The sequence below is a fragment of the Halomonas sp. CSM-2 genome, assembly GCF_002119345.1.
GTDB classification, from domain to species: Bacteria; Pseudomonadota; Gammaproteobacteria; order Pseudomonadales; family Halomonadaceae; genus Vreelandella; species Vreelandella janggokensis.
The window spans coordinates 1-56069 of the sequence record NZ_NBYR01000007.1; the positions used below are offsets into that span (position 1 = coordinate 1).

Below are 56069 nucleotides of genomic sequence, written 5' to 3' on the forward strand. Positions count from 1 at the left end.
CGCGCGCATGAGTCCGAGCAACCTGAGGCTCAAGCTCATCAAAGTAGGCGCGGTCATCATCCGCAATACGCGTCGAATCCGAGTACTCATGAGTGACAGCTACCCCTATAAAACGGCGCTATCCGATCTCGTCAGGCGGTTGGTTCCTAACTGACTGCTCGGGCGCCCCCGGCCCGAAGCAATGGGGGAAAGGGGGAAGTGTGTCTGAACGCCGGAAAGTGGTTAAAAAGTAGCCGATGTAAGTCGAGCCAGTAGGTGTTTAGCGGTGTTACAGCCTGAGTGCGGTACTGGCTGAGGTACTATGAGAAATCCAGGCTAGTAGCCTGAAGGTCATTAATGAATTTGGCGCTAAGCGCGACCTAAAAATTTTGGGCACAGTGTGGGCACAATTTGGGCACAGAGGGATTTGGAGCGGCAGGCAACAAAAAAGGCAGACCAGTAAGTGACTGATCTGCCTCTAGAAATATTGGTAGCGGGGACCGGATTTGAACCGATGACCTTCGGGTTATGAGCCCGACGAGCTACCAGACTGCTCCACCCCGCATCAACGTGTGGCGTATTCTACGCTTTTTTTACGTTTCGTCAATAGGCGTTTTAAAACGTTTGCCCTATAGCCGTTGGTGGGCTTCGTGCTGCAACATGAGCCGAGTAGCGCTATGCTGAGGTTAGTGCAACAAGAACAATGCTGACTCTCGGTAAGTCGCGCATCCGTATTGCGATTTGCCGTTGGTACTTAAGCGCCAAGGCGCTTTTCACAATGGCTTGTGGTGTCAATTCTGCAACGCCCAAGCCATTCGTCATATCAGGGAGGTAGTCAATGGCCAATCAAGCCCCCGTCGCCTGGGTAACTGGTGGAACTGGTGGTATCGGCACGGCGATTTGTCGTTCGCTGGCGGATGCGGGTTATCTGGTCGTAGCGGGTTATCACAACCCCGAAAAGGCCAAAACCTGGCTGGCATCGCAGCAAGCCGATGGCTATAACAACATTGCGCTGTCCGGTGTCGACCTTGCCGACCATCAGGCCTGCCTACAAGGTGCCCAGCAAATTCAGGAGCAGCATGGTCCCATCAGTGTGTTGGTGAATTGTGCAGGGATCACCCGTGACGGCACCATGAAGAAAATGTCATACGAGCAATGGTATGAGGTGATCGATACCAACCTGAACAGTGTCTTCAATACCTGCCGCAGTGTGATTGAAATGATGCTTGAACACGGTTATGGGCGGATTATCAATATTTCATCCATCAACGGTCGCAAAGGGCAGTTCGGCCAAGCGAACTACGCGGCGGCAAAAGCGGGGATGCACGGGTTGACCATGTCGCTTGCCCAGGAGACCGCCACGAAGGGCATTACCGTGAACACTGTGTCGCCCGGCTACATTGCCACCGACATGATCATGAACATTCCAGAAAAGGTGCGCGAGGCGATCCGTGAGACGATCCCCGTCAAGCGCTATGGTACGCCAGAGGAAATTGGCCGGCTTGTGACCTTCATCGCCGATGAGGAGTCCGGGTTCATTACTGGGGCGAACTTCGACATCAATGGTGGTCAGTTCATGGGCTGATCTCGTCGTTCATTTTGCTCAATGATCAAAAAGCCAGCGAGTATCCCTCGCTGGCTTTTGTGATGGCTCAAGGCGTAGGTGTTTGAGCGAGCCGGGTAAGCAGTTCATCCAGCTCGTCGACTTCTTGATCCCACAGCGATCTGGGCATGGGCCCAAGGGCAATGAGGTCTGCAAGCACCTCGCTAACCTCCTGCGCGCGGCTACGCTCTTTTTGAAGCCCCTCGTTGAGGCGTTCCACCTGGATGGCCAGCCGCAGGGGTTCATCTTGCTGATGTACACGCCCCATGGCCAGCAGTGATAAGTGAACGCGAAGCCGGGCAAGCTGATCTTTCAGGTTGGCTTCGTGGGCGTTGGGGAGCCCCTCCATGCGTCGTTGATTGCGCTGATGGTGGGCCTGCTCAAAAGGCGCTTTCAAGCTCGTTTCGCCCAGCACCGCTTGTGCGTCCACCGTGTCTGCCTGTTCGTCGACAAGCCTGCGTTGGTCTGCGCGCAAGTGAGCTTCGATAAGCGGCGTCAGCTGCTGCCAGGCGGTGACTGTGCCCGCGACTTCAAGGCGGTTAAGACGCTCACGCCGGGCACGAATAATGCCGCTTAGACGCCGCTGCATGCCTTCGCTTCGGCGGCTACGTGGCAGGGGTTCCAAACGCGTTGCCTGTTCAATGAAGGCGTCCAGCTTGGCGTGGTCGCTGGCATCTTGAGGTTGCCAGCTGTCCATTTCGTCGACCAGTGCTTGCAGGCTGTCGAGCTGGCGTTGCTGCTGGGCAAGCTGCTCTTGTTTATGCGCGTCGCGTCTGGCGAACAACTGGTCGCATTCGTGGCGGAAGGCCTTCCAGAGCGTTTGTTCTTCCCCTTTAGGCGCCCGCCCCAATTGACGCCACTGCTGCTGTAGCTGCTTGGCGTCTTCAATGCGCTCGGCGAGCGGACGTTCGTCCTGGTGAAGCGCCTGAACACTGCTGATCAGGGCTTTCTTCTGGTCGGCAATATGCTCGGCACGGGTATCGATCAAGCTTTGTAGCTGATGGCGAGCGCGGCCAAACCGGCGACCAATAGCTTCTGCCTGTTCGCGCGGTACGGGAGAGTGGTGGCGCCACTGTTGGCGCGCTTTATCGCGAATTTCGCGCAGTACATCCGGGTCGGCGTCCTGTGCTGGCTGGGCCAGCAGGGTCTCGAGCTGCTCACAGAGTGCTTCGCGGGCACGCAAGTTAGCCTCCCGCTGTTGGGTTAGCCGCTCTCGCCAGGGGGCGAGGCGCTCGTGGATACGGTCCGAAGCAGCACGAAAGCGTGCGGACAACTCTCGATCAGCCGCTGCATCCCCAAGGGATTTCCATTCTTTGACGAGCTGGCGGTGGTGCCGGTCGAGTGCCGGTTCTGCCATGTGCTGATCGTCGGCAAGCACCTCAATGGAAGCGCACAGTTGTTCACGTTTGGGGCCTGCGACAAACCCTCGCCAGTCGCGTAGTTCGGCGAGTTGCGCGCCAAGCTGTTTCAGCCTCGCTTTGAGCGGTCGGGCATCGTCATCCTTGAGCGCCTCAATGCGCGGCTTCAGCCGTTGGTGAAGGCGGCTGGCGCTTTTGAAAGCACCACGTTCAAGCAACTGTTCGAAGGTGTCCAGGTCGTTGCTGTAAGCGCTGAGGGATTGGGCATCGGTCTGCGTATCGGCGGTTTCATGGGTGGTATCAAGCGCCTCCTGTGCTTGTCGAGCAAGCGTGGGCATGGTCAGAGTATCAGGCCAGCGGCATTGGTCGAGCAGTGATGAAATGGCGGAGTGGTCGGCGTCGGCCAGTGCTTGCTCAAGCTCAGCGCTAACGCGTTGCCAGCGCTGCCAGGCTTCGATACAGGCCTCGTACTCTTTCAGGGCCTGGGTGTAGCGTTGGCGTATCGAGTCGCTGGGCGGGTGCACATCGGACAGTTGCTGCCAGCGCTGGCCAAGCAACTGACGCTGGGCGCGAAGGCTGTCGATATCCTGAGACGTCAATCCACTGCCAAGCCGCAGGCCTTCCAGAGTTTCTTCCAGGCCTTCCAGTAACTGTTCTCGGGTCTGGTCGGTGGCTTCGCGTTGCTGGTTGTTCTGCTGACGCGCCTGTTCGTGAGTTTCATGATCGTGCAGCGTTTTGCGGCAAGCGAGAACGGCTTGATGGTAACGTGCCTCCTGGTCGGGGTCAGGCGATTGGCTGAGTTGATCCCATTCACGCTGCAGATGACGCAGCCGGCCGCCGTAGAGGGGTTCCCAGGTGGATTGGGCGTGACGTTCCAATTGCTGCAGAAGCGTCTCGCGCTTTTGCTGTTGGGCTTCTTTCCACTCGGCGTCGGCACGCCGTTCTTGTAGCCGATCTTTGGCCATGCGTACGACCTGGCGGTCCCGGCGAGCTTGCTTCAACAGCTGCTTCAGGCCCTCTTGACTGACGATGCGATCCGCTGCCTGGTGACGAACGGCGGCGACGCCGTTATGGCAGGCGTGTTCGATCAAGTCGCGTTCATCGGTCAAACGGGCGAGCGCAGTAAGCCGTAAATTGAGGTTGTCACCCTTATGCACAAGAGCGTTGAGTATCTTGGTATCGTCGATACGCTCGGCAAGTGCCTCACGCTGGCCAAGCCCCGTTTGCCCTTGCTGGCCGCTGAGCCGCTGGCATAGCGCCTCTTGCCAAGCCATGTCGTTCTGGTGGGCCGGGTAAGCCGCCATGAGCCCTTCAAGGTCATCAAGAGCAAGTAATGCGGCAAGCTGTATGTCGCTATCCGGATCCTGCGCAAGCGAAGCGAGCGCCTGGCGCTGTTCGCGATGGTCAGGATCAAGGCGGTGGAGAGCCTGGCGGCGTACCTCGGCATTGGGGTGTTGCCAGCGAGGTGCGAACAGGCGTCTTAACAGTCCGTGCATGGATCATCCTGCTGTGAGGCGCTTTGCGTGAAAAAAATCAGACGTCGACCCTAAGAAGGTTGCAGTTGTCGGCGCTGTCGCTTAGCGTTGACTTATAATGTGGGTTCGATGAGGGTTAATTCTCACCGCCCAAAAGCGCTCAAATGCGCTACCTTAATATCTTACCTGAACATGACATGGAGTTCGGCCATGAGCCTCAATGTGGATAGTGCCGACGTGGCCTTTACCTTTAAAGGCGGCATGCTGCCGATGACCGTCATGGAGCTAAGCAGCGCTGACCCAGAGCATATCCGACGTCAACTGGCAGGCAAACTGTCTCAATCACCTGCGTTCTTTCAGCATACACCGGTTGTGCTTAGCGTGGAAAAGCTTGATGAGCCCCATCTTTCGCTGGAGCGCATTTGCGCTGTCTGCAGGGACCACAAGCTGCTCCCGGTAGCAGTGAGGGGGGGCACTGAGCCGGTGCGTCAATCGGCGTGGGCGCTCGGCCTTGGCTGGTTCGCGCCGGTCGACGAAAGCCGTGCGCAAATGCTCAAGAGTGTCGGCAGTGATAGCGAAAGTGCAGCCCCCGTTGCCGTGGCGGATGCAAACACCGAAAAAGAGGCAGCCGATGCGCAAGAAAGCAACGGTACGGAAACCACTCGTCTCTACCGCGGTACAGTGCGTTCCGGGCAGCAGGTGAGCGCTTCGGGAGGTGATCTGGTCGTCATCGGTGCGGTCAATGCGGGAGCGGAAGTTCTGGCCGCCGGCAGTATTCATGTTTATGGCGCATTGCGCGGACGGGCATTAGCAGGTATTCATGGCAATACCCAGGCGGGTATCTATTGTCGCGAGCTGGCCGCTGAATTACTGTCAGTGGCGGGTAATTACAAGCGTCTGGAAGATATCGATTCTCAACTATTGGGTGCCCCTGCTGAGGTGCACTTTACGCAACAACAATTGGAAATTAAGCCGCTTAATTAGCGCCCAGCGCGTAAATCGTTGAGAATGCCAGCCACGCGGAGTCACCGCGTGGTTTAGATGACATAGACGTTCCCGTTGTACGTAGTGCGCTAACGGCGCACTTGCGATGAACGACTTCAAGAAGGAAGTAACTCTTGGCCAAAATTATTGTAGTGACCTCGGGTAAAGGGGGGGTCGGTAAAACCACCAGTGCCGCCGCTATTTCGACAGGCTTAGCGCTACGCGGAAAGAAAACGGTGGTGATCGATTTCGATGTGGGCTTGCGCAACCTTGACCTGATCATGGGCTGCGAGCGCCGCGTGGTGTACGACCTGGTAAACGTGATTCAAGGTGAGGCGGGGCTCAATCAAGCACTGATCCGCGACAAGCGGGTTGAGAACCTGTTTATTCTGCCGGCCTCACAAACCCGCGACAAGGACGCCTTGACACAGGAAGGCGTTGCCGAAGTGCTCGACAAGTTGAAAGAGGACTTCGACTTCATCATGTGTGATTCGCCTGCCGGTATCGAACGTGGCGCTCAGTTGGCCATGTACTTTGCCGATGAGGCGATCGTGGTGACGAACCCGGAAGTATCCTCTGTGCGCGATTCCGATCGGATTCTTGGCCTGCTGGCATCCAAGACACGTCGTGCCGAGGAGAGTAGCGACCCGATTAAAGAGCACCTGCTGGTCACGCGCTACAACCCTGAGCGCGTCACGTCGGGCGACATGCTGACGCTGGACGATATCCGTGAAATTTTGGCGATTAATCTGCTTGGCCTGATTCCCGAGTCCGAAGCAGTGCTGCGGGCCTCTAACCAGGGCGTGCCGGTTACCCACGATATTTCAAGCGACGCGGGCCAAGCTTATAGCGATACCGTCTCGCGTCTGCTCGGTGAAGACATGCCTCTGCGCTTTCACGAAATGCAGCGCAAAGGCTTGCTCAGCCGCATGTTTGGTGGAGGTCGGCGATGAAACTGCTGGAGTTCTTGAAGCGTGAGCGCAAGAAGTCTGCCTCGGTGGCCAAAGAACGCCTGCAAATTATCGTGGCGCATCAACGAAGCCAACGGGGGCAACCCGATTACATGCCGATGCTGGAACGCGAGTTGCTGGAGGTCATTCGCCGCTACGTTCACGTGGACGACGATGCGATCCAGATCTCACTGGATAGCGAGGATAACTGCTCGGTATTGGAGTTGAACGTGACGCTCCCTAAAAGTTGACCCGCGCTTTTTTGAAACCAGGGTTGCTGAGGTTTTCTGAATACGCGGCGAAACCTGATGTGGATATGCTAGGCTTGGGCTTTTCATTGCCCAGCGGAGTGCTTGTCCATGGCGTCACCCAATGCTGCCCCCGCCAGCTTTTTATGGCATGACTATGAAACCTTTGGGGCTGATCCGCGTCGTGATCGGCCCGCTCAGTTCGCCGCTCTGCGCACCGATGCGGAGTTAAACGAAATCGGCGAACCGATCGAGCTGTTCTGTCGCCCCGCTGACGATTATCTGCCCCATCCCGCTGCCTGCTTGATTACCGGTATTACCCCCCAAAAGGCACAACGCCACGGTCTCCCCGAAGCCGAATTCGCCGCTGAAGTGCAGCGCCATATGAGTGAGCCGGGCACCTGCGTGGTCGGGTATAACAGCCTGCGCTTCGATGACGAAGTGTCGCGCCACCTGTTCTACCGTAATCTTCTCGATCCTTACGCCCGTGAGTGGCAAAACGGCAATTCGCGCTGGGATCTTATCGATGTGGTCAGAGCCTTTTACGCCTTGAGGCCCGAGGGCATCGAATGGCCACTGCGCGACGATGGTGCGCCGAGCTTCAAGCTGGAAGACCTGACGGCGGCCAATGGTATCGCCCATGAAGGGGCCCACGATGCGGTGGCCGACGTGCGTGCGACGATTGCGCTGGCGCGCTTGCTGAAGTCGCGCAATGCCAAGCTGTTTGACTATTTGCTCGGCCTGCGCGGCAAGCGGCAGGTGGCCAACCAGATCGACCTGCCCAGCGCCAAACCGATTTTGCATATTTCGCGTCGCTACCCGGCAAGTCGGGCGTGTAGTGCGCTTGTGATGCCGCTGGCCGAGCATCCGAGCAACCCCAACGGGGTCATCGTCTATGACCTGAGCGTTGACCCCAGCGAGTTCCTGACCATGTCGGCATCGCAAATTCGTGAGCGGGTCTTTGTCAGTCAGCAGGATCTGGCGGAGGGCGAAACCCGCATTCCGCTCAAGGTCATTCACATCAATCGCTGCCCTGTGGTCTTTCCCACCACTGTGTTGAAAGACGTGGAGGGCCCGCAGAAAGGCGAGTATGGCGATATCGTGGCCCGGTTGGGGCTGGATATGAACGCCTGTCGCCGTCATTGGAAAATGCTCCGCGAGGCGTCTGGGGTGTCCCAGAAAGTTGCTGAGGTCTTCAGCGCAGGCTACGACGATGCGCCGCAGGATCCCGACCTGATGCTCTACGCCGGTGCCTTTTTCTCGGCCGCCGACCGCAAGCAGATGGAGCGAGTCAGGGCCATGGACCCTTGGGATCTGGTGGGCGAGCGGTTTGCCTTTCAGGACCCGCGACTCGAAGAAATGCTGTTCCGCTTTCGTGCGCGAAGCTACCCGGAAACACTCGAGGGAGACGAACTTGAGCAGTGGGAGGCGTTTCGCTGGACACGTCTGAACGATGCCACGCTGTCAGGTTTCACCTTGAAAGCTTTCGCCCGGGAGATCGAAAACTACAACCAGCAGACGCTGACTGACCACCAGCGCCAGATTCTTGAGGAGCTCGTGCTCTATGTTGAAGCCATGTTACCGGCGCAGGCGTTTGACGCCTGAGCCGGTATGGCTAAGACCACTGGTCTGTCAGTTACTTGCTCGCCTGTTCTGGTAGCGGCGTGAGCTGCTGGCGGATCTCCGCTACATTGCTGGGTTCGTCGCCTGGGTTGAAGCGCACGTCCAGTTGGCGTTCACGCAGCGCTGGCCACAGAGCTTGCAGGTCGTCTAGCGTCACTTCCATGGCCAGCTCGGCGAGCTGCTCACGACGGTCGAAACGCACCTCCTCCCGCGCGGTTGCCTGCCAGTAGCGGTTGGTCATCTGCGCCAGACGCGTGTCGCGTTGGCTCAAGCGGCTGTTCACTGCTTGGCGGTAAGCATCCAGTTCATCGTCGTCCAGCTGCTCAAGTCGCTCGCCGGCCTCCTCCAGAAACGCATCCATGCGCCTGGCGATTGTGTCGCTATCGGCGTCGGGTGACTGCACAACCATGGCAATACCGGGGGCGTCCAGCAGCGGTGAGTAACCCGCATTGACGATGTAACCAAGCTGCTCCTCAGTGCGTAGTTGCTGGTAGAAAGGCGTTTCCAGCCACTGAGCGAGAACCTGGGTCGCGGCTTGCTCGCGCAGTGTTTGGTCACGCCCTTGCAGATAGCGCAGTACGATGGATTCTTCACGCTGGCTATTGGGGTGCAGGACCTTATCGTCGCCGTTGACGGCGAGCGGCGTGAGATTGCGTATATCGTCGCGCGTCAGCCGGGGAGTGAGCTTGCCGCGCATCAGGTTTGCCTGTTCTCTGGCACGTTCAGGTCCCAGGTTGCCGACCGCCATGGCATCCACGTAGAGGTCGTCAAGGAAACGTTGGCGGAAGTCGATCAGGTGTCCATGCGCCAGACGCTGGCTGGCCTCAAGCAGCGCTTGGGTCGACCATTGGGGGGTTAGCAGGGCTTCGCCCAGGGTGCCGCTGGCTTGGGCGTACAGGGAGGCTTGGGGGGCGTTGCGCCATTCACGCTGTAAACGGTTGAGCACCCGCTCGAAGTCACGCTGACGGATGTCGGCGTTGCTGAGTTGGTCGAGTGCTTGCTCGATCAGTGGGGTCTGACCGTCCCGCCAGCCGGAAAACGACAGCGTCATACCCCGTGAATGGGCATAGGCGCTGAACGACCGGCCTGCCAACCAGGCAGGATAAAGCGCTTCGTTGAGGCTGTCGTTCAGCCAGTTGGCCAGCAGCCGGGTGAGCACTGCTTCCTCGGCGGAATAGCTGGTACTGGGGTGTTGCAAGCTTAGCCGCCACTCCACCTTGGGGGTGTTGAACTGGGCGTCCTGCATATGCCAGGCAGTAAACGAGGGCGTGTCGATCAGCGTGGTGGGGCGTTCGTCCTGGCCTTCCAGTAGGCTAAGGTCGCTGGCGATAAAAGGGTTGGGTGCCGGTAATGTCAGCCCGCTCAAGGCTTGGCCACTTTCACTGGGCGTCTGTTCCCGCCAGGCGGTATCGAACCAGGGCGTCACCTTGTCGCTCTCGATGTCGGGAGCTGAGTATATACGCAGCATGTTGTCCTGGGTCAGCGCATCCAGGTAGCGCCGATGTTGCTCGGCATCGAACTCATCCATCCGGTACGCGGCATACTGGACGTCCTCCACCGGGTAGCGAGACAGATTCATCGAGAGCCGTATCGCTTCCTGCTGGGGTTCGCCCTGCTGTTGAAAGCGGAAGGCCTGTTCGTTGAGGTCGGCTTGCTCGGTGTAGCGCCACTCTTCAAGACCGCCCTGGCGAATACGCTCGATAGCGGCAAACAATGTGGCTTCAATATCGTCCAGGCGCTGCGCGCCGTCCTCGGTAAGGCTGATGGAGACAGTGAAAAGCGCATGCTGACCATCGGCGCGACTGGTCCCTGCCGACAACGCGTCGGCAAGTCCGCTGTCCTTGAGGACAGCGAACAGGCTTCCATCGCTTTCATCGCCCAACAGGTGGGAAATCAGTTGAGTGGGTTTCTGGCGATAAGCATCGGTGGGGTCGGCAATGGGAAAGTAAAAACGTAGTTGATGGCGATCTTCAATTGAATGACGTGCTACATAACGGGGTAACGTGTCGCGATCCACGAGGGGGGTGTCGATGCTGGGGGCTTCCCGATCGTTGTCGGGAATCTCGGCAAAGCGCTCGACCACCCAGTCTTCCAGGGTATCCAGCGACTGAGGTGCCACGACGGCCAGGTTCATCACATTGGCGTCGTAGTGGCGCTGATAAAACGCCATCACCCGTTCGCGAAGGGTGGCTTCACCTTCCGGGGGATTGGCCAGCGTCTCGCGGTTACCCACGGCAAACTGGGTGGTTGGGTTCTCCGGGTTCAGCAACTGGTTGAGTACCGCGTTTTCGCGCCTTCCTTCATCCCGACGGCGTGAAACGTACTCTGAATGCACCACATTACGTTCACTTTCAAGCTTGTCGGCATTAAACAGCGGTGAAACAAAAAAAGCGCTGAATCTGTCCAGTGCGCCCTCGAAGGCTGAAGGCTCAATGCTGAAAAAGTAATTGGTATCCTGAGAGGCGGTAAAGGCGTTGTGCGAGCCTGCGTTGCGCGATAGGTAGCGCTGATAGGCGTCAGCCTCTGGGTAAGCTTCGGTGCCCAAAAACAGCATGTGCTCGAGGAAGTGGGCGAGTCCCTGTAAGTCATCAGGGTCCTGGGCGCTGCCGACCCGTACGTTCATCGACGCCGCCGCTTTATCTGCCTCGTCATCGCTGACGAGTAGCACATTCAATCCGTTTTCCAGTTCGAGCACGCGGTAGTCGCGCTCGTCATACGGGCTGACGTGAGGTGTGATGACGTCCTTGATGTCCTCGTCGTCGGCAGCCAGTGCCGTGGGCGCAAACCAAAGGCTGCCCATGGCCATGCCCAGCAGAACGCCTCCAGGCAACGCCATATTCCAACGTGCAAAGCGTTTTAAACCAATCAGTTGACGCATGTAAGCTCCTATGACGTGGTCCAGCGTATCATCGGCCCGATGGGGTGAGCGCAGGCCGGCGACTGGTAGGTAGGAAAGTTAATCTGTTTTGATACCGGAAAAGCGCCCAACAGTTCCAGTGGTGCGGGCGTCAATAAACGGTCAAGGCGAGTGTGGGCCGTGTCGGGGTTTAACCATTCGTCCGCGTCCCGCGGGTCGATCACCGCAGGCAGCCGGTCCGTCAGGTGCGACAAACAAGCGTTTGCGGGGACGGTTACCAGAGCGGTGGAGTCGTTGTAGGTAGTGAGTGTGGTGTGGTAACGACACCACAGTCCAGCTAATAATAGCGGTCCACGATTGACCTGCGTGACCAGGTAGGGTTGCTTGGCACGGGGTAGTCGTTTCCAGATGTAAAAGCCGCTAACCGGTACCAGGCAGCGGCGCGAGCGATAGGCCTCCTGAAACATTCCCCGTTGGTTCAGGGTTTCCGCTCGAGCGCAGTGGGGCGCATTATCCAGGACTTTTAACCACGGCGGTGTCAGCCCCCAGAATAACGACTGTAAACAGAGTTGGCCCTCAACCTTGCGGATAGCCGATACCGGCTGTCGCGGTGCCACATTGGGTGATTCAATCAAGGGTTCAGCCATCTTCAGGCTTGGGAGTAGGCGGGCAAGAGGCAGTTGCTGCACGTGTAAGCGCCCGGCCATGCAGGTCTCCTTTTACGCTAACGCGTTGTCAGTACCCGTTTAGAGGGTATTAAGCATGAAATGTCGAGGTTTGGAGTCGAAAACAGTGTTCGATGTGGGGTATCCTATAGCATCCCTTGTTCACGCTAAAGCGCGATAAGGCATTCTTCCTGTTTGCCGTTCACCTTAAGAGATCGCCATGGCTCGCCCCAGACAGCACGCGCCCGATGCACTACACGCGCAGGTTATGCACGCTTGCGATGAATGGTTGGCTCAACAGTCCATTCATGGTTTATCGCTGCGTGCCCTGGCCAGAGAGGTCGGCTGCGCCCCCAGTACATTGCTCAAGCTGTATGGCAGCTTTAATGTTCTGTTGCAGTACGTCAACGTCGAAACCCTGGCGCGTTTGCAGTCCACTATTACCAGCCTTTCGTCGGATGAGCCCGAACCCTGGCTGCGTGCGCTGGCCAATGCCTATTGGCGATTTGCCGAAAAGGATTGTTACCGATGGCAACTGTTGTTTGACCATCCGTTGGCGCAGGAAGGGGAGTTGGACCAGCGTCAGAGCCAGTTGATCGAGGCGTTGTTTACCCAGGTTGAAACATCGCTCAAACAGTATCAGCCCCTGCTGGATGATGCCGAGGCGCGACGCCTGGGACGCACCTTATGGGGCAGTGTGCACGGGCTGGTTCAACTGGGGTTGAATGAACGCCTCGGTTATTGGCAGGGGCATCAGCTCAAGGTGGATGAACTGCTTGATCAGCTGTTGAGTACCGTTCTTGCCGGGCTGCGCAACCGAGAGCAATCCGAGTAATGGGATTGGTTAAGCCAGTGCGCCACTTGCTGCGCGGCGGTATCTTTCTGGCCATGCGGCTTTGCTATCGCCTGCGTGTTCGGGGGCGTTGTCATATTCCCAAACAAGGGCCAGCGCTGGTGGTGTGTAACCACGTCAGCTTTATGGATGCATTGGTGCTGGGCGGCGGGAGTCCCCGTCCGTTGCGTTTTGTCATGGATCAGCCGATCTTTGACTCTCCCTGGCTCAGATGGTGGTTTCAACTGGTCGGTGCCATTCCCATCGAGTCTGAGCGTCGCAGTCCAGGCGCGTTGCGTCGTGCCCTGGAGGAAGTCAGTCAGGCATTGCGCCAGGGCGAAGTGGTGATGGTGTTTCCCGAAGGGCGACTAACGCCCGACGGCGACATTCATCCCTTCCGCCGCGGGCTCGAGGCGATTGTAATGCGAGATTGCGTACCGGTGGTGCCCGCAGCGCTGGCAGGGCTCTGGGGGTCGTGGACATCTCACTACGACGGTAAGGCGTTAAAGAAATGGCCCAGGCGTTTCCGGGCGCCGGTAAGTCTTCACTTTGGAGACCCTGTTGACCCGAGCAATACAGGGGAGTTGGCGCTACGCCGCTACCTTGAGCAGCAGGTGAGGCAGCTTAAAGTCGAGGCGGACCAGGATATCGTGCCACGCCAGTGACATGGTGCCAGTCAGTTCTATTGACCGAGCCCGCTTCGCGTCGCCTTCCAGCAGCGAGCTGAGGTGATCAGGTTGTCTCGAATCGCCAGAATTTCCATCCGTGTTGCCCCGACCTGCAGGCAGGCAGGTCCTTCAGGAAATCCTTCCAAGTGCTCGAGAATTAACCCGTTGAGGGTTTTGGGCCCGTCGGTGGGTAACTGCCAGCCAAGCATCTTGTTGATGTCTCGTATGGTCGCGGTGCCTTCAATGACATGGCTGCCGTCATCCTGTTGATGTATCTCATCGTCTTCCGAGACGTCGGTGGTGAATTCACCGACAATCTCTTCAAGGATGTCCTCAAGGGTGACAAGTCCTTCAACATCGCCGTACTCATCGACCACGATGCCGATACGGCGCTTCTGTTTCTGGAAGTTGAGCAACTGGGTGTGGAGCGGCGTGGATTCCGGAATGAAGTAGGGCTCGCGGGCTTCCTGCACAATCGCTGCCTTGGTGACTTCGCTGCGCGATAAAAAGCGTGCCGCATTGCGTAAGTGCAGCATGCCGATAATGTTATTGATATCGCCTTTGTAAACCGGCAGCCGCGTGTGCTGGCTGGTGCGGATCTGCGCCAGGATGTCGTCGAGCGAGTCGTCCAGATCAATGCCCAGCACTTCATGACGGGGCACCATGATGTCATTGACGGTGACGTTTTCCAGATCGAGAATCGATAGCAGCATGGCGCGGTGTCGATAGGGAATCAGCGTGCCGGCTTCGTGAACCACGGTGCGCAATTCATCCCGCGTGAGGTTGTCGCCACCGTTTTCGACGCTCTTGACGCCGATCAGGCGCAGCAGTCCGTTGGAAACGGCGTTAACCAGCCATACCAGTGGGTAGAGAAGTTTGAGTAGCGGTTCAAGCGCGTACGAGCTTGGATAGGCAATGCGCTCGGGCTTGATGGCCGCATAGGTCTTGGGCGTCACCTCGGAAAAAATCAGAATGGTGATGGTCAGCAGGGCAGTAGAAATGGCGGGGCCTGACACATCGCCGAAAAAGTGGATGGCAATAATCGTGGCAATGGAGGCGGCAAGGTTATTGACGAAGTTATTGCCGATCAGGATAACGCCAATCAGCCGGTCGGGGCGCGCCAGCAGACGCATGACGCGCTTGGCACGACGGTCGCCGCTATTGGCGTTGTGGCTGAGCCGATAGCGGTTGATCGACATCATGCCGGTTTCAGAGCTTGAGAAAAAAGCGGAGAGGGCAATGAGAAGGGCCAGCAAGCCAAAGAGTAATCCCAGCGGGAAGTCATCACTCAAGTCAGAATTTCCTTTATGCCGTGTTCAGCTCGATTTGTAAGAGGTTGCAACAGAGGTGTCAATACACACAGTGCTTGCAAGGTTAGCGGTTAAGTACCACTTCAAGCACGAACTTGCTGCCAAAATAGGCTAATACCAGGATCGCGCAGCCGCCGAGCGTCCAGCGCACCGCACGCATACCGCGCCAACCAAACCGGTAACGGCCAATCAAGAGCGCGGTGAAAATCACCCAGGCCAGAAGCGATAGTACCGTCTTGTGGGCAAGGTGCTGGGCAAAGAAGTTATCCAGAAACAGCAAGCCGCTGATAATTGATAGCGTCAGCAATATAATGCCGACCCACACTAGCTCGAAGAGCACCCGCTCCATTGTGGTAAGCGGAGGGAGTGACTGGACAATGCCGCGGATGTGATGGTGGCGCAACGCCTGATTCTGCAAGCCTACCAGCACCGCTTGTGCGGCGGCAATCGCCAGCACCGCAAAGGCCAGCGCGGAGCTGATGGCGTGCATCAAAATACCCGGCGTCAGCCCACTGTGGCCGCTTTGACTGGGTAGCCAGGTGGCGGCCATCAGTGCGATGCCGGCTAGCGGGAAGAGCGCAATACCGGCGTTGAGCACGGGTTTGAACAGGCTTGCTATCAGGACCACGTTCACGGCGACCGCCATCAGCAGGGTGGCGCTGGTGGTGAAGCCGGGCAGCAAACCTGGCGTTTGCCCGACTAGCTGAACCACCACCGGGATATGTAGCAACAGGCCTAACGCGGCTAAAAGTCGCACGATGACCTGGCGAGGGGGCACGCGCCGGAACAGCGCCATACCCTGCCAGATGGCAGCGGCTATATAGAGAATAAAGGCGATGGTGGCGAAAGGGAGCGCCTGCATGATGCTATCCGTGCGCCTTGCAGCGCGTCGTAATGAAACAAATCGAATTGATAAGTCACTACTATAACGAATCCTTACAGTGACGCACAGCCATCTATATCTTGCGCCCATGGAGACTCACGCTGCGAGCGCGTATAATCCCTTCCATTAGCCTAGGGCCGGTCAAGCCCGGCGACAGCGACGGAGGCAGAGAGGCCCCATGTTTTCGACTCTTAGTGAGCGTCTTTCCCAGACGTTAAAATCGATCAAAGGTCAGGCACGCCTGACCGAAGACAATATTAAAGATACCCTGCGAGAAGTTCGTCGTGCGCTGCTTGAGGCAGACGTGGCGCTGCCCGTGGTAAAAGACTTCGTCGAGCGGGTGCGCGAACGAGCCGTGGGGCAAGAGGTATCCAAAAGTCTTTCGCCCGGTCAGCAGTTCGTCAAGATTGTCCAGCAAGAGCTGGAAGCCACCATGGGCGAAGCGAACGAGGGACTGACATTAAAGAGCTCCCCGTCCGTAGTGCTGATGGCGGGTTTGCAGGGCGCGGGTAAAACCACCTCGGTGGCGAAACTTGCGCGTTACCTGCGGGAACGTGAAAAGAAAAAGGTCCTGGTGGTTTCGGCCGATGTCTACCGCCCCGCGGCGATTGACCAATTGGAAACCCTGGCCAAAGAGGTGGAAGTCGACTTCTTTCCCTCCCGCTCGGATCAGGCGCCAGTGGCGATTGCCGAAGCGGCCATCAAGCACGCCAAAATCCAGTTTCACGACGTCGTATTGATCGATACCGCAGGCCGCTTGGCTATCGATGAAGCCATGATGGCGGAAATTCAGGCGTTGCATAAAGCCGTCACGCCGGATGAAACCCTGTTTGTCGTCGATGCCATGACCGGCCAGGATGCGGTCAATACCGCAAAAGCGTTCCACGACGCTCTGCCGCTCACCGGGGTGGTGCTGACCAAAGCCGACGGTGACGCGCGGGGCGGTGCTGCGCTCTCTGTGCGCCATGTCACCGGCAAGCCGATCAAGTTCATGGGCGTGGGTGAAAAAGTCGACGCCTTGGAACCCTTCCACCCTGACCGGGTCGCCTCGCGGATTCTGGGCATGGGGGACATGCTCTCGCTGATCGAGGAAGCCGAGCGCACGGTTGATAAATCCAAAGCCGACCAATTGGCCAAAAAGGTCAAGAAAGGCGACGGCTTCGACTTGGAAGACTTTCGCGAGCAACTGCAGCAACTCAAGAAAATGGGGGGCATGGGTGGTTTGCTCGGCAAATTGCCGGGTATGGGGCAGATGGCGGATATGGCCCAAGGGCCTGGTCCCGAAAAAGAGCTCGGCAAGCTGGAGGCGTTGATCAACTCCATGACCCCCAAAGAGCGCCACAAGCCTGAAATCATCAACGGCTCACGCAAGCGCCGTATTGCAGCGGGTGCGGGACTTCAGGTGCCGGACTTGAACCGTCTGCTCAAGCAGCATAAGCAGATGCAGAAGATGATGAAGAAAGCCGGCAAAAAAGGCGGCATGGAAAAAATGATGCGTGGCATGTCCGGCATGATGGGCGGCGGTGGCGGCCCAGGCGGCCCCGGTGGCATGGGTGGCCCTGGCGGCATGGGTGGTCCGGGTGGATTCCCTCGCCGCTAGCCGTTGCCGCCAGGTGGTATGCTTGACGGGCTGATAGTTTTCTGGCTATCAGGCTTTCCAAGCCGAGCGCATTTGCGTAGAATGCGGCGTCTTCTTGTGTGGGTGTTGGTCATGCAGTGACGATACTCTACGCTGAAGGCTTTTATAGTATGAAGAGTGTTTCCGGTAGCGAACGCCGCGAAGGCGCACTCTCGTAACCTCAACCGAAGGATAGTTATCGTATGGTTACCATTCGTTTGGCACGTGGTGGCGCCAAGAAGCGTCCCTTTTACCACCTGACTGTTACTGACTCACGTAACGCCCGTGATGGCCGTTTCATTGAGCGTATCGGTTTCTTCAACCCTGTTGCACGTGGACAGGAAGAACGCCTGCGCGTTGACCTGGACCGTGTCGTACACTGGCAGAGCCAGGGTGCCCAGCTTTCAGGTCGTGTTGCTGAGTTGGTAAAAGAAGCGCGTAAACAGGCCTAAACCTGTTCGCGATGTGGCAAGTGCTGTTGTACGTTGAGGTCGTCAATGACGCGTTTTGAAACAAGCCATACTGACGACACGCATGTGGTGCTCGGCAAGCTGACAAGCTCCCACGGAGTGAAAGGCTGGCTGAAGGTATATTCCTATACCAGCCCCATGGACAGCATTCTGGACTACCCCGGATGGTGGGTGCGCCAAGGCGACACCCTCACGCACATGTCCATTGTTCAGGGCCGTCGGCAAGGTAAAGGCCTTGTGGTTCAGCTTAAAGGGATTGATGACCGCGATGCGGCCGATGCATTGGCCCAGGCGGACATATTGATGCCCAAAGCGGACCTTCCTGAGCTTTCCGACGATGAGTATTATTGGCATGAGCTTGAAGGCCTGGCGGTTTTCACTCAAGCCGGCGAACGGTTAGGGCAGGTCAGTTACCTGTTCGAAACCGGTGCCAACGATGTCATGGTCGTTCGTGGCGATGTCGAGGCGATCGACAAGCGTGAGCGCCTGCTGCCGTTTTTGCCGGGCGACGTCATTGTTGAAGTCAGTCTTGAAGACGGCCGAATGGTCGTTGATTGGGATCCTGAGTTTTGAACAGTGAACAACAGTCGGGCGCTGGAAACGAGTTTTCACACCCCGCGATGTGGATAGGTGTGGTATCGCTGTTTCCGGAGATGTTCGATGCGCTCACCCAGCAAGGCGTGGTCGGTAGAGCGATCGAAAAACGGCATATAGAGCTCGCGTTCTGGAATCCGCGTGATTACGCCACTGACCGCCATCGTAGCGTTGATGATCGACCCTATGGCGGGGGCCCCGGGATGTTGATGAAAGTCGACACCTTACGCGCAGCCATTCATGACGCCCGGCAGCAGGCGCATGATGCGACCGGCCAGACGCCCACGGTGATTTATCTATCACCCCAGGGTCGCAAGCTGGATCAGCAGGGCGTGACGTCGCTGGCGTCTAAAGGCCCGTTGGTTGTTGTCGCAGGGCGCTATGAGGGCATTGACGAGCGGGTGGTGGAAAGTGACATCGATGAAGAATGGTCAATTGGCGACTATGTGCTAAGCGGCGGTGAGCTGCCGGCCATGGTGTTGATTGACGCGGCGGCAAGGCTGATTCCCGGTGTGTTGGGGCATCAGGATTCCGCCATCGAAGACTCGTTTAATGACGGTTTGCTAGACTGTCCGCACTACACCCGTCCCGAGGTGATCGACGGGCGACAGGTGCCGGATGTGCTGCTGAGCGGTAATCACGCCGCGATCAAGCGCTGGCGGTTGAAGCAGTCCCTGGGTCGCACTTGGCAGCGTCGACCTGATTTGTTGGAAGGGCGACCGCTGGATGCCGAACAGCGCAAGCTGTTGAACGAGTTTATCGAGGAATACGCTCTTTCCGGTTCGTCAGCCAAGACTGACTAGGAAGTCTTGACTGAGCTGGCATGAGCGGCGGTGCAGGGCGGTAATGGCGAGTAGCCAACGCACCTGTGTCACCCATAACGACTCCCGCGTCGCTTGTTATTGAGCGCCGGGATCACGGCGACCGCCTTCCATGACTGAGCGGTTTCGCCACCACGTTATTTAGGAGCATGATGATGAGCAGTAAAAACAAGGTGATCCAGGCGCTCGAAAACGAGCAAATGTCCAAAGAGGTGCCGAACTTTGCACCGGGCGACACCATCGTCGTTCAGGTGAAAGTCAAAGAAGGCAACCGTGAGCGTCTGCAGGCGTTTGAAGGTGTGGTTATCGGTAAGCGTAACCGTGGCCTGAACTCCGCGTTCACCGTGCGCAAGATTTCTCACGGCGTTGGCGTTGAGCGTACCTTCCAGACCTACAGCCCGCTGGTTGACTCTCTTGAAGTCAAGCGCCGCGGTGACGTGCGTCAAGCCAAGCTTTACTACCTGCGCGAGCGCAGCGGTAAATCGGCACGTATCAAGGAAAAGCTGGCCTAAGGCGAGTCGTTTCCGCAGGCGCTTGCGCCTGGGTACCAAAACCCCGTCACCGCTCTGCGGGGCGGGGTTTTGTTTATCTATTCGATGTGAATCCTTACGGGCGGCTTGAGTATGCGTGTCATTGATGCTTTTTTGGATGCCCTGTGGCTGGAGCGCGGGGCCAGTGAGCATACGCTAGCGGCTTATCGGCGCGACCTGAACGCCTGGCAGCAGCACCTGGAGGAACATGGCGAATCATTATTGTCACCCTCGCCTGAACGCCTGGATGCGTGGTTTGCCAGCCGTCGTGAAGCGGGCTATCAGGTACGCAGCAATGCCCGAGTGCTGTCGAGTCTGCGCAGCTTTTACCGTTGGGCGCGCGTCCATGGCCACGTTTCAAGTGATCCGCTGGCTGAGGTGCGCCTGCCGCGTGTACAGCCCGGCCTGCCCAATACGCTGGAAGAAGACGAAGTGGAGCGCTTGCTTCAGGCACCGGAACTGGATACCCCACTGGGCGTTCGTGACCGCACGATGCTGGAATTGCTCTACGCCTGCGGACTGCGTGTCTCGGAACTGGTGGGGTTGACCAGTGACGCGGTCAATTTGCGCCAGGGGGTGGTCCGGGTGCGTGGTAAAGGCGACAAGGACCGCCTGATACCGATGGGAGAGGAGGCCGCCGACTGGCTGGCCCAGTACATGAAAACGACGCGCCCCATGCTGATGCAGGACCCTACGCGCCCGGCCCTGTTTCCGGGCCGTGGCGATAAAACGATGACGCGGCAGACCTTCTGGCATCGCATCAAGGTGCACGCCATCACGGCGGGTATAACGCGCCCCCTGTCGCCACATACGCTTCGCCATGCGTTTGCGACCCATTTATTGAATCATGGGGCGAATTTACGGGTCGTACAGCTGTTGCTAGGTCATAGCGACCTATCCACCACGCAAATTTATACGCATGTGGCCCAGGCCCGCCTGGAAAGCCTGCATGCTGAACATCACCCAAGAGGTTGAATTGCATGATGCGCCGAAGTACAGAACTCACGACGTCACAAGGCAAGCCGCGTAGGCTGATAGGCTGGCTGATGGTGGGAGCGTTGTTACCCATGACAGCGCAGGCGAATAGCGCGACCGATGCGCTCCGCGACACCTTGAGTGTCAACGGAGAGGCAATGCCGGTCGACGAGGTGCGTGAAACGCCGATGGAAGGGATTTATCATGTCCGGCTGGAAAACGGCGAATCCTTTTATTCGAATGCTGACGGCAGTCATTTTCTGGTCGGCGACCTCTACGAGAATGCCGACAGCGGGCTGGTGAACCTGACCGAGCAGGCGCGCAACCAGGAACGTGCGGACGCCATTGCGGCGATACCGGAAAGTGACCGGGTCGTGTTTCGTGGTGAAGAGCCTCCCAAGGCGACGATCGTTGTGTTTACCGACCCAACCTGTCCTTATTGCGTAAAGCTGCATGAAACCGTGCCTGAGCTCAACGAGCGAGGTATTGCGGTACACTATCTGGCCTTTCCGCGTAGTGGCGTTAACGCCAACGCGGGGAGAACGCTGAAGCAGGTCTGGTGTTCGGATAACCCCAGCGAAGCCATGTCGCGTGCCAAGCAAGGCGAAACGCTTTCCAGTTCGGCCAGCTGCGACAACCCGGTCGCCGAGCAGTACGAGCTGGGCCGCACGTTAGGCGTCCAGGGGACACCCGCCATTATCCTGCCTGATGGACAGATGGTGCCAGGGTTTGTGCCGCCGGACCGCATGATGCAAATGCTGGAACTGGATGACGCTTAGAATCAACAGCTAATGAGCCAATTGATCAACTATTATCACGCTGAGACACTGCACCTCTGAGTGCACAACATGAAAGGGGAAGTATTTTGAAACCGGTAAGAGTAGGCATTTGTGGGCTGGGTACCGTCGGTGGTGGTACCTTTAATGTGCTGACGCGCAACGCTGACGATATTGCACGCCGTGCAGGGCGTCCGATCGTGATCGAGCAGGTGGGCCATCGCAGTATTCACCCCGATTGCGACATTACCGGTATCAATGCCACCACGGATGTTTTTGAAGTGGCCACCAACCCCAACGTGGATGTTCTGGTTGAGCTGATTGGCGGTTACGACGTTGCCCGCGAACTGGTACTTACCGCGATTGAAAACGGCAAGCACGTGGTCACTGCCAACAAGGCGCTGATCGCCGTCCACGGCAACGAAATCTTCAAGGCGGCCCACGAAAAAGGTGTGATCGTGGCATTCGAAGCCGCCGTCGCGGGGGGGATCCCGGTGATCAAATCGTTGCGCGAAGGCCTGGGTGCCAACCGCATCGAGTGGGTAGCGGGCATCATCAACGGTACCGGCAACTATATCCTGACCCATATGCGCGATGAAGGCCGCGCCTTTGAAGACGTGCTTGCCGAAGCCCAGGCGCTGGGCTACGCCGAATCCGACCCGACCTTTGACGTTGAAGGCATCGACGCGGCGCACAAGTTGACCATTCTGGCCTCGATCGCCTATGGCGTGCCGCTTCAGTTCGAGAAAGCGTTTACCGAAGGGATTTCGCGGATTACCGCCGAAGACGTTGAACAGGCTGATAACCTTGGCTACGTCATCAAGCATCTGGGCATCTCCAAGCGCACCGATCATGGGCTTGAGCTGCGGGTACACCCCACGCTGATCCCCAAAGAGCGCCTGCTCGCCAATGTTCACGGCGTCAAGAATGCCATTGCGGTGATGGGCGACGCCGTGGGGCCAACCCTTTACTACGGCGCTGGCGCCGGGGCTGAGCCGACCGCCTCGGCCGTGGTGGCGGACATACTCGACGTGGCGCGGGATATTGCCACCGACCACCACTATCGCGTGCCTTACCTGGCGTTCAGCGGTATTGACGAAGACGTCAGCCAACTGCCCATCATGCCGATGGAAGACATTACCACGGCGTATTACCTGCGCCTGCTGGCCGTCGACCGTCCCGGTGTCCTTGCGCGCGTGGCGACCATCCTTGCCGAGCAGGGCATGTCCATCGAGGCGCTGATCCAGAAAGAGGCGACCGAAGGCGAACTGGTGCCCATCATCCTGCTGACCCATCGCACCAAAGAGAAGCAGATGAACGAAGCGATCCGTGAAATCGAAGCCATGGCGGATATTGCGGGCCCTGTCACTCGTATCCGCGTGGAAAGCCTGGACGAAGGGGAGTAACCCACTACATGCGTTATATCAGCACGCGCGGGCAAGCGCCCGCGCTCTCCTTTGAAGAGGTGGTGTTGACCGGCATGGCCAGCGACGGCGGGCTTTACGTGCCGGAAACGCTGCCGTCGTTCTCACAGGACGACCTGGAAGCGATGGCTGGCTTGTCTTACGCGGAGATCGCGTTTCGTGTCATGAAGCCGTTCGTCAACGGTGAGATCGACGATGACACCTTCCGCCAGATCGTGACGGATGCCTACGCGACGTTCAATCACGATGCAGTGCTGCCGCTCAAGCAGCTGGATGCCAGTCACTTCCTGCTCGAACAGTTCCATGGCCCGACTCTGGCGTTCAAGGACGTCGCCCTGCAGCTTCTGGGCCGCCTGCTCGACCACTTCCTGCAGAAGCGCGGTGAACGCGCCGTGATCATGGGCGCCACCTCCGGTGATACCGGATCGGCGGCCATTGAGGGCTGCCGTCACTGTGACAACCTGGATATCTTTATCCTGCACCCTCACAACCGGGTCTCGGAAGTGCAGCGTCGTCAGATGACATCGGTGCTGGCCAATAACGTGTTCAACATTGCCATCGAAGGCAACTTTGATGACGCCCAGGCAATGGTCAAGGCCAGCTTCGCCAATCAGGACTTCCTGAACGGCACACGACTGGTGGCGGTGAATTCGATCAATTGGGCGCGCATCATGGCCCAGATCGTCTATTACGTTGCCGCGGGCGTGGCATTGGGGGCACCCAAGCGCGAAGTGAGTTTCTGCGTCCCCTCGGCCAACTTTGGAAATGTCTTTGCCGGGTATATGGCCTACAAGATGGGCCTGCCGGTGAAGCAGTTCATCATCGCCACCAACGCCAACGACATCCTGCACCGCACACTTGCCGCCAATGATTTCTCCAAGAAAGAACTGGCCGCAACCCTCGCCCCGTCAATGGATATCGTGGTGTCGTCGAACTTCGAGCGTCTGCTGTTTGATGCCTACGACCAGGATGGTGCTGCGGTGGCGGCGCTACTGGAACGTTTTCAGCAGGAGCCCACGGCGCTGGCCGATGCACCGCTGGCCAAGCTGCGTGAAAAGTTCGCAAGCCACAGCGTCGACGACGCGACAATCCTGGAAGTCATCCGCGAAGCGCATCACCGCACCGGCGAGCTTCTCGACCCGCATACGGCCACTGGCTACCGGGCGGCCGAGCGGGCCCGCGCCGACAAGACCACACCGGTGATTACCCTGGCCACGGCGCATCCGGCCAAGTTTGCCGAAGCGGTGGTGAAAGCGGGGTTTCAGGGAGTACCGCTACCTACCCACATGGATGACCTGCTGGAGCGTGAAGAGCGCTATACCGTGTTGCCCGCCGAACTTAGCGTGGTTCAGCAGTTCGTCGCTGACAACCGGCGCTAGCGCTTATGGCCGATGTGATCGACGCGTCGCCTCTCGCACAGCGTGGTGAGCGGCTGCAGCTTGCCAGCCGTCCCCGCCTTGAGCCTCGTCCGCTGGACGAGGCCGTTTACGCACGTGCTCAGGCGGAAGGCCTGAATGAGCTGCAGGCGCGCCTGCTAGCGTCACGGCTGCCGGGCTATCAAGGCGAGCTGGCCCCGCTGGTATCGCCCAGTCTGCGCTATCTGGCGCACCCTGAGAAACTTGCTGATGGTCGCCGAGCCGCCGAGCGCATTGCTCAGGCGGTTGCCGAAGGCGAACCGATCGGGATCCTCACCGACTACGATGTGGACGGCATCACCTCCCACGTGGTGATCCGTCGTACGTTGGTCGAGTTATTTGGCGTGCCGGAACATAAGCTGCATAGCCTGATTGGCCACCGTATTCACGACGGTTACGGGATCAGCCTCCCCCTGGTGGAGCGCACTCTGGCGCTCGAGCCGCTGCCGACCCTGGTGATCACCGCCGACTGCGGCAGCTCGGACGAGCCGCGTATTGCCCGTCTGAAAGCCGCGGGTATCGACGTGGTGGTCAGCGACCATCATGCGTTACCGCTGGAAGGCCCGCCCCCTTCGGCCTACGCCTGCGTCAATCCTACCCGTGATGACTGCGACTACCCGGATAAAACCATCGCCGGTTGCATGGTGGCGTGGCTGACGATGTCGCTTGCGCGCGGTGTGCTGATCGAGTGGGGTGCCCTGTCAGCCTCCACCCCTAAGCTGTCGCCCTGGCTCTCTTACGTAGCGCTGGGCACGGTAGCGGATTGCGTGTCGCTGGGCGGAAGCCCCGCCAACCGGGCGGTGGTCAGCCATGGCCTGACGTTGATCAACCGCATGGAGGCCGCCTGCTGGCGGGCCATGGCCACACGCTTGGGTGCCGATAGTGTACCGTTCAATGCCGAAACACTTGCCTTCCAGATGGGGCCGCGCATCAATGCCCGCTCGCGCCTGGACGATCCTTACGCGGCGCTGCACTTCATGCTCGCGGAAACTGAAGGCGTGGCCAATCGCCAGCTTGAGGTGCTTGACCAGGATAACCAGTCGCGCAAGGCCATTGAGGCCGACATGGCGGAAGAGGCCCGTGCCTTGGCCATGTCCGCGTTGGAGGCGAACGAGCCGGCGGTTGTCGTGTTGCTGGAAGATGGTCACCCAGGCGTGCAGGGCATTGTCGCCTCGCGGCTGGTGCAGGCCTATGGGCGTCCGGCGCTGGTACTTACCCGAGCGGCCGCCCCCGATATGCTCACTGGTTCCGGCCGCTCGATTGACGGCCTGCACCTGCGCGACGCTTTGCAACGCACCTTTGAACTAGCCCCCGAGGCGCTGCCGCGCTTTGGTGGCCATAGCGGAGCAGCAGGCGTGGGTGTTCCTCGAGGGCAGTTGGAGGCCTTTAAAGCCGCGTTTCTACAGGCGGTGGAAGAGCAGTTGGCAGGCCAGGAACTTTATCCGCGTCTGTGGACCGACGGCGAGCTATCCACGACGCAGCTCTCACTGGCAACGCTTGGCGATATCGAGGCACTGGGCCCCTACGGACGCGAGTTCGACCCGCCACTGTTTGAAGGGCGCTTTATTGTCGAAGCGCTGCGCCCGGTGGGTGCGGAAGGCGCGCACCTGATGATGGAGCTTTCCATGGGCCCCGTGATCTGCAAGGCCATCTGGTTTCGTGCGCTGACCCCCGGGGAGCTGCCCGCATTCAGCGTCGGCGATACGCTCCATTGTGCTTACAAGCTTAACCGTAACCGCTGGCGTGGGCGTGAGACGCTGCAGTTGATGGTCGAGCACGCCAGCCCTGTCTAACCTCATCACTCTATAACCCACGGCCTCAATAAGGACGCTTCCATGCGTGTTGAAGACCTTCCCAAGGACCCGCATCGCCCCTATGAAGATGTCATGGCGATGCTGTTGGGCACCTTCTTTGTGGCGCTTGGGGTGACGTTTTATACCCATGCGGTGTTGTTGACGGGCAGCACTGCTGGGTTGGCGCTGCTGTTAAATTACATCACCGGTTGGGGGTTCGGGGTGTGGTTTTTTGCCATTAACCTGCCGTTCTATTATCTGGCCATCAAACGCATGGGCTGGAGCTTTACACTACGCACCTTCCTGGCTATCGGCCTGGTGTCGCTGTTTTCGGAGCTCACCCAGGGCTGGGTCCAGTTTGCTGCCGTGCCGTCGATTTATGCCGCTCTGATGGGCGGTGCGCTGATGGGCATCGGCATGCTGATGCTGTTTCGCCACCGCACCAGCCTTGGCGGCATCAATATCCTGGCGCTTTACCTCCAGGAGAAACACGGTCTGCGCGCAGGCTACGTGCAACTGGGTATCGACGGGGTGATCCTGCTGGTAGCACTCACCCAACTGCCGCTGGACCGCATGGCCTACTCGGTGCTGGGTGCGCTGACGCTCAACTTGATCATCGCCCTGAACCACAAGCCAGGGCGTTATATTGGGGTGAGCTAGAAACGTCTAGCTGAGCCAGAACCACCAAACAATCAGCGCGATCAGGCCGACCCCGGCAAGGTTGATCAGTAGGCTCATGCAGTGTCTCCTTTGGATTGAGTGGCGCTGGTTTTCCATAGCCGCAGGCGGTTGGCGTTACTGACCACGGTGATGGACGACAGCGACATGGCCGCACCCGCGATCATCGGTGAAAGCAGCGTACCGGTCAGCGGGTAAAGCACCCCGGCAGCAATCGGAATACACAGCACGTTGTAGCCAAAGGCACCGATCAGGTTCTGTTTGATGTTGCGCAGGGTGGCGCGGCTGATTTCGATGGCGTCGGCGACGCCATGCAGCGAGCCTCGCATCAGCGTCATGCCGGCGCTTTCGATGGCGACATCGGTGCCCTGGCCAATCGCGAAGCCGACATGGGCACGCGCAAGCGCCGGAGCGTCGTTAATTCCGTCGCCGACCATGCCGACCACTTCACCTGCCTTTTGGCGCCGCTCGATGTCGGCGTGCTTGTCTTCGGGCAGCAACCCGGCGCGATAATCGTCGATGCCGACCTGGCGGGCAATGGCGGCAGCCGTGTGGGGATTGTCGCCGGTCAGCATGACCACGTTCAAACCGTCATCCTGCAGCCGTTTGACGGCGGCAACGGCATCGTCACGCAGCGGGTCGCTGATGCCGAAGAGCGCCGTCAATTGCCCGTCCAGAGCAAAATACACCAGCGTGCGAGCTTTCTCTTCCAGTTCGCGGGCGTTTTCCTGACGTGCGGAAAGGTCGACCCCGGCATTTTCCATCAGGCGTGCGTTGCCGAGCAGCAGTGACTTCCCGTCGGTGGTTTGCGCTTTGACACCGCCCCCGGTGACGCTGTCGAAGTCCTGAATCCCGGCAGCTTCAGCGTCATGCTCGTCGGCATAGGCCATCAATGCCGCTGCCAGTGGATGCTCGGAGCCGCGTTCCAGAGCAGCGATATAGCCAAGCGTTTTGGCCGTCTCTTCGCCCAGCAATTCCGCCTCTGTGACACGGGGCTTGCCTTCGGTGAGCGTGCCGGTCTTGTCCACGACCAGCGTGGTCAGTTTGCTGGCGGTCTGCAGGGCGTCGCCGTTTCTCACCAGCACGCCGTGTTCAGCAGCCTTGCCCACGCCAATCATGGTAGAAATCGGCGTGGCCAGGCCCAATGCGCAGGGGCAGGCGATAATCAGCACGGTGGTGGCCGTCACCAGCATGTGAATGACCCGCGGCTCGGCGCCGACATTGAACCATATCAGTGCGGTAAGCACGGCGATGATCATCACCGAGGGGACGAAAATACTCGACACTTTATCGGCCAGCTCGCCGATCGGCGGGCGCGAGTTTTGTGCGCTGGCGACCTGTTCGGTGATCTGGCCCAAACGGGTGTCGGCGCCCACTCTTGTGGCGCGGTACACCAAGCCTCCTTTGCCATTCACCGTCCCGGCGCTGACCTCATCTCCCTGGCCCTTTTTCACCGGTTCGGGTTCGCCGGTGAGCATGGATTCGTCGATGTGGCTGGCGCCTTCCACGACGTCGCCATCCACCGGCAGCCGCTCGCCGGGGCGAACGCGGATCTGATCGCCTTCGCGTACCGCATCGATGTCCACCTCACGTTCTTCGCCGTCCCGGATCACCCTTGCGGTGCGGCTTTGCAGGTCGAGCAGCCGTTTTAGCGCATCGCTGGTTCGCCCGCGTGCTTTAAGCTCCATGGCGTTGCCCAGCAGAATCAGGCCGATCACCATGGCAGAGGCTTCAAAATAGATGCCGCGGGCGACCTCGGGTAGCCACGGGGCAAACAGCACGACCACCATCGAGTAGAGCCAGGCGGTACCGGTGCCCATGGCCACCAGCGTGTCCATGTTGGCTTGATGGTGCTTGAGGTTTTTCCAGGCGTTGACAAAAAAGTGACGCCCGGGAAACGCGAGTATAGCCAGTGTCAGCAGCCCGACCACCAGCCAGAACAGCCGCCCGGTGCCCATTGGATGTGGGTGATAGACGAACATGCTGAGCATCAGCGGAACGGCAAGCGCCAGCGACCAGGCGCTGCCTTTCAAGCGGCGCTTGTAGTCATGGGCTTCCTGTTCTGAGCGTGTTCTTTCCGCTTCACGCATATCGACAATGGGCTCAGCGCCGTAACCCACCGATTCCACGGCCGCTATCAGGGACTGCTGATCGGCAGCGCCAAAAATCTGCGCGGTATGCGTGCCAAAGTTCACGCTTGCGTTGTCGACACCCTCGGTACGCTCCAGCGCTTTCTGAACGCTTTTCACGCAGCTGGCACAGGTCATGCCGCTGATCGACAGGCGGGTTTGATGCTGGCTGCCCTGAGGCGCACTTTTGGCGGGCATGGCGTCAGTCGTCTGGTCTCGTTGCTCGTCCGGCGTCTCGGCCGTACCGGGCGGGTAGCCTGCTTGGCGCAGCGTCTGGTCGAGGCGGGTGTCGTCCAGCGTGGTGGTGACCTCAAGGCGTTTTTCACCTGGTGCGCCTACCACGTCAGCATCGCTGTCCTGTTGCTGAATCGCCTCACGCATGCGCGACACGCATCCCTGGCAGTTCATGCCGGGCACTGTGCGTATCAGAATGTGCTGGCTCATTTTACCTCCTGCTTCTCAGGGAAGCTTTCGATCAAGCGGCAAAGGCTGTGGCCGTCCGGCGTACCGTCGGGCATATGCTGCCAGCTTTCCAGAGCTTGCTCCATGCGCTGGGCAAGCGCTTCAAGCTCCTGGATCTGCGCACGAATTTGCGGCAGCCGGTTGGCCAGCAGGTCGCGCACCAATGGGCAGGGAGAGTCACCCTGGTCGGCGTGAGCGAGGATGTCGCGAATTTCAGCCACGCTGAACCCGAGCTTGCGCGCCCGCTGAATAAACAGCAGCCGTTCGAGGTCCGTCGCGGAGTAAAGCTGATAGCCGTTATCGGGATGTCGCTTGGGTGCAAGCAATTGCTCCCGTGTGTAATGACGCACCGTTTCGGCGGTGACGCCACCGCGTTTTGCCAGCTCGCTGACCTTCATTGTGCGCTCCCGTGGAAAGTGTTGATGACTAGTGATAAGTCTAAAACCTGTGGGTAACACAAAGGTCAAGGCCAGGCGAGAAAATAGCCTGAAACGGTTAAAACAATGATTTAAAACGTACGTGCGACTAATGTATAAGGCAAAAATAAAATAAAACGCTCGTTTGCCCTTGAACCAACCGGGCTTTTGGGCCAAAACTGACGTGTACAAAAAAAGTATGACGGATGAGCAACATCGCGTCGGATCATTGGGAAAAGAGGCCCTCTATGCACAATAAATTTAACAAGCTCACCCTGGCAGTCGCCGTTGCCACTGCCGCCTTTGCCAGCCAAGCCCAGGCGGGTGGCTATCAAATCAACGAGCAGAGTGTCAGCGGCCAGGGCTACGGCCACGCGGGACGCAGCTCCAATGTCGAAGATGCGACCATCGTGTTCGGCAACCCTGCCGGTATGTCGTTTCTGGATCGCGCGCAAATTTCAGTGGGGGGGACATATCTGAACGTCAATAGTGACATTAGTAATGAAACGTCTCAGCAGTATGCGATTGTTACTCAAGGTGGCACTCCCGTGGGGGGGGCATCGAGTTCAGTTTCAGGTACCAACGACGGGGATATGGTTCCAGGGACATTAATCCCTTATGCATTCTATGTTCATCCGGTTAACGAGAAGCTCGCGTTTGGCTTTGGCGTTTATGCGCCTTTTGGTTCTAAAACTGATTATGAGAGTACCTTTGAGGGTCGCAACCAAGGTAACTACACCGAAGTAACGGTGAAGAGTGCCCAGCCGACGGTGTCGTATCGTTTTAATGATCAGTGGTCAGTGGGTGCAGGTATTACTTACAACCAAGTTGAGGGTGAGCTACATAGGCAGGTGCCCGTTGCGATCCCAGATGGGGTAGGTGGTGCTGATATATCTGAAATTGACTCTCGCGTTGATGGAGACGATGAGGCCTGGGGCTATAACCTCGGGGTGATTTATCAGCCTGTGCCAGAAACTAAACTCGGGTTAACATATCGCTCAGCTGTTGATTATAATCTCACTGGGGATTTTCGCGCTGTTGCACAAGATATCGGGGTAGATGTCACCGACGATGCTTCACTTGATTTAACCACTCCAGAAACAGTAAATTTCTCGCTCACCCAACAAATGAGCGATCGCTTGAAGCTGATGTTTGGGGCGTCTTGGGTGCGCTGGAGCCAGTTTGAAGAAATCCTTGTTACTGGTAATGATATACCCGAAATAACCGATGAGCAGCAAAACTATGAAAATGCATGGGCCTTTGCCACAGGTGGCGAATACCAACTGACGCCGACGCTTGCATTGCGTGCAGGTGTGACGCTCGATTTCACACCAACTCAAGATGAAACGCGTAGTGTGCGCATTCCCTCCGATGATCGGCGCATTTTCTCACTAGGAGCGGGTTGGAGCCCAACTGATAATTTGACTGTCGATGTGGCATACTCATACTTGACCGAGCGAGGAACTCAGGTAGACCAAATGAAAACCGATACTCGAAATCTCGGAACGGCAACTTCTCAAGTGACGTCTTCTTACTCCGCTGACTACAAAAACGAAGCCCACGGCTTCGGTGCTCAGCTGACCTACCGCTTCTAATGCGTTAGTCAATAGCAGCGACCCCAACCCGGCCTCGGCCGGGTTTTTTGCGTAGGGTCGATGTTGAGGATGGATGCGGTAAGCGCTGGGTTTCGTTACAATGCGCTTCTTTCTTGTGAACCTTTTCACTGACTTGATCTTTTACTGACCAATACCAAGGTATTCCATGTTGGAAACTAACCCGATTCACCTCCAGATCAAGGACCTGTCTGAACGGACAGAGGTTCTTAGGGGGTATCTTTGACTACGCCGAGAAGCAGGATCGGCTAGAAGAGGTCACCCGCGAGCTGGAGGACCCCAATGTCTGGAGCGACCCGGACTACGCGCAGAAGCTCGGTAAAGAGCGAGCGTCCCTCGAGGCGATCGTGGCCACCATTGACGACCTTGAGCAGGGGCTGGGCGATAGCCGGGACCTGCTCGAGCTTGCCGAAATGGAAGATGACGAAGGCACCGTCGACGAGGTGCGCAAAGAGCTGGATAACCTGCAGGCCAGCCTTGAAAAGCTCGAGTTTCGCCGTATGTTTTCCGGCGAAATGGACGAGAACAACGCCTACCTGGATATTCAGTCGGGGTCGGGTGGTACGGAAGCCCAGGATTGGGCGAATATCCTGCTCCGCATGTACCTGCGTTGGGCAGAAAGCCACGGTTTCAAGACGGATATCATCGAGATTTCAGCCGGCGATGTGGCCGGCATAAAATCGGCGTCGCTGCATATCCAGGGGGAGTACGCCTTCGGCTGGCTGCGTACCGAAACCGGCGTTCATCGCCTGGTGCGCAAAAGCCCGTTTGACTCTGGCGGTCGCCGCCATACCTCCTTTGCGTCAGTGTTTCTGTCCCCGGAAATTGATGACAGCTTCGAAGTGGATATCAACCCGTCGGATATTCGCGTGGATACCTACCGTTCAAGCGGTGCGGGCGGTCAGCACGTTAACACCACCGACTCAGCGGTGCGCATCACCCACGAGCCCAGCGGCATTGTGGTGGCATGCCAGAGCCAGCGTAGCCAGCACGCCAACCGCGACTTCGCCATGAAACAGTTGAAGGCGAAGCTGTGGGAACACGAGATGCAGCGGCGTAATGAGGCCAAGCAGCAGGCGGAAGACGCCAAATCCGACATTGGCTGGGGCAGTCAGATTCGCTCCTATGTGCTTGACGACCAGCGCATCAAGGATTTGCGTACCAACGTCCAGTCCAGCAACTGTGAAAAAGTGCTCGATGGCGATTTGGACCAGTTTATCGTCGCCAGTCTCAAGCAGGGTTTGTAATTTTCAGGGTTTGATCATTAATAGGGTGCCCGATGGCTAATCAAGACGCGTCTTCTCTCGATAACGAAAACCACCTGATTGCGGAGCGCCGGGCCAAGCTCGCGGCCCGCCGTGAGCAGGCGGCTGAGCAGGGCAAGAGCGCTTTCCCGAACGATTTCCGCCGCGATAGCTTAACCGTTGAGCTGCAAAACGCCTTTGGCGATAAAGACAAGGCCGAGCTTGAACAGCTGGATCACCATGCGTCAGTAGCGGGTCGCGTAATGCGCCAACGAGGCCCCTTCATTGTTATTCAGGACGTGGCCGGGCAGATCCAGCTCTACGTTGATAAAAAAGGCCTGCCTGCCGAGGTGCTGGAAGACGTTAAAAGCTGGGACATCGGTGACATCGTCGCTGGCCACGGCCCCGTGCACAAGTCCGGCAAGGGCGATCTGTACGTGATGATGAAAGAAGCGCAGCTGCTCACCAAAAGCCTGCGTCCGTTGCCGGATAAATTCCACGGCCTGACCGACCAGGAAGCCCGCTACCGCCAGCGCTATGTCGATCTGATCATGAACCCGCAATCGCGCAAGGTATTCGAGACTCGCGCGGCGGTCATCAGTTCCATGCGTCGTTTCTTTGAAGCCCGCGGCTTTATGGAAGTCGAAACGCCGATGCTACAGCCGATTCCTGGCGGTGCGGCGGCGCGTCCGTTTATTACCCACCATAATGCGTTGGATATCGACATGTATCTGCGTATTGCCCCGGAGCTTTATCTCAAGCGCCTGGTGGTGGGCGGCTTTGAGAAAGTCTTCGAAATCAACCGTAATTTCCGCAACGAAGGGCTTTCGACACGGCATAATCCAGAGTTCACCATGGTCGAGTTCTACTGGGCCTATGCGGATTACCACGACCTGCTGGATATGACCGAAGCCATGCTGCGCACGGCGGCTCAGGAAGTGCTGGGTACCACCACCATTGACTACCAGGGTGCCCGTTACGACTTCGGCAAGCCCTTTGCCCGCTTGACGCTGCGCCAGGCAATTCTTGACCACGGTGATGGCATCAGCGATGCGGACCTGGATACACTGGACGCTGCCCGTGCCTTAGCCGAAAAACTGGGCATCAAGGTCAAGGAGAGCTGGGGGCTGGGTAAGGTCCAGACGGAAATCTTTGAAGAAGTGGCCGAACACAAGCTCGACCAGCCGACCTTTATCACCGAATATCCGGCCGAGGTCAGCCCCTTGGCGCGGCGTAACGATGCCAACCCGTTTGTGACGGATCGCTTTGAGTTCTTTGTGGGGGGGCGCGAGATCGCCAACGGTTTCTCGGAGCTTAATGACGCCGAAGACCAGGCTGAGCGCTTCCGCGAGCAGTCAGCGGAAAAAGACGCCGGCGACCTTGAGGCCATGTACTACGACGCGGATTACGTGCGTGCGCTGGAGTATGGCCTGCCGCCAACGGCTGGCGAAGGCATCGGCATCGACCGTCTGGTGATGCTGTTTACTGACAGTCCTTCGATTCGCGACGTTCTGCTATTCCCGGCGATGCGCCCAGAGGCGGATTAACGCCAGCTAACTGTGCGATTGTGGACGAAAAGTTGGTAAGGGCGCGATTAAGCGCCCATAATGACCACGTTTCGACGGCGAGGAGAATCCCATGAAACTGCTAAATCGCTCCGCTCTGAGCGTCAGGCCGACCCAGCCCTTTGTGGACTGGATCAATGCGCTCGAACCCACCATGGGAGACGACGACCTGACCCTGGACGACGTCGAACGTGAAAGCACGGTGTATCTGATCCCCGAGATGGATACGCCCGAGGCGCTCGAAGCCTTTGTTCGTGAACGCTACTCGGAAATTCTGGAAACCGAACTGCGTGCCTGGGAAGAGGACGAACGCCAGTGGCCCGAGACGCTTGACTGGTCGCTGTTTCAAACCTTCCTGCGCATCGAGCATAGCTACCTCGCCATCGATCTTGACGACGACACGGCCCTGGAAATATCCGATGTTGATGACGCCTTGCTGCTTGATAACGAACTTGATTAGTGCGCTGTGATTGTTATTCAAGTTTCTTGTAAAACCGGCTTTTGGCCGGTTTTGTTGTTTCCAAAGGGCTGTTCAGGAACGGAACACCATGCGACTGTTTGAAACCCGACCCGGTGACGATGGCCTGCCAGGGGGCGAGCGCGCCTTGGCTGTCCTGGCATTGGTGACCGGTACCTTGATGGCGGTTGTCGATACCACCATGATCAACCTGGCCCTGCCGACCATTGCGGCAGACCTTGATGTGTCAGCCTCCCGATCGGTGTGGATCACCAATGTGTTCCAGGTGGTCTGTGCGGCTTTTCTGCTGGTGTTTGCCGGTATCAGCGAACTGGTGACGCGTCGGCGGCTGTACCTGTTTGGCTTGACAACCTTTGTCATCGCCGCGCTGGGGGCCGCCCTGTCGCGGAGCCTGGAAACGCTGCTGGTGTTTCGTGCGCTGCAGGGCCTGGGAGCGGCGGCGACGCTGTCCATTGGCCCATCGCTTTATCGGGCGATTTTTCCGTCGCGGTTGCTGGGAAGTGCGCTTGGGTTGAGCGCCCTGGTGGTGGCCGGTGGCTATGCCGCGGGCCCCACCCTAAGCGGTGTGATCTTGTCGTTTGCCGACTGGCCCTGGCTGTTCGCGCTGAATGTGCCACTGGGGGTGTGTTCATTGTGGCTGGCAAGCCGAGCGCTGCCCAGGGAAACACCGCGCCAGGGGAGTTTCGATATCCTGGGCGCGCTGCTCTCGATGTTGATGCTGGCGAGCTTTTTCCTGGCCATGGATGCCGTGGGTCACGCGGCTCCTTTGTGGCAGAGTGCGGGTTGGGGCCTGCTAGCGGTGATCGCCGGTGGCTTGTTTATTGCCCGCCAGCGGCGCGCTCCCTATCCGTTATTACCGCTAAGCGTGTTTGCAGAAAAGCGCTTCACGCTGGCCGTGTCGGCCTCGGGGCTGGCATTTATCGGTCAGGGGCTGACATTCGTCGCGCTTTCGTTTTTCTACCAGGAGCAGATGGGCTTTACACCGCTGGAAACGGCCTGGCTATTCACCCCCTGGCCGCTGGCCATCATGGTCGTCGGGCCACTAGCCGGGCGGCTGGCCGACCGAATTAACCCCAGCGTGCTTTCCAGCACGGGGCTGGTGCTGTTGATTGTCGGCCTGATTGCCCTGGCATTCGTCGATGAATCGACCGGTGTGACGGGCAGTTTATGGCGTACGGCGCTGTGCGGCATCGGATTTGGCCTCTTCCAGCCGCCCAATAACCGCGAAATGATGAGTAGCCTGCCGCCCGAACGCAGCGCCAATGTATCGGGTGTGATGAGTACCACGCGAACGGTGGGGCAGTCGGTGGGGGTTGCGCTGGTGGGCGCTGCGCTGGCACTGGGTGCTCCCGTGCAGGTCACGTTATGGCTGGGGGCTGCCACCACATTGTTGGCGCTGCTGGCGAGCCTTTCGCGGGTGTCGCTGGCGCGGCGAGCGCTGGTTGCGCGTCGGGCATCGTCTGGCGGCCAGTAAGCGCGTACAATGGAAGGGTTTCCGACCTAAGGAGAGCCTCCATGACGCTGCAGGCACAGATAGAGCAGAAGTTAGCGGCGCTAGCGCCCGACGTGCTGCAGGTAGAAAATGAAAGCCATATGCACAACGTCCCCGCGAATTCTGAAACGCATTTCAAGGTGACGTTGGTGAGCGACACCTTCGACGGCCTGATGCCCGTCAAGCGCCACCAGAAAATCTATGCGCTGCTGGCCGACGAGCTATCCGGCCCGGTGCACGCGCTAGCCCTTCACCTGTATACCCCTCATGAATGGGAAGTGCGCGGCGGTCAGCGCCCTGACTCGCCCAACTGCCGAGGGGGCGGGCAGTGACCCCAGAGGTTGTCCGCCGACATTACCTCGAGGCGATGGGGATTACCGCTTGGGCATCGCGCTATCAGTTGCCTAACGCGCGGCCCACGGAAACCTGTGAGTGGGATGACACCCCTGCAACGCCCACGCCGCCGCGCGAGCGTCTTCAGGCCCTTTTGGATGATGTGCCCGCGCCTCGCTCGGCGCCTGCGGAAGCGCAGACCGCCTCAGACGAAGTGACGGCATCGCCGGCGGCCGTGCGTGCCCTGTTGGAAGAGCACCAGGCCCCTCTCAGTAAGCCAGAAGCAGCAGCCCCCGCCGCCGTACCCACGCCCAGCGAAGCGCCGGTGGCCAAGGAACCGCTGCAGTTTGGCGTGTCGTGTGTGTGTATCGGCAGGCGCTGGCTAAGCATCCATGCGGGTGAGATCGATGCTTCTGAGCAGCGCCTGCTCGCCAATATATGCCAGGCGGTGGGGCTTGCCGGTGGGTCGCTGCCGGAGGTGATGTTCTTCAAGTGGCCGCCCATGGCCAACGCCTTTGAACCAGAAGACCCCCTCGAAGAAGCGCGCGAGGGGGTGAATGCGTTTATCAGCGGGGCGGCCATCCGCCAACAATGGCAACTGGAAAAAATTCTTTTGTGGGGGGCTGACGCCACCGACCCGGATAGCGCCTCGCTTGCCAAGGTGCTCGACGTTGATAACCAGCAAAGCCGCACGCTGGAGCTGCCGGTATGGCAGGCACCGTCGTTGGCCACGCTGCTGCACAGTGCCGATGCCAAGCGCAACTTATGGCCTGCGTTGCATGCTCTGGCGCAAGATTGGCCGGTACCGGATCGAGATGATCACTGAGCTGAGTCAACGTGACTTCCAGTTACTGGCAGCGCTTGAAACGCGCGCCCTGAGTGGCGTCAGTATCGCGTTGCTTAGGGAGGCCTTGGTGGCGGATACGGCCTGCGTGCTGGGCGACTGGCAGGAAAGCCAGTTGACAGGCTACGCGCTGCTGGCCCGATTACCCTTCGACGCCGAACTGCAAGCCATTGGTGTGCTGCCGGAGCAGCGTGGGCACGGCATCGGCGGTCAGTTGCTCAAGGCCGTATTCGCCGTCGCCGCTCGCTGGCAAAGTGAGCGGGTGCTGCTGGAAGTGCGTGAAAGCAACGCAGCGGCGATTCGGCTGTATCAAGGCGCTGGCTTTCAGCAGGACGGCTATCGGCGAGACTACTACCCGGCAGCCGAAGGGGCTGCCGGGCGTGAGAGTGCGCTGTTGATGTCACGCTCTGCTCAGGGCTGATATTGCCTCAGGATGGGTCGTCATCAAATTTAGTCAGCAGGGCGCTCAGGCGACGCTCCCATTCTTCGTGTTCCTGCTTGAGCTGGGTGTTTTCATTACGTAGTGTCTCGTTTTCCAGCTTCATCATTTCCAGCGCCTCGACGGTATCGGTAACGCGCTGCTCAAGCTGATTGAATAACTCTAGGCTCATGCCCACCTCCAGATCAAAACAAGCGACATGCTTGCCTGTAAAACAAACGGTTAAAAATAATGGGGCGAGCGTAACGCCCGAACTGCAAAGCCGCAAGCGCTGATTATGGGGCGCGGCGTTGATATAGCCTGGCGGTGCTTTCCCCCGCCTGGGTCTCGCGGTGCAGCACCCAGTGCGTGGGTACGTCCGGTATCAGGTCGCGCTCGGTCTCCAGGTAAACCATGGCCTCCGGTGCGAGCCAATGGCCAGCTTCAAGGGTAGCGCAGCACTCGGCTACCCAGCCCTGATAAAACGGTGGATCCAGAAAGACGATATCGAAATACTGGGCCGGTTGCATGAGAAAGGCCTGGGCATCCCTAACAACGACATCACCTTGGTGGGTTTTGAGTGTTTCAAGGTTGCGGGTAATGTGGGCGGCCACCTGGCGGTCACTTTCGACGAAGGTGACCCGTGCCGCCCCGCGTGAGATGGCTTCAATCCCAAGCGCGCCGGTGCCGGCGAAAAGGTCGAGTACCTTTTTTCCGTAAAGCGCCTGGCCAAGCCAGTTGAACAGCGTTTCACGCACGCGGTCCGGGGTGGGCCGCAGGCCTGGCTTGTCGAGGACCGGCAGTTGGCGGCGGCGGAAATCACCGCCGATAATGCGTAGCTTACCCAGCGGCTTGGCAGCCGAACGGCGCGACGAGGGTGGGCGAGTGGAGCGGTTTCGAGTCATAACGCGGATTGTAGCGGGCTAGTTATCCAAAGTCTTGGTTGGCGGTGGTAGGATAATCCCATTCTTTACCTTTTTCAGTCGGATGACATCCATGTTTGGTTTTTTTAAGCGTAAACAAAAGCAGGATTCCCAGCAGGAAGCGCAGGACGAGTCTCAGGTCGACCCCTCCCAGGAGCAGGCGACTGATGAGCCGAAAGACGATGATCAGGCACCCGAACATGCCCGCCGCGAGGAAGTCGACGTTGACGAGCGTCCGTCTGCGCCTGACGCTGTGCCAGAGCCAGAGCCAGAGCCAGAGCCAGAGCCAGAGCCAGAGCCAGAGCCAGAGCCAGAGCCAGAGCCAGAGCCAGAGCCAGAGCCAGAGCCAGAGCCAGAGCCAGAGCCAGAGCCAGAGCCAGAGCCAGAGCCTGCGTCAGTTGAAAAACCGGCGCTGCAGGAGAAACCGTCTGCTGACAAAGGCGGGAAAAAAGGCTGGCTGTCGCGTATCAAGTCAGGCCTCGGCAAAACCCGCGCGAACCTGACCGACGGCATTGCCGATCTGTTCCTGGGCAAAAAGCAGATCGACGACGAGCTGCTAGAAGATCTTGAAACCCAGTTGCTGATGGCCGACGTGGGTATTGAAGCGACCAGCGAGATTATCGAGCGGCTTGAAGCCCGGGTCTCGCGCAAAGAGCTGAAGGATCCCGAGGCCCTTTACCGTGGTCTGCAGGAAGAGCTGGCGGCCATGCTTGAGCCGGTCACCATACCGCTGAGCTTTGACAAAGCCAGCGACGGTCCCTTCGTGATATTGGTCGTTGGCGTCAACGGTGTGGGCAAGACCACAACGATCGGTAAACTTACCCAGCGTTTTCAGCGTGAAGGCAAAAGTGTCATGCTGGCGGCCGGGGACACCTTCCGTGCCGCCGCCGTGGAGCAGCTCAAGGTATGGGGGGAGCGCAATAGCGTACCGGTCATTGCCCAGCACACAGGGGCCGACAGTGCCTCGGTGATTTATGACGCGGTGGCAGCGGCCAAGTCGCGCGGTGTTGATGTGTTGATCGCGGATACGGCAGGTCGTCTGCACAACAAGGGCCACCTGATGGAAGAGCTGAAAAAAGTCCACCGGGTGATGAAAAAGATCGATGAGTCTGCGCCTCACGAAGTGATGCTGGTGCTGGATGCGGGCACCGGGCAAAACGCCATTTCCCAGGCCAGTACCTTCAACGAGGCCGTGCCGGTCAGCGGTATTACGCTGACCAAGCTGGACGGCACTGCCAAGGGCGGGATTATTTTCGCCCTGGCGAAGCAGCTCAATACGCCGATCCGCTTTATCGGTGTCGGCGAAGGGCTGGATGATCTGCGGCCCTTCGAATCGAAAGACTTTGTCAACGCGCTGTTTGACCGCCAGGGAGACGATGCCAACCCATGATCGCCTTTGAGCATGTGGGTAAACGCTACGGAGGGCGCTTCGAGGCGCTATCGCACCTTAACTTTCGCGTAGCGCGGGGCGAGATGGTGTTTCTTACCGGCCACTCCGGCGCGGGCAAGAGTTCGCTGTTGCGCTTGGTCATGCGCCTAGAGAAGCCGAGTCGGGGGCGCGTGGTGGTGGCAGGGCACGATATTGCCCAGTTGCATGCCAGCCAGGTGCCGTTTTACCGGCGCCAGATTGGTGTGGTCTTCCAAGATCACCAGTTACTGTTTGACCGCAGCGTGTTTCACAACGTCTCGCTACCCCTGGATATCCAGGGCATCGAACCCCGCGAGTCGGCCCGTCGCGTGCGTGCAGCCCTGGATAAAGTCGGGCTGTTGCACCGTGAGAAAGCGTTACCCATTGAGCTTTCCGGCGGTGAGCAGCAGCGCGTGGGTATTGCCCGCGCCGTCGTCAACAAGCCGGCCCTGCTGCTCGCCGATGAGCCGACGGGCAACCTGGACCCCCAACTGTCCGCTGACATCATGGGATTGTTTGAAGACTTTAACCGGATTGGTACGACCGTCATGATTGCCAGTCACGATCTGGCGTTGATCGCGGGATTGCAGCATCGGATCATACGCCTGCGCGACGGCCGTCTGGTAGCGGACGAGGGGGCCGCATGAAACGACCCACCGGTATCAAACCCAAAGGCGCCGCGCCTCGCTCGGGGCGTCCCCGCGCGGCGACCAAGGAAGCCCAGCGCCCTCAAAAACAGGGCGCGCGATCTCAGCAGCCGCGCCGTTCTAGCCGCCTGCGCGCCTGGGGTAGGCACCACCGGGCAATGGCGCTCGACAGCCTCCAGCGACTGATTCGCTACCCGCTGGGCAATTTACTGACCATGCTGGCAATCGCCATCGCGCTGGTGCTCCCCGCCGCGCTGTGGTTAACCCTGGACAGTGCCCGGCTGCTGGATGCTGAGCTGGACGAAAGCGCCACCCTCACCGTTTACCTTGAAACCGGCGTTGAGACGCCAGAGGCCGAACGCATCGAGCAGGCGGTCAGCGCTGATGACGATGTGCACAGCACTCGGTATGTCAGTGCTGAGCAGGGCATGGCTGATTTTCAGCAGTCGCTGGGCGTTGAGGATGCGCTCTCGGGGCTTGATGATAACCCTCTGCCGCACAGTATCGTGGTGCGCCCGGGTAGCGTTGATCCTGAACTTATGCAGACACTGGCTGAGCGGTTAGGCGACATGACGGGTGTCGACGAAGTGCGCCTCGATCTGGCCTGGGTAGAGCGCCTGCGCCACTTGGCGGCGTTGGGAACGCGCGTTGCGCTCGCGCTGGGGGTCCTGTTTGGCCTCGGGGTGTTGTTGGTAGTGGGCAATACCATCCGGCTATCGGTGGAGAGCCGGCGCCGTGAAATTGAAGTGGTGATGCTGATAGGCGCAACCCATGCGTTTGTCAGGCGTCCCTTCCTGTACAGCGGCGCCTGGTACGGCGTTGGCGGCGGCGTACTGGCACTGGGACTTCTGTCGTTGGGTAACCACTGGTTATCAATGCCGGTGGCCGCCTTGGCGGAAAGTTACGGCGCCAGCTTTTCGTTGCCCCGATTGGACTTCACAGGCTCCACAATTTTGCTATCTTGCAGTACACTACTTGGCTGGCTGGGCGCATGGCTTGCCGTGTCCCGGCATCTTGCCAGTATCCGTCCGCGCTGAACGGCCCGCGTTGCTCATCAGGCGACGGCGAGGGAACCTTGTCTACACGGCAAGGTCATAGAGACACACTAACCACGTAAGGGTTACAAGGGAGACCACCTGCACATGAGCACTAGTCTTCTACCGGTGGGACAGCTATCACCAGGCAATGACCTAGGCGGCTATATCAAAGCGGTCAACGGCATTGCGGTTCTGAGTGCCGAAGAAGAGCGTGAGCTTGCGTTCCGCCTGCACGATGAAGGCGACCTGGAGGCAGCGCGACGCTTGGTACTATCGCATTTGCGCTTTGTTGTGCACATCGCCCGTAGTTATTCGGGGTATGGCCTGGCGCAAGCCGACTTGATTCAGGAAGGCAACGTGGGTCTGATGAAAGCCGTCAAGCGCTTTGACCCCAATCAGGGCGTTCGCCTGGTTTCATTTGCGGTGCACTGGATCAAGGCCGAGATCCACGAGTTTGTGCTGCGTAACTGGCGTATTGTCAAAATTGCGACCACCAAGGCGCAACGCAAGCTGTTTTTCAACCTGCGCAGCGCGAAGAAACGCCTGGCCTGGCTCAATAATGATGAAGTCGATGCCATCGCCAAAGACCTTAACGTCAAACCTGGCGTTGTGCGTGATATGGAAGGACGGCTGTCGTCCTACGATGCCGGTTTCGATGCCTCGCCAAGCGACGATGAAGACAGCGCCTACCAGGCGCCGGTCAACTTCCTGGATGACATGGCGGCTGATCCGGCAACGCAGCTTGAAGACAGCGATTTCGAGGAAGACTCGACGCGCCGTCTACAGCTGGCGCTTGAAGAGCTGGATGAGCGCTCTCGGGATATTCTCCAGCGTCGCTGGCTGGCCGAGGACAAGGCGACATTACACGACCTGGCCGACGTGTACGGCGTTAGCGCCGAACGTATTCGCCAGCTCGAAAAAAATGCCATGAAGAAGTTGCGCCAGAAAATGGGCGATGCCATCGCGGCTTAAGTAAGCGAGCAGGTTAGACCTAATAAAAACGGCACCCCAAGGGGTGCCGTTTTTTTATGGAGGATTGAACTGTAGCCTGACCGATTTGCCGCTAAGCGGGCTGCACCGCTTCGCGCAGCAGCTGGCCCGACAGCAGGATCCACTGATCATCCCAGTAGTCCGTGGGCAGACGTTTGAAATCGCTGCGCACATACTGGGAGATACGCCCCTCGGCGTGGGCGATCAGCAGGTTCGCCGCCGCCGAGGCGGGGATGCTCGGGCGACGCCCTTCACGCAATTCGGCTTCGCGAAGGATTTGCTTGAACTGGGCTTCCAGCCGTTCGAACAGCTGGTGGATCCGATGCCGTAGGCGCGCGGTTTCGCCGGTCAATACGTCGCCACCCATGACGCGTGCAAGGCCCGGGTTCTTCTCGGCAAAACCGAGTACCAGTGACAAGATAGTGCCACAGCGGTTAGTGGCGTCGGGGACCTCGTCCATGATCCGGGTAATGCGGGCAAAGATGCTTTCTTCGATAAAATCGATCAGCCCTTCGAACATGCGCGCCTTGCTCGGGAAGTGGCGATACAGAGCGGCTTCCGAGACGCCTACCTGGCGGGCTAGTGCCGCAGTGGTGATCCGCTTGCCACTGTCTTCTTCAAGCATCAGGGCAAGGGCCTGAAGGATCTGCTCGCGGCGGCGAGGCTTGCGTTCATCGCTCATGATGTTGCTCTCCGTCGCGGTTAGTGAGTGTCGGTGATCAGCGTGCCGACCCCGGCGTTGGTGAAGATCTCCAACAGCACGGCATGCGGTACGCGGCCATCGATGATGTGAGCACTGTTGACGCCGCCTTTCACTGCATCCAATGCGCACTGAATTTTAGGCAGCATGCCACCATGAATAGTCCCATCGGCAATCAGGGCGTCAACTTGAGCCGTGGTCAAGCCGGTGAGTACCTCGCTCTTGGCATTCATCAGGCCTGCCACGTTGGTCAGCAGCATGAGCTTTTCGGCGTTGAGAGCCTCGGCAATCTTGCCGGCCACCAGATCCGCGTTGATGTTGTAGCTGTGACCTTCGCCGTCCACGCCAATCGGCGCTATCACAGGGATGAAGTCGCGCTTTGCGAGCATTTCAATCAAGTCGGTGGAGATCGACTCGACTTCGCCCACATGACCAATATCGATGATTTCCGGGGCGGTCATTTCAGGACTTTGATGCTCGACCTTCAACTGGCGGGCACGAATCTGCGCGCCGTCCTTGCCGGTCAGGCCAATCGCCTTGCCACCACTCTGGTTGATGAGGTTGACGATGCTCTTGTTGACGAGCCCGCCGAGCACCATTTCCACCACGTCCATGGTCTGCGAGTCGGTGACGCGCATGCCGTTGACGAAGCGCGATTCGATATTGAGTTTGGCCAGCAAGTCGCCAATCTGGGGGCCGCCGCCATGAACGACCACCGGATTGATGCCCACTTCCTTCATTAACACGATGTTGCGGGCAAAGGAGTCGATCAGGGTGGTTTCCGTCATTGCGTTGCCGCCATATTTGACGACCACCGTTTTGCCGGAAAACTGCTGAATATAGGGGAGGGCTTCGGAAAGCACCTCCACAACGACCTGGGGGTCGCGACTGGCTGAACTCATGACGTTGTCCCTTGAAAATGATGTGGCTAACTTATGGGTATTCAGCGCACTGTGACGCTCATGTCGGGCCGTGCCTTCTATTGGGCTCGGTCCCGCAGCATGATGGCGTTCCAGGTCAAACCTGGGGTAGCGTCAAGGCGGGGTCGACGCCTTTCAGTGCGTTGGCAAACTGCGCTTTAATACGCGTCAAGGCTGCCTCGTTTTTTCCTTCAAAACGTAGTACTAACACGGGCGTGGTGTTTGAGGCACGGCAAAGACCCCAGCCGTCCGGGTAGTCGACCCGAATGCCATCCAGCGTGGTCTTAATACCATCGCCGAAGTCGCCCTCCCGAGCAAGTTTATCCACCAGGGTGAATTTGTTGCTGTCGGTGACGGCAATGTTGATTTCTGGTGTGCCAATGTCCTGGGGGAAGCTATCAAAATAGGCATCGGCATCGCCTGGGTAGTTGGCCAGAATCTCGACAAGTCGTGCGGCGGCATAAATACCGTCGTCAAAGCCGTACCAACGCTCCTTGAAGAAAATATGACCGCTCATTTCACCGGCCAGCTGGGCGCCGGTTTCTTTCATGCGTGCCTTGATCAGCGAGTGGCCTGTACGCCACATTTCCGGTTCGCCGCCTGCGTCACTGATCACCTGGGTCAGGTTGCCGGTGCATTTGACGTCAAAAATCACCTTGGCACCAGGGTTGCGGCTTAGCATGTCAGTGGCGAACGCCATTAGCAGATGGTCCGGGTAGATCAACCGGCCGCTTGGGGTAATCACGCCAAGCCGGTCGCCATCGCCGTCGAAGGCCAGACCGATATCGGCGTTCGTTTCCTGGACCGTGCGAATCAGGTCCTTGAGGTTTTCGGGCTTGCCGGGGTCAGGGTGGTGGTTCGGGAAGGTGCCATCTATCTCGTCAAACAGTGGTATCGTTTCAACGCCCAGGCGCTCGATCAATTGCGGGCCAAGCTCGCCCGCCACGCCGTTGCCGCAGTCGACCACTGCCTTGAGGGGGCGGCTGACGCTAACATCATCGAGGATGCGCTGCATATAAATGTCGCGCACGTCCTCTTGGCGGATGCTGCCGCTCCCACTTTCCAGTGCGCCCGACTCGAGACGCTCATAAAGCGCGGTGATGGCGTCGCCGGAGAGCGTCTCGCCGTCGAGCACGATTTTAAAGCCATTGTAATCGGGTGGGTTATGGCTGCCGGTGACCATGACGCCCGAGCGGGTGCCGTCGAGAATATGGGTGGCGAAATACAGGACCGGGGTGGGCACCATGCCGATATCAATCACGTCACGCCCGGCCGCGTTCAGGCCGCGCATTAACGCGGTCTGTAGACGAGGGCCCGAGAGCCTGCCATCGCGGGCCACTACCACGGTGGACTCGCCCCGTGCGGCGGCTTCAGAGCCGATAGCGCGGCCAATCCATTCCACTGTGTCTTCGGTAAGGGTGTCGTCGACAATGCCGCGGATGTCGTAAGCGCGAAAAATCGAAGCAGGAATTGCGGGTGTCGTCATGGGAATATCCTTACGAAAATGGCCAGTGCCGATTAATGACGGCCAGTGCTGCCGAAGCCGCCGCTGCCGCGGGTGGAATCGCTAAATTGATCGACCAGATCAAGTTCAGCCTGTACCACCGGAACAAGCACGTACTGTGCCAATCGCTCAAAGGGGGCAATCGTGAAAGCGCTTTGCCCTCGATTCCAAACGGAAATCATCAACTCGCCCTGGTAGTCGGCATCGATCAACCCCACCAGATTGCCCAGCACGATGCCGTGCTTATGCCCCAAACCGGAGCGCGGCAAAATCATGCCGGCAAGGCCGGGGTCTTCAATATAGATCGCCAGGCCCGTTCGTACGAGCTGGGTGTCGCCCGGGTTCAGGGTAAGCGGCTCGTCAAGCAGCGCACGTAGATCCATGCCCGCTGACCCGTTGGTCGCATAATGGGGTAAATAGTCACGCAGTCGTTCATCCAGCATTTTGCACTGCAGGCGAGGACGGGGGCTCATAAGGTTGCTCCGTTAGGCGAGGGGAGTAGCGTCAGGGCTTGTTGGATCACGCGCTCCGCTAACTGTGTTTTGGGCTGGGGGACTTCCATCCGACGCTCGATACCCTGGGGGGAGCGCCATAGCAGAAGCGCCGCGTTGTCGTCGCTGCCAAAGCCCATGCCTTGCTGGCTAACGTCGTTGGCGACGATCATGTCGAGGCGCTTGCGGGTCAGCTTGTCCGCTGCATAGCGTTCAACGTCCTGGGTTTCGGCGGCAAAGCCGACCACCACAGGGCGACTGGCAGGTGGAAGTGCTGCCACCGAGGCAATAATGTCGGGGTTTTTGATCAGGGTCAGCGTCAAATTGTCGCTGTCATCGGTCTTTTTCAGCTTATGCTCGGCGGCACTTGCCGCGCGGTAATCAGCGACGGCGGCACAGCCGATAAACAGCGCTGCCTTAGGGGCCAGTTGCAGCGATTCCTGGTGCATCTGCTCGGCGGTTTCAACGTCAATGCGTGTGACGCCTGCAGGCGTTGCCAGCGTCACCGGGCCGCTGATCAACGTGACCCTGGCACCCTGGGCGGCGGCCGCGGCGGCCAGGGCGTAGCCCATCTTTCCCGAGCTGTGATTGGAGAGGTAGCGCACCGGGTCGAGGGCTTCCCGGGTGGGGCCTGCAGTAATCACGACATGCGGCGCTGACGCTTTCGGCGTCGCGCTGCTCAGGGGCGAAAACTGGCGCAATAGCGCGTCAACAACCGTTTCGGGTTCGCTCATGCGGCCTGGGCCAACGTCGCCGCAGGCCTGGTCGCCAGCGGCAGGGCCTATCAACTGCCAGCCATCGCAAGCGAGCCGTTCCACGTTGCGCTGGGTGGCGGGGTGGCGCCACATGGCCTGGTTCATGGCCGGAGCGATCAACCTGGGCGCCTCCGAGGCCAGGCAGAGCGTGGTCAGCAGGTCATCGGCCATGCCATGGACCAGACGAGCAATAAGGTCAGCGGTCGCCGGGGCAATCAACAAGACATCGGCCCAACGGGCAAGCTCAATGTGGCCCATGCCCGCCTCGGCTTCAGGGTCGAGCAGCGAGGTTCTTACCGGTTCACCCGACAGCGCCTGTAGCGTCAGCGGGGTAATGAATGCCTGGGCACCATCGGTCATGACGACGCGAACCTCGCAGCCCGCCTGTTTCAACAGTCGCACGATCAGCGCGCTTTTATATGCGGCGATACCGGCACTGATGCCCAGCAGCACGCGCTTACCGTTAGCAATTGGCATTGTGGTCGAAGTCACGGACGTCATGGCAGAGGATCCATATTGAGCGTTCTTTAGGAGGCTTACCATACCATTCGTCCGCACAATTTGGCATGCTGCATTCACGCATAGGGACAGGTGAAACACCGCGCAGGGAGGCGATGATGGGCATTAACCACTGGCCGGAAGGCGAGCGGCCAAGAGAAAAGCTATTGAATCTGGGCGCGCAAGCGCTATCCGATGCCGAGCTGCTGGCTATTTTTCTGCGTGTCGGCGTTCAGGGGCGTTCAGCGGTCGACCTGGCGCGAGATCTGCTTGCTAGTTTTGGTGGCCTGCGTCAACTGCTGGAGGCCGACCAGGATAGCTTTTGTAACGCGCGCGGGCTGGGTAGTGCCAAGTTCGCTCAGTTGCAAGCGACGCTTGAGCTTTCAAGGCGGCATCTGGCTTCCCAGCTTGCCCGCGGTGAAGCGCTGACATCGCCCACCCTGGTGCGCCATTATTTGAGTGCACAGCTGCGCCATTTGGGCCACGAAGAATTTGCGGTGCTTTTTTTGGATACACAGCACCGAATTATTCGCTATGAATCCCTGTTTCGCGGTACCCTAGACAGCGCATCCGTTTATCCCCGCGAAGTTGCCAAGCGTGCCCTGGTGCACAACGCTGGCGCTGTTATCCTGGCCCACAACCATCCTTCGGGGGTTGCTGAGCCCAGCGATGCTGATCGACGCATTACAGATCGCCTGAAAGAAGCGCTCGCCCTGTTTGACGTGCGGGTGCTGGATCATTTCGTGGTGGGGGACGGAGACGTGGTGTCATTTGCCGAGCGCGGCTGGCTATAGCGGTGCTGGCCCGGTAATCAGTGATTAACGTAAGTAAAATGAGCAAAAAGCGGTTTTTTCGCCCTTCTGCAACGGTTTTTCTTGCTGATCGCCAGGTGCTCTGGTATAAAGTGCCACCTTTAAACTTGGGTTGAATAACGGATTTGGTTAAAGCTTGGCGGTTAAATACGTCGACTCCTTCCCTGCTCCGGTTTGCCCGACAGTTTTGAACACTCAGGTTATTATATCCTGGCCAAGCGGTTGGAGGCTCTCATGTCCAAAGTATGTCAGGTTACCGGCAAGCGTCCGGTAACTGGTAACAACGTTTCACACTCCCAGCGCAAGACACGTCGTCGTTTCTTGCCGAACCTGCACACCCATCGTTTTTGGGTTGAAGCTGAAAGCCGCTTCGTCAAGCTGCGCGTTTCCTCCAAGGGTATGCGCATCATTGACAAGAAAGGCATCGAGACGGTTCTGGCCGATATCCGCAAGCGCGGCGACGCCATCTAAGCTATTTGTTTGGCTAACCATTCTTGGCCAAAAATTGGGAGAGTTAAACCATGCGCGATAAGATCAAGCTGGTGTCCAGTGCCGGTACAGGCCACTTCTACACCACTGATAAAAACAAGCGGAATACCCCGGACAAGTTCGAATTCAAGAAATACGACCCGGTGGTCCGTAAGCACGTCATGTACAAGGAAGCCAAAATCAAGTAACTACGGTTACGATGACTGGCTTTCACTGCAGGCGAGCGCCTGTCAAAAACCCGGCCCCAAGCCGGGTTTTTGCATGCCTGGGTGTTCAGCGCATGCAAGCGTGAACACCGCAAGCGTCAACGATCGTCACCACTCTGTCATCAAAGGCTCTCATCATGCCCGAGCTGCCCGAAGTTGAAACCACTCGGCGGGGTATTGCACCTTATCTGGAAGGTCAGGAAATCACCGAGGTATTGGTGCGCCAGCCCCGTTTGCGCGTGCCGGTACCGGACGATTTCGCCGAACGGCTCGTGGGGTCTCGTATCGGTGAGTTGGCACGCCGAGCCAAGTACCTCCAGGTTCCACTGGCTACCGCTGAGGGAGAGGCGACGCTGCTGTGGCATTTGGGGATGTCGGGCAGCTTGCGGATTGCGCGTGTGGGTGACTTGCCTAAAAAGCATGATCACGTGGATGTGGTGACCCAAAGCGGCGATGTGTTGCGCTACCATGATCCGCGGCGGTTTGGCTTTGTCGATTGGCAGCAGGGAGACGGCAGCGCTGACAGGCGCCTGATGCATCTGGGCCCCGAGCCTCTGGATGATGCCTTTAACGGGCGATGGCTGTATCGCATCTCACGCAATAAGCGGGTATCCGTAAAGCCCTTTTTGATGGATAACCGTGTGGTCGTCGGTGCTGGCAACATCTACGCCGCTGAAGCGTTATTCATGGCGGGGATTGATCCCCGGCGGGCGGCAGGGCGTATTTCTCTGGCCCGTTACGAGAAGTTGGCGGCTGCCGTGAAGGAAGTGCTGGCGGCTGCCATTATCCAGGGCGGTACCACGCTGCGTGATTTCGTCAGCGGCCAGGGCGAGCCTGGCTATTTTGCTCAGCGGCTGAATGTTTATGGTCGGCACGGTCAACCCTGCATGCGCTGTGGGGTGGAGCTGCGCCGTATTACGCTTGGCCAGCGAGCCAGCGTGTTCTGCCCTGGCTGCCAGCGCTAATCGGGGCGCCACACTTTTTTGTTTTTCTAAATTTTTAAGCCCAGGTTTGAGCCCACGTTTTAAGCCCTGCTGCCTGAATACTGGTGTTAGAAACCGAGCTTTTGAAGCCAAAGCTGTTTTGGAGATTGTTGTGACCCAACGCCTGCGCCTGAATAAAAACGCTGACCGCCGCCTCAAAGCGGGTCACCTGTGGATCTATTCCAACGAAGTCGATATCAAGGAAACCCCGCTGAAGAACTTTACCGCGGGTGAAGCTGCCCTGGTCGAGGCATCCAACGGTAGAACCCTCGGGGTCGCCTATGTGAACCCGCATTCGCTGATTGCGGCGCGGGTGATGTCACGTGATCCCGAGATGCGCCTGGATCGTTCGTTGTTCGTGCATCGCTTTAACCAGGCGCTTGCCTTGCGTCAGCGCCTGTTTGAACAACCGTTTTACCGTCTGGTTCACGGGGAAGGTGACCTGTTGCCGGGGCTGGTGATCGACCGCTTCGGCGATGTGGTGGTGGTGCAATTGAACACTGCGGGTATGCAGACGCTGGCCGAAGAAATCGTCGATGCCCTGGAGAAAGTCCTCAAGCCCAGCGCGATTGTGTTCCGCAATGACACCGGCGGGCGTCGCCAGGAAGGCCTGGATGCCCAGGTGGAAGTGGTCAAGGGCACATTGCCCGACGAAGTCGTGCTGGAAGAGAACGGCGTGCGTTTTGTGGTGCCGGTCATCGATGGTCAGAAAACCGGCTGGTTCTTCGATCATCGGGTCAACCGTTCCTGGCTCAATACTCAGGTTGCCGGTAAGCGGGTGCTGGACGTATTCAGCTATGTCGGCGGTTGGGGGGTGCAGGCTGCCGCCAGCGGTGCCTCTGAGGTATTGTGTGTCGATTCATCTGGCCCTGCGCTTGAGCAAGTGGCCCGCAACGCCGAACTCAACGGCTTACAGGAACAGGTCGCCATTGGTGAAGGCGATGCGTTCGAGGCGCTGGCGGCGCTTAAAGCCGACGGCGAACAATTCGACGTGGTAATTCTGGATCCGCCCGCGTTTATCAAGAAACGCAAGGATATCCCCAATGGCGAACGTGCCTACAACCGTCTGAACCGCGAAGCAATGCGCTTGCTGGGGCGTGACGGCTTGCTGATGTCGGCGTCTTGCTCCATGCACCTGGCGCCGGAGCGTCTGGTAGATGTGGTACGCGGCGCGGCGCGCCATCAGGACCGCCACGCTCAGGTGATCTTCCAGGGTCACCAGGGGCCGGACCACCCGGTACATCCGGCGATCCCCGAGACGTCCTACCTGAAGGCGCTGGGCGTGCGCGTGTTCCGCGACTAGGTCGTCAAGCAACCGGTGAAGGAGCCAAGACAATGGAGTGGGCGCTACCCGAGCCTTTTGTGATGGAGATCGACGTGACGGATGAGGCCATCGACGCCTACCGGCACGTCAACAACAGTGAATACCTGCGCTGGGTTGAGCAAATCAGCTGGGCGCATTCAGAAGCGCTGGGGCTTACGCTCGAGCGCTACCGAGAGCTTGACCGCGCCATGGTCGTGCACCGCCACGAGTTGGACTACCTGGCGCCAAGCTATGAGGGTGACCGGCTTCAGTTGGCGACCTGGATCGTGGCCTGTGACGGACGCTTTAGCTTGACCCGTCGCTTCCAGTTGAAGCGCAAGCACGACTCTAAAACCTTGCTCAGGGCCCGTACCCGCTTTGCCTGCGTGGCGCTATCCAGCGGGCGGCCCATGCGTCTGCCCGACGAGTATCGGCGACTTTACGGTGATGCGGTGGTTGTTGAATAACGATGATTTTTTTGCCAAAAGCCGCTAGCCGCTAGCCGCTAGATTTTTCTCCTGATAAACGCCTTAACCGGCGTTTTTTTTGTTTTATATGCCGGGGGATGGAGGCGAGTAAAAGCTGTGCTGTAATGGCATCAATATTGACGAATTTCTCGCTCAATCACGAGGAGCCAACTATGCGCATCGCTGTCCCTAAAGAGATCAAAAACCATGAATACCGGGTGGCCTTGACGCCCACTGGCGCGCGCGAATTGACCGGGCGGGGTCATCAGGTAACGGTTCAAGCGGGCGCGGGTGAAGGTGCCGGTTTTCATGACCGCGACTACGAAGCAGCGGGGGCAAGCGTCGAGGCGGATGTCGCGATGCTTTGGCAAAACGCCGAGCTGATTTTGAAAGTGAAGGAGCCTCAGGCAGAAGAAGTCGCACGGCTGACGCCACAGCATACCCTGTTTACCTACCTGCATCTGGCTGCCGAGAAGACCCTCACCAAGGGGTTGATGGAAAGCGGCGCGACCTGCATCGCTTATGAAACGGTTACCGACGCCAAGGGCGGCTTGCCGTTGCTCGCGCCGATGAGCACGGTGGCGGGACGCATGGCCGTGCAGGCGGGCGCCCATAGTCTTGAAAAAGCCCAGGGGGGTGCGGGCGTGCTGTTGCCGGGCGTGCCGGGAGTGGCGCCAGGGAAAGTGACCGTCATCGGTGGCGGTGTGGTCGGTGAAAACGCCGCGCGTATGGCCCTGGGGTTAGGCGCAGACGTCACCATTCTGGACAAATCCATTGATCGCCTGGAAGTGCTGGACGACCGCTATCAAGGCCGGATCAAAACCGTCTACTCAACGGCGGATGCGCTCGATGAAGCCGCCAAAACGGCTGATATGATCATCGGTGCGGTACTCATCCCGGGGGCAGCGGCACCTAAGCTGATTACCCGTGCCATGCTGACGGATATGCAGCCCGGTAGCGTGCTGGTGGATGTGGCGATCGATCAGGGCGGTTGTTTCGAAACCAGCCGACCCACTACCCATGCCGAGCCGACCTATATCGTCGATGGCATTGTCCATTACTGCGTTGCCAACATGCCGGGGGCGGTGGCGCGGACCTCCACGCTGGGGCTGACCAATGCCACGCTGCCATTCGTGCTGGCGTTGGCCGATAAAGGATGGCAACAGGCGTTACGCGATAACCGGCACTTCTTGCCAGGGCTTAACGTCCACAATGGACAGGTGACCTACGCGGCGGTGGCTGAGGCGTTTGATCTGGAAAGTGTTGACCCCGCAGACGCGGTGAATCGATAGGTCGCTGTTGGGGCATTATCATTCATCAGTAGTGGGGCGGTATGTCGTCCTCGGGTCGGCTGGCATCGGGGGCGTCATCCATATGGCGTGCCTGGTGCTGTTCGCGAATCCGTTCGCGCATCAGCGCACTGAGTTGCTCCAGTGTCGCTAGTCGGCGTTCCTGTTGGGCGACGGCTTGATCCAGGGTATCGAGCCAGTGTTCTTGATAGGCCAGGCGGCTTTCTAAAGATTCAAGCTGTTGAGTGAGCTCAGCGGGCGATAACGTAGATGTCATGGTAACATTGCAACCTTGTGTAGTAGCTCGATACATTGGGTCGTCAAAACCCGTTGAATTGAGTATTGTCCTTCTTCTGTTACCCATACAACAAGAGAGCTTTTTTTATCCATGAACCCAAAAGTTGTGTTTCGCAGTATCTTGATCAGTATTTTACTTGCCGCCCCCACGCCGCTATTGCTGGCGGGGATTGTTCATTTAACCGACGCACCCCTGGCTGAGCAGTGGCTGGCCGAGCTTGCCGTGACAGGCGCTGGCGGCATCTATATTGCCGTTGCCATCGGAAGTTTCATTGTGCTTTGCATTGCCACCTTGGCAACCGCTGCGCTCGCACCGCCTGTCGTGGTGTCGCCTGATGTGGCCGTTCGTTCCAAGCCAGCACCGCGTCAGTCTCAAGCCCCGGCGGCGGACGATGATGAGGATCTCATCGACCCTAACGACGGCCGCGAAGAGGGTGAGGTGAAATGGTTTAATACCAATAAAGGTTACGGCTTTATTACCCGCGATAACGGCGACGATGTGTTTGTCCATTTTCGGGCAATTCGTGGTCGTGGTCCGCGCATGCTCGCGGAAGGCCAGATTGTGCGCTACCACGTGATTAAAAATGAGCGTGGTTTGCAGGCTGACGATGTGAGTATTATCGAGTAGTCATCAGCCAGGGTGTTATTGGCTAGCATGATCTCTTGACCCCGCCTCGGCGGGGTCAAGTTCTTTAGGTTGATCGGTTAGCGACCTGAATCGGGCCATTGTATGGGCCCTTCGCGGCCGTCGGGTAGCACCTGCCAAAAACGGTCGGGGTCATCACCGGGATGCCAGCCGCCCAGCGAGCAGCGAATTTCGGTCTGCAAGGCTTCAGCCGCGTGCTGTGCGGCTTCCTGGTCGGTCTGCCAGGGGCTATGGCTGCTGTCCAGCCATAGGCTGGCAAAGCCGTCGGCGGCTTTTTCCACCAATAACACGGGGACGACGTGCCCCTGGTAGCTGCCCTGAGTGCGCCATTTGCCTTTACCTGCCGATGCAAGCGGCGGTGCCTCCAGAGCGTCGGCGAGCCATTCGTTTAGCGCCGGATGGACGACATCGGCAAGGTAAATCTCAATATCCGGGTAAGATTCCATTATGCGCGTACCTTGTCGGCGATGAACAGCGCTTGCAGGGTGGCTTCGTAGATCCGGCTTAAGTCGTCCAGGTCGTTTGCACGCACGCGTTCATCGATCTTGTGGATCGTGTCGTTGAGCGGCCCCAGTTCGACCACCTGGGCGCCCAGGGTGGCGATAAAACGTCCATCCGAGGTGCCCCCGCTGGTGGATAGCGCGGGACGCTCGCCAGTGATGGCTTCAACGCCGCGCATGGTGGCATCGACCAGCTCGCCTTCGGCGGTCAAGAACGGCTCGCCGTTGAGCATCCAGTCAATGTGGTACTCAAGGCCGTGCTGATCCAGGATCGCTTCGCTGCGTGCCTTGAGGGTTTCATGGGTGACTTCCGTTGAGTATCGGAAGTTGAAGACGACTTCGACCTCACCGGGAATCACGTTGGTGGCGCCCGTCCCCGCACGAAAGTTGGAAACCTGAAAGCTGGTAGCCGGGAAAAAATCATTGCCCGCATCCCAGTGTTCGTTGACGAGTGCATCCAGCGCAGGCATTGCCTGGTGGATCGGGTTGCACGCCAGGTGCGGGTAAGCCACGTGGCCCTGCACCCCTTTTATATGCAGCACGCCTCCCAGAGAGCCGCGTCGGCCGTTTTTGATCGCATCCCCCAGGCGTGACGTGGAGGAAGGCTCACCGACGATGCAGTAGTCGAGGCGTTCATTGCGCTCGCGCAAATGCTCGACCACCGCGCGAGTACCGTCGACGGCGGGGCCCTCTTCATCGGAGGTGATCAGAAAAGCAATACGGCCATCGTGATCGGGGTGCGCGGTCACAAACCGCTCGACAGCCGTGAGCATTGCCGCGAGGCTGCCTTTCATGTCGGAAGCACCACGCCCGCACAGCATGCCCTCGTCGTTGATGCAGGGAGTGAAGGGGGGATACTCCCAATTGGTATGAGGCCCACTGGGCACCACATCGGTGTGGCCAGCAAAAGCCAGCACCGGGCCATGATGGCCGCGCACGGCCCAGAAATTCTTTACATCGCCAAACGGCAGTTGCTCGATATGAAAGCCGAGCGCCACGAGGCGCTCGATCATCAGGTCCTGGCAGCCCTCGTCATCTGGCGTCACCGATGCCCGGCTGAGCAGGTCAAACGCCAGCTGCAGCGTCGGTGATAAACCTTCTGGCTCAGTTATGGGCATGCAGCGCCTCGTTGAGTGCGATGGCGCTTTTATTGGTCAGGCACTCAATACGGCCGCTTTGTGAGTGACGGCGCAGCAACAGATCGTCCTGGCCTGCCAGCTCGCGTGCGGCGACGGTGTTGACCTCCTGGCCCTGATCATCCAGCAGCGTCACTTTCGCCCCTGCGGTAATGTACAGGCCCGCTTCGACAGTGCAGCGGTCGCCAAGCGGAATGCCGATGCCCGCGTTGGCGCCGATCAGGCAGCCCTCGCCAACTTTGATTACCATATTGCCGCCGCCGGAAAGCGTGCCCATGGTGGAGCAACCGCCGCCCAGGTCGGAGCCCTTGCCCACCATGACCCCTGCCGCAATACGTCCCTCGACCATGCCGGGACCTTCGGTGCCCGCGTTGAAGTTGACGAAGCCTTCGTGCATGACCGTTGTGCCTTCGCCCAGATAGGCGCCCAGACGGACCCGAGCGGTGTCGCCAATGCGGATGCCTTGGGGAACGACGTAGTCGGTCATCTTGGGGAATTTGTCGACGCAGTCCACCGACAGTGCACGGCCTGCCAGGCGTGCCTTG

The 56069-nt window shown here is 58.7% G+C and carries 57 protein-coding genes and 1 tRNA gene (1 of these 58 running past the window's edge); 39 read left to right on the forward strand and 19 right to left on the reverse strand.

From position 1 onward, the window contains the following. Positions 1–154: transposase (locus B7L15_RS07010; protein ID WP_176243654.1), on the forward strand; the 154-nt coding region annotated here is incomplete at its 5' end. A 313-nt stretch (positions 155–467) separates the two neighbouring features. Here B7L15_RS07010 and B7L15_RS07015 read toward each other — a convergent pair. Continuing rightward, positions 468–544: transfer RNA gene (locus B7L15_RS07015), tRNA-Met, on the reverse strand. Between the two features lie 273 nt (positions 545–817). Between B7L15_RS07015 and phbB the strand changes: the two genes are divergently transcribed. Beyond that, positions 818–1564, forward strand: a complete 747-nt coding sequence (gene phbB / locus B7L15_RS07020; protein WP_085918288.1) for an acetoacetyl-CoA reductase — start codon at positions 818–820, stop codon at positions 1562–1564. Positions 1565–1631: 67 nt separating this feature from the next. Here phbB and B7L15_RS07025 read toward each other — a convergent pair whose 3' ends face one another. Next, complete coding sequence (locus B7L15_RS07025; protein ID WP_085918289.1) at positions 1632–4436, reverse strand: DUF349 domain-containing protein; 2805 nt, start codon at positions 4434–4436, stop codon at positions 1632–1634. 189 nt (positions 4437–4625) lie between these two features. Here B7L15_RS07025 and minC point away from each other — a divergent pair, with 189 nt between their 5' ends. From minC to sbcB, 4 genes are all read left to right on the forward strand, one after another. Then, a complete protein-coding gene (gene minC / locus B7L15_RS07030; protein ID WP_085918290.1) occupies positions 4626–5399 on the forward strand; it encodes a septum site-determining protein MinC in 774 nt (257 codons plus the stop codon). Positions 5400–5533: 134 nt separating this feature from the next. Continuing rightward, entirely contained in the window at positions 5534–6352 is an 819-nt protein-coding gene (gene minD, locus B7L15_RS07035) for a septum site-determining protein MinD (RefSeq protein WP_066319322.1), read from the forward strand. Further along, positions 6349–6600, forward strand: coding sequence for a cell division topological specificity factor MinE (gene minE / locus B7L15_RS07040; protein ID WP_027337743.1), 252 nt, complete (start codon positions 6349–6351; stop codon positions 6598–6600). The genes minD and minE overlap by 4 nt, the downstream gene beginning before the upstream one ends. A gap of 108 nt (positions 6601–6708) precedes the next feature. Further along, the gene (gene sbcB, locus B7L15_RS07045; protein ID WP_085918291.1) at positions 6709–8202 is read left to right on the forward strand and encodes an exodeoxyribonuclease I; all 1494 of its coding nucleotides are present in this window, start codon (positions 6709–6711) and stop codon (positions 8200–8202) included. Between the two features lie 31 nt (positions 8203–8233). On the opposite strand, the gene B7L15_RS07050 is transcribed toward sbcB, so the two are convergent. Both B7L15_RS07050 and B7L15_RS07055 read right to left on the reverse strand, forming a co-directional pair. Then, positions 8234–11026, reverse strand: a complete 2793-nt coding sequence (locus tag B7L15_RS07050) for an insulinase family protein (RefSeq protein ID WP_254902884.1) — start codon at positions 11024–11026, stop codon at positions 8234–8236. Positions 11027–11106: 80 nt separating this feature from the next. Then, positions 11107–11784 (reverse strand): SOS response-associated peptidase, encoded by a 678-nt coding sequence (locus B7L15_RS07055; RefSeq protein ID WP_085918292.1) that lies wholly within the window; start codon positions 11782–11784, stop codon positions 11107–11109. Between the two features lie 178 nt (positions 11785–11962). Between B7L15_RS07055 and B7L15_RS07060 the strand changes: the two genes are divergently transcribed. Then, complete coding sequence (locus tag B7L15_RS07060) at positions 11963–12577, forward strand: TetR/AcrR family transcriptional regulator (RefSeq protein WP_085918293.1); 615 nt, start codon at positions 11963–11965, stop codon at positions 12575–12577. Next, positions 12577–13239 (forward strand): 1-acyl-sn-glycerol-3-phosphate acyltransferase, encoded by a 663-nt coding sequence (locus tag B7L15_RS07065; RefSeq protein WP_085918294.1) that lies wholly within the window; start codon positions 12577–12579, stop codon positions 13237–13239. The genes B7L15_RS07060 and B7L15_RS07065 overlap by 1 nt, the downstream gene beginning before the upstream one ends. Positions 13240–13256: 17 nt before the next feature. Here the strand turns inward: B7L15_RS07065 and B7L15_RS07070 are convergent, their stop codons facing one another. Next, positions 13257–14534 carry an HlyC/CorC family transporter gene (locus B7L15_RS07070; RefSeq protein WP_085918295.1) on the reverse strand — a complete coding sequence of 426 codons (1278 nt, stop codon included), beginning with the start codon at positions 14532–14534 and terminating at the stop codon, positions 13257–13259. Between the two features lie 82 nt (positions 14535–14616). Next, on the reverse strand, positions 14617–15414 hold the full coding sequence (locus tag B7L15_RS07075; RefSeq protein ID WP_085918296.1) for a cytochrome C assembly family protein: 798 nt from the start codon (positions 15412–15414) through the stop codon (positions 14617–14619). A gap of 199 nt (positions 15415–15613) precedes the next feature. Between B7L15_RS07075 and ffh the strand changes: the two genes are divergently transcribed. The 11 genes from ffh to B7L15_RS07130 all read left to right on the forward strand — a co-directional run bounded on the left by ffh (position 15614) and on the right by B7L15_RS07130 (position 26511). Beyond that, the gene (ffh, locus tag B7L15_RS07080; protein WP_085918297.1) at positions 15614–17035 is read left to right on the forward strand and encodes a signal recognition particle protein; all 1422 of its coding nucleotides are present in this window, start codon (positions 15614–15616) and stop codon (positions 17033–17035) included. 221 nt (positions 17036–17256) lie between these two features. After that, a complete protein-coding gene (rpsP, locus tag B7L15_RS07085) occupies positions 17257–17505 on the forward strand; it encodes a 30S ribosomal protein S16 (protein WP_007111767.1) in 249 nt (82 codons plus the stop codon). A gap of 45 nt (positions 17506–17550) precedes the next feature. Further along, on the forward strand, positions 17551–18096 hold the full coding sequence (gene rimM / locus B7L15_RS07090; RefSeq protein WP_085918298.1) for a ribosome maturation factor RimM: 546 nt from the start codon (positions 17551–17553) through the stop codon (positions 18094–18096). 47 nt (positions 18097–18143) lie between these two features. Then, positions 18144–18920 carry a tRNA (guanosine(37)-N1)-methyltransferase TrmD gene (trmD, locus tag B7L15_RS07095; protein WP_066319345.1) on the forward strand — a complete coding sequence of 259 codons (777 nt, stop codon included), beginning with the start codon at positions 18144–18146 and terminating at the stop codon, positions 18918–18920. 173 nt (positions 18921–19093) lie between these two features. Then, positions 19094–19450, forward strand: a complete 357-nt coding sequence (gene rplS, locus B7L15_RS07100) for a 50S ribosomal protein L19 (protein ID WP_085918299.1) — start codon at positions 19094–19096, stop codon at positions 19448–19450. Positions 19451–19561: 111 nt separating this feature from the next. Further along, a complete protein-coding gene (gene xerD / locus B7L15_RS07105; protein WP_085918300.1) occupies positions 19562–20443 on the forward strand; it encodes a site-specific tyrosine recombinase XerD in 882 nt (293 codons plus the stop codon). Between the two features lie 5 nt (positions 20444–20448). Beyond that, positions 20449–21222 (forward strand): DsbC family protein, encoded by a 774-nt coding sequence (locus B7L15_RS07110; protein WP_254902872.1) that lies wholly within the window; start codon positions 20449–20451, stop codon positions 21220–21222. An 86-nt stretch (positions 21223–21308) separates the two neighbouring features. After that, positions 21309–22625 (forward strand): homoserine dehydrogenase, encoded by a 1317-nt coding sequence (locus tag B7L15_RS07115; RefSeq protein ID WP_085918301.1) that lies wholly within the window; start codon positions 21309–21311, stop codon positions 22623–22625. Positions 22626–22633: 8 nt separating this feature from the next. After that, the gene (thrC, locus tag B7L15_RS07120; protein WP_085918302.1) at positions 22634–24022 is read left to right on the forward strand and encodes a threonine synthase; all 1389 of its coding nucleotides are present in this window, start codon (positions 22634–22636) and stop codon (positions 24020–24022) included. 5 nt (positions 24023–24027) lie between these two features. Then, the gene (locus tag B7L15_RS07125) at positions 24028–25851 is read left to right on the forward strand and encodes a single-stranded-DNA-specific exonuclease RecJ (RefSeq protein ID WP_254902873.1); all 1824 of its coding nucleotides are present in this window, start codon (positions 24028–24030) and stop codon (positions 25849–25851) included. Positions 25852–25893: 42 nt separating this feature from the next. After that, complete coding sequence (locus tag B7L15_RS07130) at positions 25894–26511, forward strand: YitT family protein (RefSeq protein ID WP_085918303.1); 618 nt, start codon at positions 25894–25896, stop codon at positions 26509–26511. 74 nt (positions 26512–26585) lie between these two features. On the opposite strand, the gene B7L15_RS07135 is transcribed toward B7L15_RS07130, so the two are convergent. Both B7L15_RS07135 and B7L15_RS07140 read right to left on the reverse strand, forming a co-directional pair. Further along, positions 26586–29102 carry a heavy metal translocating P-type ATPase gene (locus tag B7L15_RS07135; protein ID WP_085918304.1) on the reverse strand — a complete coding sequence of 839 codons (2517 nt, stop codon included), beginning with the start codon at positions 29100–29102 and terminating at the stop codon, positions 26586–26588. Next, positions 29099–29518: a MerR family transcriptional regulator gene (locus B7L15_RS07140; RefSeq protein ID WP_085918305.1), complete on the reverse strand. Its 420-nt coding sequence runs from the start codon at positions 29516–29518 to the stop codon at positions 29099–29101. Before B7L15_RS07140 ends, B7L15_RS07135 begins: the two co-directional genes overlap by 4 nt. Positions 29519–29784: 266 nt before the next feature. Between B7L15_RS07140 and B7L15_RS07145 the strand changes: the two genes are divergently transcribed. The 8 genes from B7L15_RS07145 to rimI all read left to right on the forward strand — a co-directional run bounded on the left by B7L15_RS07145 (position 29785) and on the right by rimI (position 37526). After that, positions 29785–31131 carry an OmpP1/FadL family transporter gene (locus tag B7L15_RS07145; protein ID WP_085918306.1) on the forward strand — a complete coding sequence of 449 codons (1347 nt, stop codon included), beginning with the start codon at positions 29785–29787 and terminating at the stop codon, positions 31129–31131. A 166-nt stretch (positions 31132–31297) separates the two neighbouring features. Beyond that, a protein-coding gene (prfB, locus tag B7L15_RS07150; protein ID WP_139839357.1) for a peptide chain release factor 2 occupies positions 31298–32396 on the forward strand; the annotation gives its coding sequence in 2 pieces (ribosomal slippage) (positions 31298–31372 and positions 31374–32396; 1098 coding nt in all). A 32-nt stretch (positions 32397–32428) separates the two neighbouring features. Next, positions 32429–33940 (forward strand): lysine--tRNA ligase, encoded by a 1512-nt coding sequence (gene lysS, locus B7L15_RS07155; RefSeq protein WP_085918308.1) that lies wholly within the window; start codon positions 32429–32431, stop codon positions 33938–33940. A gap of 91 nt (positions 33941–34031) precedes the next feature. Next, positions 34032–34418 (forward strand): hypothetical protein, encoded by a 387-nt coding sequence (locus B7L15_RS07160; protein ID WP_085918309.1) that lies wholly within the window; start codon positions 34032–34034, stop codon positions 34416–34418. Between the two features lie 88 nt (positions 34419–34506). After that, positions 34507–35910: an MFS transporter gene (locus tag B7L15_RS07165; protein ID WP_085918310.1), complete on the forward strand. Its 1404-nt coding sequence runs from the start codon at positions 34507–34509 to the stop codon at positions 35908–35910. Between the two features lie 41 nt (positions 35911–35951). After that, complete coding sequence (locus B7L15_RS07170) at positions 35952–36260, forward strand: BolA family protein (RefSeq protein WP_085918311.1); 309 nt, start codon at positions 35952–35954, stop codon at positions 36258–36260. Continuing rightward, positions 36257–37087, forward strand: a complete 831-nt coding sequence (locus B7L15_RS07175) for a hypothetical protein (RefSeq protein WP_085918312.1) — start codon at positions 36257–36259, stop codon at positions 37085–37087. Before B7L15_RS07170 ends, B7L15_RS07175 begins: the two co-directional genes overlap by 4 nt. Continuing rightward, positions 37077–37526 (forward strand): ribosomal protein S18-alanine N-acetyltransferase, encoded by a 450-nt coding sequence (gene rimI / locus B7L15_RS07180; protein WP_085918313.1) that lies wholly within the window; start codon positions 37077–37079, stop codon positions 37524–37526. Before B7L15_RS07175 ends, rimI begins: the two co-directional genes overlap by 11 nt. Positions 37527–37533: 7 nt before the next feature. Here the strand turns inward: rimI and zapB are convergent, their stop codons facing one another. Both zapB and rsmD read right to left on the reverse strand, forming a co-directional pair. Further along, positions 37534–37716, reverse strand: a complete 183-nt coding sequence (gene zapB / locus B7L15_RS07185) for a cell division protein ZapB (RefSeq protein WP_085918314.1) — start codon at positions 37714–37716, stop codon at positions 37534–37536. A 103-nt stretch (positions 37717–37819) separates the two neighbouring features. After that, positions 37820–38428 carry a 16S rRNA (guanine(966)-N(2))-methyltransferase RsmD gene (gene rsmD / locus B7L15_RS07190; protein WP_085918315.1) on the reverse strand — a complete coding sequence of 203 codons (609 nt, stop codon included), beginning with the start codon at positions 38426–38428 and terminating at the stop codon, positions 37820–37822. Between the two features lie 91 nt (positions 38429–38519). Here rsmD and ftsY point away from each other — a divergent pair, with 91 nt between their 5' ends. The 4 genes from ftsY (at position 38520) to rpoH (ending at position 42510) form a co-directional block, all read left to right on the forward strand. After that, a complete protein-coding gene (gene ftsY, locus B7L15_RS07195; protein ID WP_085918459.1) occupies positions 38520–39836 on the forward strand; it encodes a signal recognition particle-docking protein FtsY in 1317 nt (438 codons plus the stop codon). Further along, complete coding sequence (ftsE, locus tag B7L15_RS07200; protein WP_085918316.1) at positions 39833–40501, forward strand: cell division ATP-binding protein FtsE; 669 nt, start codon at positions 39833–39835, stop codon at positions 40499–40501. The genes ftsY and ftsE overlap by 4 nt, the downstream gene beginning before the upstream one ends. Then, the gene (ftsX, locus tag B7L15_RS07205; RefSeq protein WP_085918317.1) at positions 40498–41538 is read left to right on the forward strand and encodes a permease-like cell division protein FtsX; all 1041 of its coding nucleotides are present in this window, start codon (positions 40498–40500) and stop codon (positions 41536–41538) included. Before ftsE ends, ftsX begins: the two co-directional genes overlap by 4 nt. Positions 41539–41643: 105 nt before the next feature. Further along, complete coding sequence (rpoH, locus tag B7L15_RS07210; RefSeq protein WP_085918318.1) at positions 41644–42510, forward strand: RNA polymerase sigma factor RpoH; 867 nt, start codon at positions 41644–41646, stop codon at positions 42508–42510. A 91-nt stretch (positions 42511–42601) separates the two neighbouring features. Here the strand turns inward: rpoH and slmA are convergent, their stop codons facing one another. The 5 genes from slmA to coaBC all read right to left on the reverse strand — a co-directional run bounded on the left by slmA (position 42602) and on the right by coaBC (position 47399). After that, a complete protein-coding gene (gene slmA, locus B7L15_RS07215) occupies positions 42602–43210 on the reverse strand; it encodes a nucleoid occlusion factor SlmA (protein ID WP_085918319.1) in 609 nt (202 codons plus the stop codon). A gap of 20 nt (positions 43211–43230) precedes the next feature. Beyond that, a complete protein-coding gene (argB, locus tag B7L15_RS07220; RefSeq protein ID WP_085918320.1) occupies positions 43231–44130 on the reverse strand; it encodes an acetylglutamate kinase in 900 nt (299 codons plus the stop codon). A gap of 115 nt (positions 44131–44245) precedes the next feature. Continuing rightward, positions 44246–45634 carry a phosphomannomutase/phosphoglucomutase gene (locus B7L15_RS07225; RefSeq protein WP_085918321.1) on the reverse strand — a complete coding sequence of 463 codons (1389 nt, stop codon included), beginning with the start codon at positions 45632–45634 and terminating at the stop codon, positions 44246–44248. 32 nt (positions 45635–45666) lie between these two features. Continuing rightward, complete coding sequence (dut, locus tag B7L15_RS07230; protein WP_085918322.1) at positions 45667–46125, reverse strand: dUTP diphosphatase; 459 nt, start codon at positions 46123–46125, stop codon at positions 45667–45669. Then, the gene (gene coaBC, locus B7L15_RS07235) at positions 46122–47399 is read right to left on the reverse strand and encodes a bifunctional phosphopantothenoylcysteine decarboxylase/phosphopantothenate--cysteine ligase CoaBC (protein ID WP_085918323.1); all 1278 of its coding nucleotides are present in this window, start codon (positions 47397–47399) and stop codon (positions 46122–46124) included. The genes dut and coaBC overlap by 4 nt, the downstream gene beginning before the upstream one ends. Positions 47400–47515: 116 nt before the next feature. Between coaBC and radC the strand changes: the two genes are divergently transcribed. From radC to ald, 7 genes are all read left to right on the forward strand, one after another. Continuing rightward, positions 47516–48190 carry a RadC family protein gene (gene radC, locus B7L15_RS07240; protein WP_085918324.1) on the forward strand — a complete coding sequence of 225 codons (675 nt, stop codon included), beginning with the start codon at positions 47516–47518 and terminating at the stop codon, positions 48188–48190. A gap of 252 nt (positions 48191–48442) precedes the next feature. Beyond that, positions 48443–48679 (forward strand): 50S ribosomal protein L28, encoded by a 237-nt coding sequence (rpmB, locus tag B7L15_RS07245; protein WP_066319413.1) that lies wholly within the window; start codon positions 48443–48445, stop codon positions 48677–48679. A gap of 50 nt (positions 48680–48729) precedes the next feature. Then, complete coding sequence (gene rpmG, locus B7L15_RS07250; protein ID WP_027337782.1) at positions 48730–48885, forward strand: 50S ribosomal protein L33; 156 nt, start codon at positions 48730–48732, stop codon at positions 48883–48885. A gap of 155 nt (positions 48886–49040) precedes the next feature. Beyond that, the gene (gene mutM, locus B7L15_RS07255) at positions 49041–49868 is read left to right on the forward strand and encodes a bifunctional DNA-formamidopyrimidine glycosylase/DNA-(apurinic or apyrimidinic site) lyase (protein ID WP_085918325.1); all 828 of its coding nucleotides are present in this window, start codon (positions 49041–49043) and stop codon (positions 49866–49868) included. Positions 49869–49998: 130 nt separating this feature from the next. Further along, positions 49999–51189 carry a class I SAM-dependent rRNA methyltransferase gene (locus tag B7L15_RS07260; protein WP_085918326.1) on the forward strand — a complete coding sequence of 397 codons (1191 nt, stop codon included), beginning with the start codon at positions 49999–50001 and terminating at the stop codon, positions 51187–51189. A 32-nt stretch (positions 51190–51221) separates the two neighbouring features. Then, entirely contained in the window at positions 51222–51656 is a 435-nt protein-coding gene (locus B7L15_RS07265) for an acyl-CoA thioesterase (RefSeq protein WP_085918327.1), read from the forward strand. Between the two features lie 173 nt (positions 51657–51829). Then, positions 51830–52948: an alanine dehydrogenase gene (gene ald, locus B7L15_RS07270; RefSeq protein WP_085918328.1), complete on the forward strand. Its 1119-nt coding sequence runs from the start codon at positions 51830–51832 to the stop codon at positions 52946–52948. A gap of 25 nt (positions 52949–52973) precedes the next feature. On the opposite strand, the gene B7L15_RS07275 is transcribed toward ald, so the two are convergent. Continuing rightward, positions 52974–53222 (reverse strand): SlyX family protein, encoded by a 249-nt coding sequence (locus B7L15_RS07275; RefSeq protein WP_085918329.1) that lies wholly within the window; start codon positions 53220–53222, stop codon positions 52974–52976. A 111-nt stretch (positions 53223–53333) separates the two neighbouring features. Between B7L15_RS07275 and B7L15_RS19935 the strand changes: the two genes are divergently transcribed. After that, positions 53334–53870: a cold-shock protein gene (locus B7L15_RS19935; RefSeq protein ID WP_085918330.1), complete on the forward strand. Its 537-nt coding sequence runs from the start codon at positions 53334–53336 to the stop codon at positions 53868–53870. 77 nt (positions 53871–53947) lie between these two features. On the opposite strand, the gene B7L15_RS07285 is transcribed toward B7L15_RS19935, so the two are convergent. The 3 genes in view from B7L15_RS07285 to dapD are tightly spaced (each overlapping or abutting the next) and all read right to left on the reverse strand, a layout consistent with a single transcriptional unit that may run on beyond the window. After that, positions 53948–54334, reverse strand: coding sequence for a hypothetical protein (locus tag B7L15_RS07285; protein ID WP_176243655.1), 387 nt, complete (start codon positions 54332–54334; stop codon positions 53948–53950). Beyond that, on the reverse strand, positions 54334–55506 hold the full coding sequence (gene dapE, locus B7L15_RS07290) for a succinyl-diaminopimelate desuccinylase (RefSeq protein ID WP_085918332.1): 1173 nt from the start codon (positions 55504–55506) through the stop codon (positions 54334–54336). Before dapE ends, B7L15_RS07285 begins: the two co-directional genes overlap by 1 nt. Further along, positions 55493–56069, reverse strand: partial view of a 2,3,4,5-tetrahydropyridine-2,6-dicarboxylate N-succinyltransferase gene (gene dapD, locus B7L15_RS07295; RefSeq protein WP_085918333.1) — the 3' portion only. Its footprint extends 449 nt past the window's final position; the window shows 577 of its 1026 coding nt (coding positions 450–1026); its start codon lies beyond the right edge, outside the window; it ends in the stop codon at positions 55493–55495. Before dapD ends, dapE begins: the two co-directional genes overlap by 14 nt.

Coding starts and splice junctions, on each gene's coding strand:
- phbB (WP_085918288.1), top strand. CDS start 818: ATGGCCAATCAAGCCCCCGTCGCCTGGGTAACTGGTGGAACTGGTGGT.
- B7L15_RS07025 (WP_085918289.1), bottom strand. CDS start 4,436: ATGCACGGACTGTTAAGACGCCTGTTCGCACCTCGCTGGCAACACCCC.
- minC (WP_085918290.1), top strand. CDS start 4,626: ATGAGCCTCAATGTGGATAGTGCCGACGTGGCCTTTACCTTTAAAGGC.
- minE (WP_027337743.1), top strand. CDS start 6,349: ATGAAACTGCTGGAGTTCTTGAAGCGTGAGCGCAAGAAGTCTGCCTCG.
- sbcB (WP_085918291.1), top strand. CDS start 6,709: ATGGCGTCACCCAATGCTGCCCCCGCCAGCTTTTTATGGCATGACTAT.
- B7L15_RS07050 (WP_254902884.1), bottom strand. CDS start 11,026: ATGGCCATGGGCAGCCTTTGGTTTGCGCCCACGGCACTGGCTGCCGAC.
- B7L15_RS07055 (WP_085918292.1), bottom strand. CDS start 11,784: ATGGCCGGGCGCTTACACGTGCAGCAACTGCCTCTTGCCCGCCTACTC.
- B7L15_RS07060 (WP_085918293.1), top strand. CDS start 11,963: ATGGCTCGCCCCAGACAGCACGCGCCCGATGCACTACACGCGCAGGTT.
- B7L15_RS07065 (WP_085918294.1), top strand. CDS start 12,577: ATGGGATTGGTTAAGCCAGTGCGCCACTTGCTGCGCGGCGGTATCTTT.
- B7L15_RS07075 (WP_085918296.1), bottom strand. CDS start 15,414: ATGCAGGCGCTCCCTTTCGCCACCATCGCCTTTATTCTCTATATAGCC.
- ffh (WP_085918297.1), top strand. CDS start 15,614: ATGTTTTCGACTCTTAGTGAGCGTCTTTCCCAGACGTTAAAATCGATC.
- rpsP (WP_007111767.1), top strand. CDS start 17,257: ATGGTTACCATTCGTTTGGCACGTGGTGGCGCCAAGAAGCGTCCCTTT.
- rimM (WP_085918298.1), top strand. CDS start 17,551: ATGACGCGTTTTGAAACAAGCCATACTGACGACACGCATGTGGTGCTC.
- trmD (WP_066319345.1), top strand. CDS start 18,144: ATGTGGATAGGTGTGGTATCGCTGTTTCCGGAGATGTTCGATGCGCTC.
- rplS (WP_085918299.1), top strand. CDS start 19,094: ATGAGCAGTAAAAACAAGGTGATCCAGGCGCTCGAAAACGAGCAAATG.
- xerD (WP_085918300.1), top strand. CDS start 19,562: ATGCGTGTCATTGATGCTTTTTTGGATGCCCTGTGGCTGGAGCGCGGG.
- B7L15_RS07110 (WP_254902872.1), top strand. CDS start 20,449: ATGATGCGCCGAAGTACAGAACTCACGACGTCACAAGGCAAGCCGCGT.
- thrC (WP_085918302.1), top strand. CDS start 22,634: ATGCGTTATATCAGCACGCGCGGGCAAGCGCCCGCGCTCTCCTTTGAA.
- B7L15_RS07125 (WP_254902873.1), top strand. CDS start 24,028: ATGGCCGATGTGATCGACGCGTCGCCTCTCGCACAGCGTGGTGAGCGG.
- B7L15_RS07130 (WP_085918303.1), top strand. CDS start 25,894: ATGCGTGTTGAAGACCTTCCCAAGGACCCGCATCGCCCCTATGAAGAT.
- B7L15_RS07135 (WP_085918304.1), bottom strand. CDS start 29,102: ATGAGCCAGCACATTCTGATACGCACAGTGCCCGGCATGAACTGCCAG.
- B7L15_RS07140 (WP_085918305.1), bottom strand. CDS start 29,518: ATGAAGGTCAGCGAGCTGGCAAAACGCGGTGGCGTCACCGCCGAAACG.
- B7L15_RS07145 (WP_085918306.1), top strand. CDS start 29,785: ATGCACAATAAATTTAACAAGCTCACCCTGGCAGTCGCCGTTGCCACT.
- lysS (WP_085918308.1), top strand. CDS start 32,429: ATGGCTAATCAAGACGCGTCTTCTCTCGATAACGAAAACCACCTGATT.
- B7L15_RS07160 (WP_085918309.1), top strand. CDS start 34,032: ATGAAACTGCTAAATCGCTCCGCTCTGAGCGTCAGGCCGACCCAGCCC.
- B7L15_RS07165 (WP_085918310.1), top strand. CDS start 34,507: ATGCGACTGTTTGAAACCCGACCCGGTGACGATGGCCTGCCAGGGGGC.
- B7L15_RS07170 (WP_085918311.1), top strand. CDS start 35,952: ATGACGCTGCAGGCACAGATAGAGCAGAAGTTAGCGGCGCTAGCGCCC.
- rimI (WP_085918313.1), top strand. CDS start 37,077: ATGATCACTGAGCTGAGTCAACGTGACTTCCAGTTACTGGCAGCGCTT.
- zapB (WP_085918314.1), bottom strand. CDS start 37,716: ATGAGCCTAGAGTTATTCAATCAGCTTGAGCAGCGCGTTACCGATACC.
- rsmD (WP_085918315.1), bottom strand. CDS start 38,428: ATGACTCGAAACCGCTCCACTCGCCCACCCTCGTCGCGCCGTTCGGCT.
- ftsY (WP_085918459.1), top strand. CDS start 38,520: ATGTTTGGTTTTTTTAAGCGTAAACAAAAGCAGGATTCCCAGCAGGAA.
- ftsE (WP_085918316.1), top strand. CDS start 39,833: ATGATCGCCTTTGAGCATGTGGGTAAACGCTACGGAGGGCGCTTCGAG.
- ftsX (WP_085918317.1), top strand. CDS start 40,498: ATGAAACGACCCACCGGTATCAAACCCAAAGGCGCCGCGCCTCGCTCG.
- rpoH (WP_085918318.1), top strand. CDS start 41,644: ATGAGCACTAGTCTTCTACCGGTGGGACAGCTATCACCAGGCAATGAC.
- slmA (WP_085918319.1), bottom strand. CDS start 43,210: ATGAGCGATGAACGCAAGCCTCGCCGCCGCGAGCAGATCCTTCAGGCC.
- argB (WP_085918320.1), bottom strand. CDS start 44,130: ATGAGTTCAGCCAGTCGCGACCCCCAGGTCGTTGTGGAGGTGCTTTCC.
- B7L15_RS07225 (WP_085918321.1), bottom strand. CDS start 45,634: ATGACGACACCCGCAATTCCTGCTTCGATTTTTCGCGCTTACGACATC.
- dut (WP_085918322.1), bottom strand. CDS start 46,125: ATGAGCCCCCGTCCTCGCCTGCAGTGCAAAATGCTGGATGAACGACTG.
- coaBC (WP_085918323.1), bottom strand. CDS start 47,399: ATGACGTCCGTGACTTCGACCACAATGCCAATTGCTAACGGTAAGCGC.
- radC (WP_085918324.1), top strand. CDS start 47,516: ATGGGCATTAACCACTGGCCGGAAGGCGAGCGGCCAAGAGAAAAGCTA.
- rpmB (WP_066319413.1), top strand. CDS start 48,443: ATGTCCAAAGTATGTCAGGTTACCGGCAAGCGTCCGGTAACTGGTAAC.
- rpmG (WP_027337782.1), top strand. CDS start 48,730: ATGCGCGATAAGATCAAGCTGGTGTCCAGTGCCGGTACAGGCCACTTC.
- mutM (WP_085918325.1), top strand. CDS start 49,041: ATGCCCGAGCTGCCCGAAGTTGAAACCACTCGGCGGGGTATTGCACCT.
- B7L15_RS07265 (WP_085918327.1), top strand. CDS start 51,222: ATGGAGTGGGCGCTACCCGAGCCTTTTGTGATGGAGATCGACGTGACG.
- ald (WP_085918328.1), top strand. CDS start 51,830: ATGCGCATCGCTGTCCCTAAAGAGATCAAAAACCATGAATACCGGGTG.
- B7L15_RS07275 (WP_085918329.1), bottom strand. CDS start 53,222: ATGACATCTACGTTATCGCCCGCTGAGCTCACTCAACAGCTTGAATCT.
- B7L15_RS19935 (WP_085918330.1), top strand. CDS start 53,334: ATGAACCCAAAAGTTGTGTTTCGCAGTATCTTGATCAGTATTTTACTT.
- B7L15_RS07285 (WP_176243655.1), bottom strand. CDS start 54,334: ATGGAATCTTACCCGGATATTGAGATTTACCTTGCCGATGTCGTCCAT.
- dapE (WP_085918332.1), bottom strand. CDS start 55,506: ATGCCCATAACTGAGCCAGAAGGTTTATCACCGACGCTGCAGCTGGCG.